At 70.6% G+C, this 56,129-nt stretch carries 56 protein-coding genes and 1 riboswitch (2 of these 57 cut by a window edge); of the genes, 37 read left to right on the top strand and 19 right to left on the bottom strand.

The genetic code is table 11. The features are described from left to right. The 3 genes from QMK24_RS06395 to QMK24_RS06385 form a co-directional block, all read right to left on the bottom strand. A protein-coding gene (locus tag QMK24_RS06395) for a S1C family serine protease (RefSeq protein WP_283464177.1) crosses the window boundary here: on the bottom strand, positions 1-1,015 show its 5' portion. The gene continues 77 nt to the left of window position 1, outside the view; 1,015 of the gene's 1,092 nt are visible here — the first part of the coding sequence; the start codon lies at positions 1,013-1,015; its stop codon lies off the left edge, out of view. 177 nt (positions 1,016-1,192) lie between these two features. After that, on the bottom strand, positions 1,193-1,918 hold the full coding sequence (locus tag QMK24_RS06390; protein WP_283464285.1) for a class I SAM-dependent methyltransferase: 726 nt from the start codon (positions 1,916-1,918) through the stop codon (positions 1,193-1,195). Positions 1,919-1,986: 68 nt separating this feature from the next. Continuing rightward, the gene (locus QMK24_RS06385; RefSeq protein WP_283464176.1) at positions 1,987-2,574 is read right to left on the bottom strand and encodes a DUF3043 domain-containing protein; all 588 of its coding nucleotides are present in this window, start codon (positions 2,572-2,574) and stop codon (positions 1,987-1,989) included. A gap of 194 nt (positions 2,575-2,768) precedes the next feature. Between QMK24_RS06385 and QMK24_RS06380 the strand changes: the two genes are divergently transcribed. Together QMK24_RS06380 and pspAA are read left to right on the top strand one after the other, a co-directional pair. After that, positions 2,769-3,539: a PspA/IM30 family protein gene (locus tag QMK24_RS06380; protein ID WP_138356210.1), complete on the top strand. Its 771-nt coding sequence runs from the start codon at positions 2,769-2,771 to the stop codon at positions 3,537-3,539. Positions 3,540-3,579: 40 nt separating this feature from the next. Further along, positions 3,580-3,858: a PspA-associated protein PspAA gene (gene pspAA / locus QMK24_RS06375; RefSeq protein WP_283464175.1), complete on the top strand. Its 279-nt coding sequence runs from the start codon at positions 3,580-3,582 to the stop codon at positions 3,856-3,858. A 112-nt stretch (positions 3,859-3,970) separates the two neighbouring features. Here the strand turns inward: pspAA and nadA are convergent, their stop codons facing one another. Next, positions 3,971-5,152 (bottom strand): quinolinate synthase NadA, encoded by a 1,182-nt coding sequence (nadA, locus tag QMK24_RS06370; protein WP_283464174.1) that lies wholly within the window; start codon positions 5,150-5,152, stop codon positions 3,971-3,973. A gap of 233 nt (positions 5,153-5,385) precedes the next feature. Here nadA and QMK24_RS06365 point away from each other — a divergent pair, with 233 nt between their 5' ends. Further along, positions 5,386-5,751 carry a HesB/IscA family protein gene (locus tag QMK24_RS06365; RefSeq protein WP_283464173.1) on the top strand — a complete coding sequence of 122 codons (366 nt, stop codon included), beginning with the start codon at positions 5,386-5,388 and terminating at the stop codon, positions 5,749-5,751. Positions 5,752-5,869: 118 nt separating this feature from the next. On the opposite strand, the gene QMK24_RS06360 is transcribed toward QMK24_RS06365, so the two are convergent. Continuing rightward, entirely contained in the window at positions 5,870-7,510 is a 1,641-nt protein-coding gene (locus QMK24_RS06360; RefSeq protein ID WP_283464172.1) for a hypothetical protein, read from the bottom strand. 93 nt (positions 7,511-7,603) lie between these two features. Then, positions 7,604-7,822, bottom strand: a complete 219-nt coding sequence (locus QMK24_RS06355) for a hypothetical protein (protein WP_283464171.1) — start codon at positions 7,820-7,822, stop codon at positions 7,604-7,606. Positions 7,823-8,009: 187 nt separating this feature from the next. Here QMK24_RS06355 and QMK24_RS06350 point away from each other — a divergent pair, with 187 nt between their 5' ends. Then, the gene (locus tag QMK24_RS06350; protein ID WP_283464170.1) at positions 8,010-8,984 is read left to right on the top strand and encodes a carbohydrate kinase family protein; all 975 of its coding nucleotides are present in this window, start codon (positions 8,010-8,012) and stop codon (positions 8,982-8,984) included. 158 nt (positions 8,985-9,142) lie between these two features. Here QMK24_RS06350 and QMK24_RS06345 read toward each other — a convergent pair whose 3' ends face one another. Further along, positions 9,143-10,540: a cysteine desulfurase/sulfurtransferase TusA family protein gene (locus QMK24_RS06345; protein ID WP_283464169.1), complete on the bottom strand. Its 1,398-nt coding sequence runs from the start codon at positions 10,538-10,540 to the stop codon at positions 9,143-9,145. Positions 10,541-10,777: 237 nt separating this feature from the next. Between QMK24_RS06345 and ctaC the strand changes: the two genes are divergently transcribed. The 4 genes from ctaC to QMK24_RS06325 all read left to right on the top strand — a co-directional run bounded on the left by ctaC (position 10,778) and on the right by QMK24_RS06325 (position 15,262). Further along, positions 10,778-11,728, top strand: a complete 951-nt coding sequence (ctaC, locus tag QMK24_RS06340; protein ID WP_283464168.1) for an aa3-type cytochrome oxidase subunit II — start codon at positions 10,778-10,780, stop codon at positions 11,726-11,728. Further along, entirely contained in the window at positions 11,725-13,476 is a 1,752-nt protein-coding gene (ctaD, locus tag QMK24_RS06335; protein WP_283464167.1) for an aa3-type cytochrome oxidase subunit I, read from the top strand. The genes ctaC and ctaD overlap by 4 nt, the downstream gene beginning before the upstream one ends. Further along, positions 13,473-13,871 (top strand): cytochrome c oxidase subunit 4, encoded by a 399-nt coding sequence (locus QMK24_RS06330; protein WP_283464165.1) that lies wholly within the window; start codon positions 13,473-13,475, stop codon positions 13,869-13,871. The genes ctaD and QMK24_RS06330 overlap by 4 nt, the downstream gene beginning before the upstream one ends. A gap of 122 nt (positions 13,872-13,993) precedes the next feature. After that, entirely contained in the window at positions 13,994-15,262 is a 1,269-nt protein-coding gene (locus QMK24_RS06325) for a L,D-transpeptidase (RefSeq protein ID WP_283464164.1), read from the top strand. A 3-nt stretch (positions 15,263-15,265) separates the two neighbouring features. Here the strand turns inward: QMK24_RS06325 and QMK24_RS06320 are convergent, their stop codons facing one another. Continuing rightward, positions 15,266-15,667 (bottom strand): hypothetical protein, encoded by a 402-nt coding sequence (locus tag QMK24_RS06320; protein WP_283464163.1) that lies wholly within the window; start codon positions 15,665-15,667, stop codon positions 15,266-15,268. A gap of 228 nt (positions 15,668-15,895) precedes the next feature. On the opposite strand from QMK24_RS06320, the gene ctaE reads away from it, so the two are divergent. The 6 genes from ctaE (at position 15,896) to QMK24_RS06290 (ending at position 23,041) form a co-directional block, all read left to right on the top strand. Then, positions 15,896-16,516 carry an aa3-type cytochrome oxidase subunit III gene (gene ctaE / locus QMK24_RS06315; protein ID WP_283464162.1) on the top strand — a complete coding sequence of 207 codons (621 nt, stop codon included), beginning with the start codon at positions 15,896-15,898 and terminating at the stop codon, positions 16,514-16,516. Positions 16,517-16,603: 87 nt separating this feature from the next. Continuing rightward, complete coding sequence (gene qcrC, locus QMK24_RS06310) at positions 16,604-17,416, top strand: cytochrome bc1 complex diheme cytochrome c subunit (RefSeq protein ID WP_283464161.1); 813 nt, start codon at positions 16,604-16,606, stop codon at positions 17,414-17,416. A gap of 8 nt (positions 17,417-17,424) precedes the next feature. After that, entirely contained in the window at positions 17,425-18,477 is a 1,053-nt protein-coding gene (gene qcrA / locus QMK24_RS06305) for a cytochrome bc1 complex Rieske iron-sulfur subunit (RefSeq protein ID WP_283464160.1), read from the top strand. Beyond that, a complete protein-coding gene (qcrB, locus tag QMK24_RS06300; RefSeq protein WP_283464159.1) occupies positions 18,474-20,108 on the top strand; it encodes a cytochrome bc1 complex cytochrome b subunit in 1,635 nt (544 codons plus the stop codon). The genes qcrA and qcrB overlap by 4 nt, the downstream gene beginning before the upstream one ends. A gap of 134 nt (positions 20,109-20,242) precedes the next feature. Continuing rightward, positions 20,243-21,307, top strand: a complete 1,065-nt coding sequence (trpD, locus tag QMK24_RS06295; protein WP_283464158.1) for an anthranilate phosphoribosyltransferase — start codon at positions 20,243-20,245, stop codon at positions 21,305-21,307. Between the two features lie 216 nt (positions 21,308-21,523). Further along, positions 21,524-21,639: riboswitch (SAM riboswitch) on the top strand. Between the two features lie 46 nt (positions 21,640-21,685). Continuing rightward, positions 21,686-23,041 (top strand): aminotransferase class V-fold PLP-dependent enzyme, encoded by a 1,356-nt coding sequence (locus QMK24_RS06290; protein WP_283464157.1) that lies wholly within the window; start codon positions 21,686-21,688, stop codon positions 23,039-23,041. Between the two features lie 21 nt (positions 23,042-23,062). Here the strand turns inward: QMK24_RS06290 and QMK24_RS06285 are convergent, their stop codons facing one another. Together QMK24_RS06285 and QMK24_RS06280 are read right to left on the bottom strand one after the other, a co-directional pair. Then, positions 23,063-23,344 (bottom strand): Lrp/AsnC family transcriptional regulator, encoded by a 282-nt coding sequence (locus QMK24_RS06285; protein WP_250975476.1) that lies wholly within the window; start codon positions 23,342-23,344, stop codon positions 23,063-23,065. 42 nt (positions 23,345-23,386) lie between these two features. Continuing rightward, positions 23,387-24,283 (bottom strand): rhomboid family intramembrane serine protease, encoded by an 897-nt coding sequence (locus QMK24_RS06280; protein ID WP_283464155.1) that lies wholly within the window; start codon positions 24,281-24,283, stop codon positions 23,387-23,389. Positions 24,284-24,423: 140 nt separating this feature from the next. Here QMK24_RS06280 and QMK24_RS06275 point away from each other — a divergent pair, with 140 nt between their 5' ends. The 6 genes from QMK24_RS06275 (at position 24,424) to QMK24_RS06250 (ending at position 31,153) form a co-directional block, all read left to right on the top strand. Next, positions 24,424-24,690: a hypothetical protein gene (locus QMK24_RS06275; protein WP_283464154.1), complete on the top strand. Its 267-nt coding sequence runs from the start codon at positions 24,424-24,426 to the stop codon at positions 24,688-24,690. Positions 24,691-24,781: 91 nt separating this feature from the next. Further along, positions 24,782-26,158, top strand: a complete 1,377-nt coding sequence (locus QMK24_RS06270; protein ID WP_502962472.1) for an NYN domain-containing protein — start codon at positions 24,782-24,784, stop codon at positions 26,156-26,158. Positions 26,159-26,417: 259 nt separating this feature from the next. Next, positions 26,418-27,443: a C40 family peptidase gene (locus QMK24_RS06265; protein ID WP_283464153.1), complete on the top strand. Its 1,026-nt coding sequence runs from the start codon at positions 26,418-26,420 to the stop codon at positions 27,441-27,443. Positions 27,444-27,644: 201 nt separating this feature from the next. After that, entirely contained in the window at positions 27,645-28,691 is a 1,047-nt protein-coding gene (locus QMK24_RS06260; RefSeq protein ID WP_283464152.1) for a C40 family peptidase, read from the top strand. Positions 28,692-28,784: 93 nt separating this feature from the next. After that, a complete protein-coding gene (locus tag QMK24_RS06255) occupies positions 28,785-30,002 on the top strand; it encodes a hypothetical protein (protein ID WP_283464151.1) in 1,218 nt (405 codons plus the stop codon). Next, entirely contained in the window at positions 29,999-31,153 is a 1,155-nt protein-coding gene (locus QMK24_RS06250; RefSeq protein WP_283464150.1) for a M48 family metallopeptidase, read from the top strand. Before QMK24_RS06255 ends, QMK24_RS06250 begins: the two co-directional genes overlap by 4 nt. Positions 31,154-31,525: 372 nt before the next feature. Here the strand turns inward: QMK24_RS06250 and QMK24_RS06245 are convergent, their stop codons facing one another. After that, positions 31,526-32,050: a PadR family transcriptional regulator gene (locus tag QMK24_RS06245; protein ID WP_283464149.1), complete on the bottom strand. Its 525-nt coding sequence runs from the start codon at positions 32,048-32,050 to the stop codon at positions 31,526-31,528. A 91-nt stretch (positions 32,051-32,141) separates the two neighbouring features. Here QMK24_RS06245 and QMK24_RS06240 point away from each other — a divergent pair, with 91 nt between their 5' ends. Further along, a complete protein-coding gene (locus QMK24_RS06240) occupies positions 32,142-33,482 on the top strand; it encodes an MATE family efflux transporter (protein WP_283464148.1) in 1,341 nt (446 codons plus the stop codon). On the opposite strand, the gene QMK24_RS06235 is transcribed toward QMK24_RS06240, so the two are convergent. After that, complete coding sequence (locus tag QMK24_RS06235) at positions 33,437-34,684, bottom strand: glycosyltransferase 87 family protein (protein ID WP_283464147.1); 1,248 nt, start codon at positions 34,682-34,684, stop codon at positions 33,437-33,439. The genes QMK24_RS06240 and QMK24_RS06235 overlap by 46 nt on opposite strands. A gap of 131 nt (positions 34,685-34,815) precedes the next feature. Here QMK24_RS06235 and QMK24_RS06230 point away from each other — a divergent pair, with 131 nt between their 5' ends. Together QMK24_RS06230 and QMK24_RS06225 are read left to right on the top strand one after the other, a co-directional pair. Beyond that, complete coding sequence (locus QMK24_RS06230) at positions 34,816-36,363, top strand: DUF2079 domain-containing protein (RefSeq protein WP_283464145.1); 1,548 nt, start codon at positions 34,816-34,818, stop codon at positions 36,361-36,363. 63 nt (positions 36,364-36,426) lie between these two features. Beyond that, a complete protein-coding gene (locus tag QMK24_RS06225) occupies positions 36,427-37,566 on the top strand; it encodes a glycosyltransferase family 4 protein (protein WP_283464144.1) in 1,140 nt (379 codons plus the stop codon). An 84-nt stretch (positions 37,567-37,650) separates the two neighbouring features. Here QMK24_RS06225 and QMK24_RS06220 read toward each other — a convergent pair whose 3' ends face one another. Then, positions 37,651-39,447: an AMP-dependent synthetase/ligase gene (locus QMK24_RS06220; RefSeq protein WP_283464143.1), complete on the bottom strand. Its 1,797-nt coding sequence runs from the start codon at positions 39,445-39,447 to the stop codon at positions 37,651-37,653. A gap of 201 nt (positions 39,448-39,648) precedes the next feature. Between QMK24_RS06220 and QMK24_RS06215 the strand changes: the two genes are divergently transcribed. The 6 genes from QMK24_RS06215 to QMK24_RS06190 all read left to right on the top strand — a co-directional run bounded on the left by QMK24_RS06215 (position 39,649) and on the right by QMK24_RS06190 (position 44,487). Continuing rightward, entirely contained in the window at positions 39,649-40,410 is a 762-nt protein-coding gene (locus tag QMK24_RS06215) for a metallophosphoesterase family protein (protein ID WP_283464142.1), read from the top strand. 90 nt (positions 40,411-40,500) lie between these two features. Further along, a complete protein-coding gene (locus QMK24_RS06210) occupies positions 40,501-40,956 on the top strand; it encodes an SRPBCC family protein (RefSeq protein ID WP_283464141.1) in 456 nt (151 codons plus the stop codon). Positions 40,957-40,961: 5 nt separating this feature from the next. Next, positions 40,962-42,206, top strand: coding sequence for an ArsA family ATPase (locus tag QMK24_RS06205; protein WP_283464139.1), 1,245 nt, complete (start codon positions 40,962-40,964; stop codon positions 42,204-42,206). A gap of 64 nt (positions 42,207-42,270) precedes the next feature. Next, a complete protein-coding gene (locus QMK24_RS06200) occupies positions 42,271-42,720 on the top strand; it encodes a DUF5304 family protein (protein ID WP_283464137.1) in 450 nt (149 codons plus the stop codon). 55 nt (positions 42,721-42,775) lie between these two features. After that, complete coding sequence (locus QMK24_RS06195) at positions 42,776-43,717, top strand: ROK family glucokinase (RefSeq protein WP_283464136.1); 942 nt, start codon at positions 42,776-42,778, stop codon at positions 43,715-43,717. Between the two features lie 5 nt (positions 43,718-43,722). Then, positions 43,723-44,487, top strand: a complete 765-nt coding sequence (locus tag QMK24_RS06190) for an endonuclease/exonuclease/phosphatase family protein (RefSeq protein WP_283464135.1) — start codon at positions 43,723-43,725, stop codon at positions 44,485-44,487. Between the two features lie 61 nt (positions 44,488-44,548). On the opposite strand, the gene QMK24_RS06185 is transcribed toward QMK24_RS06190, so the two are convergent. Together QMK24_RS06185 and QMK24_RS06180 are read right to left on the bottom strand one after the other, a co-directional pair. Next, complete coding sequence (locus QMK24_RS06185) at positions 44,549-45,103, bottom strand: hypothetical protein (protein ID WP_502962473.1); 555 nt, start codon at positions 45,101-45,103, stop codon at positions 44,549-44,551. Continuing rightward, complete coding sequence (locus QMK24_RS06180) at positions 45,096-45,872, bottom strand: alpha/beta hydrolase (protein ID WP_283464134.1); 777 nt, start codon at positions 45,870-45,872, stop codon at positions 45,096-45,098. The genes QMK24_RS06185 and QMK24_RS06180 overlap by 8 nt, the downstream gene beginning before the upstream one ends. Positions 45,873-46,020: 148 nt before the next feature. On the opposite strand from QMK24_RS06180, the gene QMK24_RS06175 reads away from it, so the two are divergent. The 5 genes from QMK24_RS06175 (at position 46,021) to QMK24_RS06155 (ending at position 50,788) form a co-directional block, all read left to right on the top strand. Next, the gene (locus QMK24_RS06175) at positions 46,021-46,830 is read left to right on the top strand and encodes a lysophospholipid acyltransferase family protein (protein ID WP_283464133.1); all 810 of its coding nucleotides are present in this window, start codon (positions 46,021-46,023) and stop codon (positions 46,828-46,830) included. Between the two features lie 28 nt (positions 46,831-46,858). Further along, complete coding sequence (gene macS, locus QMK24_RS06170) at positions 46,859-48,109, top strand: MacS family sensor histidine kinase (RefSeq protein ID WP_283464132.1); 1,251 nt, start codon at positions 46,859-46,861, stop codon at positions 48,107-48,109. A 122-nt stretch (positions 48,110-48,231) separates the two neighbouring features. Then, positions 48,232-48,921, top strand: coding sequence for a response regulator (locus tag QMK24_RS06165; RefSeq protein ID WP_283464131.1), 690 nt, complete (start codon positions 48,232-48,234; stop codon positions 48,919-48,921). A gap of 102 nt (positions 48,922-49,023) precedes the next feature. Beyond that, the gene (locus tag QMK24_RS06160; RefSeq protein ID WP_283464130.1) at positions 49,024-50,052 is read left to right on the top strand and encodes a 6-phosphofructokinase; all 1,029 of its coding nucleotides are present in this window, start codon (positions 49,024-49,026) and stop codon (positions 50,050-50,052) included. 109 nt (positions 50,053-50,161) lie between these two features. Further along, entirely contained in the window at positions 50,162-50,788 is a 627-nt protein-coding gene (locus QMK24_RS06155) for a uridine kinase family protein (protein ID WP_283464129.1), read from the top strand. On the opposite strand, the gene QMK24_RS06150 is transcribed toward QMK24_RS06155, so the two are convergent. Continuing rightward, on the bottom strand, positions 50,772-52,721 hold the full coding sequence (locus QMK24_RS06150) for an anthranilate synthase family protein (protein ID WP_283464128.1): 1,950 nt from the start codon (positions 52,719-52,721) through the stop codon (positions 50,772-50,774). The genes QMK24_RS06155 and QMK24_RS06150 overlap by 17 nt on opposite strands. An 86-nt stretch (positions 52,722-52,807) precedes the next feature. Next, the gene (locus tag QMK24_RS41725; RefSeq protein WP_502962478.1) at positions 52,808-52,879 is read right to left on the bottom strand and encodes a trp operon leader peptide; all 72 of its coding nucleotides are present in this window, start codon (positions 52,877-52,879) and stop codon (positions 52,808-52,810) included. A gap of 98 nt (positions 52,880-52,977) precedes the next feature. On the opposite strand from QMK24_RS41725, the gene QMK24_RS06145 reads away from it, so the two are divergent. Together QMK24_RS06145 and QMK24_RS06140 are read left to right on the top strand one after the other, a co-directional pair. Next, positions 52,978-54,327 (top strand): class II 3-deoxy-7-phosphoheptulonate synthase, encoded by a 1,350-nt coding sequence (locus QMK24_RS06145; RefSeq protein WP_502962474.1) that lies wholly within the window; start codon positions 52,978-52,980, stop codon positions 54,325-54,327. 148 nt (positions 54,328-54,475) lie between these two features. Then, complete coding sequence (locus tag QMK24_RS06140; protein WP_283464127.1) at positions 54,476-54,712, top strand: (2Fe-2S)-binding protein; 237 nt, start codon at positions 54,476-54,478, stop codon at positions 54,710-54,712. A gap of 36 nt (positions 54,713-54,748) precedes the next feature. Here QMK24_RS06140 and bfr read toward each other — a convergent pair whose 3' ends face one another. Then, positions 54,749-55,228, bottom strand: a complete 480-nt coding sequence (gene bfr, locus QMK24_RS06135) for a bacterioferritin (protein ID WP_283464124.1) — start codon at positions 55,226-55,228, stop codon at positions 54,749-54,751. A 161-nt stretch (positions 55,229-55,389) separates the two neighbouring features. Here bfr and QMK24_RS06130 point away from each other — a divergent pair, with 161 nt between their 5' ends. Then, a complete protein-coding gene (locus tag QMK24_RS06130) occupies positions 55,390-56,004 on the top strand; it encodes a sulfite oxidase-like oxidoreductase (RefSeq protein ID WP_283464123.1) in 615 nt (204 codons plus the stop codon). A gap of 62 nt (positions 56,005-56,066) precedes the next feature. Here QMK24_RS06130 and QMK24_RS06125 read toward each other — a convergent pair whose 3' ends face one another. Next, positions 56,067-56,129: the 3' end of a DUF4396 domain-containing protein gene (locus QMK24_RS06125; protein ID WP_283464122.1), read on the bottom strand. It continues 549 nt past the right edge of the window; the window shows 63 of its 612 coding nt (coding positions 550-612); the start codon falls outside the window, past its right edge; its stop codon occupies positions 56,067-56,069.

The raw sequence follows: 56,129 nt of genomic DNA, 5'->3' as shown, positions 1-56,129 counted from the left end.
GTTTGTGGGTTGCGAGGGCCTCGGTCAGGGATTGCATTGTGGTGACGGGGGTGCCGCCGAGCGCGGTGATGACGTCGCCGGCCGCCAGTCCGGCCTTGGCGGCGGCCCCGCTGTCGACCACTGACACCACGGCGACGCCGGACGGCTGGAGATTGTCGCCGACGACGGTGCGCGCGGTGATCCCCAGTGCGGCCCGGCCCGAGTTGGTCACCTTGCCGTCCTTGATGATCTGGCCCGCGATGTTGCTGACGGTCGAGGACGGGATCGCGAAGCCGATGCCGGGTGCCGCGCCCGCGCCCATCTGCGGGTCGGTCGCGGCCAGCGTCGGGATGCCGATGACCTCGTTGTCGAGGTTGACCAGGGCGCCGCCGCTGTTGCCCGGGTTGATCGCGGCCGAGGTCTGCACCATGTTCGCGATGGTGGCCCCCGTCGCGCCGTTGCTGCTGCCCTCGCTGACGGTCCTGCCGACGGCCGAGACGATGCCCTGGGTGACGCTGCCGGACAGCCCGAGCGGATTGCCCATGGCCAGCACGATCTGGCCGACCTCCACCTTCGCGGAGTCGCCGAACTTCGCGGGCTTGAGGTCCTTCGGAGGACTGCTGAGTTTGATCACCGCGAGGTCCTCCGCCGGGTAGGAGGAGACCAGCACCGCGTCCAGCGGATTCCCGCCGGTGACCAGGGTGACGGAGAATTTCTGAGCGCTGCCCACGACATGCGCGTTGGTGACGATGTTGCCCTGGCTGTCGTAGACGATGCCCGAGCCCAGGTCCGAGTCCGTGGTGATCTGGACGACGGAGGGGAGCACGTTCTTCACGACGCTCTGGTACTCGCGCTGCAGCTGATCGCCCGAGGCGGGCGCCGCGGCCGATGACGTCGGGGCGGACGGGCTCGGCGAGGAGGAGGCGGTGGCGGGTTTGTCGGAACCGGAAGTGCAGGCCGCCAGCAGCGCCGCCGCGCAGACAGCGGCGGCACAGGGCCGCAGCAGGCGGCGGCGGGCGGCCGAAGGGCGTGTCATGGATCCACTCATGACCGAAGTGTCCCTTTAGTGAGGGAAGAACGACCGGATTCGACGCCCGATCGGGTTGTCTTCATGCGAGGGGCCGGGATCGCGGCCGCGGAGGGCGCAACAACCCTCCCGCGCCGGAGAGCCCGGCCCCGACCGGGCAGAACCGCGCGCCAGCAGGGCGCAGCGCTACGCGCGCACCCCGCACAGATGCAGCAGCGCCGCCACCGCGCGGTACGGATCCGTCCGCCCGGCCAGTTCCTCGGCGGCCAGCAGCGGCTCGAGACCGGAGGGATCCGGCACCGGAGCGTCGTCCGGCACGGCGTCGGTGAGTACCCGCACCCCGTACCAGGCGTGTATCGGCGTGCCGAGCCCGCTCAGCGTCGCGGTGACGGCCTCCCGCCGGTCGGCGCGCACCTCCAGCCCGATCCGGTTGGTGTACAGCTCGCTGCCGAACGCGTCCAGCGCCCCGGCCCAGTCCCCGAGCAGCCCCGGCCGCATGGCCAGCGCGTCACCGTTGCGCACGAGCAGCGACAGCAGTCCGCCGGGCGCGAGCACCCGGGCCAGCGCCGCCAGCATGGGATCGGGCTCGGTCATGTACATCAGCACGCCGTGGCAGAGCACGAGGTCGAAGCTGCCGGGGCCGAAGTGCCGGCCGGTCTCGCGGCCGTCGCCCTCCTGGAGGGCGACCCGCTCGCGTATGCCCTCCGGCTCGACGGCCAGCGCGGCGCGCAGCGCGTCGAGCATCGCCGGGTCGGACTCCAGCCCGGTCACCTGATGGCCGGCGCGCGCAAGCCGCAGTGCCTGGGTGCCCTGGCCGGGGCCGACATCGAGCACTCGCAGCCGCCGGCCGACGGGGAAGCGGGTCGTGATCTGCTCGTCGAGCTGTCGTGACACCAGCTCCTGGCGGACGATGTTGCGCAGGCCGCCGAGCCCGTTCAGCCAGGCGGCCGCTCCACCGTCGAACCCGGATCTGCCGGTGCTCAGAGCTTCACGCCGCGCTTGACCATCGGCTTCGGCAGTCGCAGCCGGCGCATCTGCAGCGTGCGCATGAGGGCATAGGCCACCGCGCCGCGCAGGTTCTTGTCCGGGAAGCGGGTGCGCAGCTGCTTCCTGAGCAGGATCACGGTGATGACGGAGTCGACCAGGATGAGGACGATCACCACCATCCACAGCAGCAGCGAGAGGTTCCGCAGCTGGGTGTTCTGGATCATGCTCAGCACGAGGATGACCACCGCGAGCGGCAGGAAGAACTCGGCTACGCGGTAGCGCGAGTCGACATGGTCCCGGACGAACTTGCGCACCGGACCCTTGTCTCGCGCCGGCAGGTAGCGCTCATCGCCACCGGCCAGCGCCTCGCGCTGCTTGGCCATCTCGGCGCGGCGCGCTTCGCGTGCCTGCTTGCCGGCCGCCTTGCGGTCGGTCGGCACCGTGGCACGGGTGCGGCGCTGGCCCTGGGCCTCGTTGCGCTTGGGTGTGGGGCGACCCTTGGGAGCCTGCGGGTCGCGGGCCTGGTCCTCAAGCACCGTGGTGGTTGAGGCCTGCTCATCTGGGGAACGACGTCGGAACACGACTCCAGGTTACGTGTCCCGGAGCGGTTACCCCAGCCCTCACCTACTCCTTGGGCCTTAGGTCACCGAACCGTGATCGTCCCTAGGGAGGAGCGCATCCGCCGCCGAACAGTGCGGTAATGGAACCAGGGCCCGTACTGTGGGGTCTGTAGAGGTGCTGGAGCTGTAGTCCGAGAAGGGGGCGCGCGAGGCCCATGAGCGGTGTCATGAAGCGGATGGGATTGATTTTCCGCGCGAAGGCCAACAAGGCCCTGGACAGGGCCGAGGACCCGCGCGAGACGCTTGACTACTCGTACCAGAAGCAGCTGGAACTGCTGCAGAAGGTACGCCGGGGTGTGGCCGATGTCGCCACCTCGCGCAAGCGCCTGGAGCTGCAGCTCAACGAGCTGCAGAAGAAGTCGTCGACCTATGAGGACCAGGGCCGCAAGGCCCTCGCCCTGGGTCGTGAGGACCTGGCCCGCGAGGCGCTGTCGCGCCGGGCCGCGCTGCAGCAGCAGGTCACCGACCTGGAGACGCAGCACCAGACGTTGCAGGGCGAGGAGGAGAAGCTCACCCTCGCGTCGCAGCGGCTGCAGGCCAAGGTGGATGCCTTCCGCACCAAGAAGGAGACCATCAAGGCCACGTACACCGCGGCCCAGGCGCAGACCAAGATCGGCGAGGCGTTCTCCGGCATCTCCGAGGAGATGGGCGACGTCGGCATGGCGATCCAGCGCGCCGAGGACAAGACCGAGCAGCTGCGCGCGCGGGCCGGTGCCCTCGACGAGCTGATGGCCTCCGGCGCTCTCGACGACCAGAGCGGGCTGCAGAAGGACGACATCCAGGCCGAGCTGGACCGGCTGTCCGGTGGCACGGATGTCGAGCTTGAGCTGGCCCGTATGAAGGCCGAACTGGCCGGCGGCACCCCGCAGCAGGCCATCGAGGGCGGCAAGCAGCCCGAGGACAAGCCCCGGATGGACAAGCAGTAACGCCGACAGGCCAACGCCAAGCCGACAAGGAGGCGCCGTCATGATCGTAAGGATCATGGGGGAGGGACAGTTGAGGATGGCGGACATCCACCTCGCCGGTCTCAACAAGCTGGACGACAAGCTGCTCGCCGAGATAGAGAGCGGTGACGAGGAGGGCTTCCGCAAGACGCTGGGAGTCCTGCTCGAGGCAGTCCGTAAGCTGGGCGAACCGCTGCCCGACGCCTCCCTGGAGCCGTCGGAACTGATCCTTCCGGCCCCCGACGCCTCGCTCGCCGAGGTCAAGGCGATGCTCGGCGACGGCGGACTCATCCCGGGCTGACCCCGGCGCCGGATCCCGCACCCTCGTAGTACCGCTCGCGGAAGGGCGGGCCGGATTCCTGAGGAATCCGGCCCGCCCTTCCGTCGTGTGAGCGGCCGCGACGCCGGAGGCGTTACGGCAGCGCCAGCATCTGCTCCAGGGCCAGTTTCGCGAAGCGCTCGGTCTCCTCGTCGACCTGGATGCGGTTGACGACCTTGCCGTCCGCCAGCGACTCCAGCGTCCACACCAGGTGCGGCAGGTCGATGCGGTTCATCGTCGAGCAGAAGCAGACGGTCTTGTCGAGGAAGACGATCTGCTTGTCCGGGTGGGCCTTGGCGAGCCGCCGGACCAGGTTCAGTTCGGTGCCGATCGCCCACGCGGAGCCGGCCGGAGCCGCGTCCAGCGCCTTGATGATGTACTCCGTCGAACCGACGTAGTCGGCGGCGGAGACGACCTCGTTCTTGCACTCGGGGTGCACCAGGACGTTCACGCCGGGTATCCGGGCGCGGACGTCCTCGACCGACTCGACCGAGAAGCGCCCGTGCACGGAACAGTGGCCGCGCCACAGGATCATCTTGGCGTCTCGCAGCTGCTCGGTGGTCAGGCCGCCGTTCGGCTTGTGCGGGTTGTAGAGGACGCAGTCGTCGAGCGACAGTCCCAGGTCGCGCACCGCGGTGTTGCGCCCCAGGTGCTGGTCGGGAAGGAAGAGCACCTTCTCGCCCTTGGCGAATGCCCACTCCAGCGCGCGCTCGGCGTTGGAGGAGGTGCAGATCGTGCCGCCGTGCCGGCCGGTGAACGCCTTGATGTCGGCGGACGAGTTCATGTAGGAGACGGGCACGGTGGCGTCGGCCACACCCGCCTCGGTCAGCACGTCCCAGCACTCGGCGACCTGCTCGGCGGTGGCCATGTCGGCCATCGAGCAGCCGGCGGCCAGGTCCGGGAGGATCACGGCCTGCTTCGCCGATGTGAGGATGTCCGCGGACTCGGCCATGAAGTGCACGCCGCAGAAGACGATGTACTCGGCCTCCGGGCGGTCGGCCGCGTCCCGTGCGAGTTTGAACGAGTCGCCGGTCACATCGGCGAACTCGATCACCTCGTCGCGCTGGTAGTGGTGCCCCAGGATGAAGACCCTGGACCCGAGCTTGGCCTTGGCGGCGCGGGCGCGCTCGACCAGGTCGGGATCGGAAGCGGCCGGCAGGTCGCCGGGGCAGTCCACACCGCGCTCACTGCGGGGGTCGGACTCCCGCCCGAGCAGCAGCAGGGCGAGCGGCGTGGGCTGGACATCCAGCACATCCAGCGGTTCTGTGGTGGTCACGGGCCCGGAGCCCTTTCTGTGCAGCACAGCCTTTTCGTCTACCTGACGTTATCTATGATAGCCCGTTCGTGTCAGATTGACGATGGGGGTTGCGTCAATGTGACGCATTCCGTTCCCGGCCCGGTGTGTGCGAGCATTGACGGGGATAAGACGTATCGGACCCGGAATGAATCCGGGGGGCCACCGGTTACGAGTTGATGGCAGCAGATCCGAACAACCCGGGAGTGAAGCAGATGTCGGTTCAGGACGAGACCACCGCCGAGACCACCGCGAACGACGGACTTCTCCTGTCGGAATCCGCTGCGGCCAAGGTCAAGGGTCTGCTCGAGCAGGAAGGCCGCGAGGATCTGGCGCTGCGCGTAGCCGTCCAGCCCGGCGGCTGCTCCGGCCTGCGCTACCAGCTCTTCTTCGACGAGCGCTCGCTCGACGGCGATGTCATCAAGGACTTCGGCGGTGTGAAGGTCGTCACCGACCGCATGAGCGCCCCGTACCTCGGCGGCGCCTCGATCGACTTCGTGGACACGATCGAGAAGCAGGGCTTCACGATCGACAACCCGAACGCCACCGGCTCCTGCGCCTGCGGCGACTCGTTCCACTGATTTCACGCGACGTCCCGGGCGGACGTTGCACGACGAAGGCGGCGGCACCCGGAGCGGGTGCCGCCGCCTTCGTCGTTCCGCCGACCGTTTCGCCGGACAGGCTCTGGTTCTTCGCTGACTACTTCTTCGCCGGCACGACGGCACCGTCGTACAGATCCACGACCTTGCGGTCACCGAGCGGCCGGGTCAGCTTCACGGTCTGAGTGATGTCCTTCGCCAGCAGGATGCAGGGCTGCCCGGGATGATCGGCCGTCCCCGTGATCCGCACCGTCACCGCTGAACCGGACTCATCGGCGAAGGCCGAGTACGTGGAGCACACCCCGCCCCAGAAGTGCAGCTCCAGGGCGCTGCCCCGAACGGTGTAGGAAACCGCCTTCTGCTTCTGCGGCGCCTTCGGATCGGCCGGCATCCCGGGATCGGCGGGCTCCGTCGGCCTGCTCGTCGCACCCGGCCCCGACCCACCCGGCCCACCCGTCCCGCCGGGAACGGTCGTCGCGCCCGGCTGCTGGATGTACTGCGCCGCCACGGCCGGCTGCGCCACCGTGTGCGGCTTGAGCACCCCGGCCTGCGCCACGTCGAACAGCCAGGACGGCACCAGCGCCCGGGCGCCCGACACGAACTGCGCCGACAGCCCGAAGGCGGCCCCGCGCACTTCCAGCGTCTGCTCGGCGCTCGGCACGCACGGCAGGGTCTGCGGCAGCGTCTTGTCGTCGCTCGGCGCCGTCGGCTTGGGCTTCGGGAGGGCCGGGCACGAGCCGCCGACGCCGTGGTCCGAGCCGCCGCTTCCGGCCGTCTCCAGCTCCTTCAGCGCCTGCGCCGCACCGATCACCGGGTAGTCGTCACCCTTGTCGAGCGCCGCCAGCAGGCCGTATCCGCCGCTCAGCTGTCCGTCCGCGCCGATCTGCAGGGTGGTCCGCCAGCCGTGCGTCGGCAGGCCGCCCACCACCGGGTCGGCGTTCACCAGCCGCACCGCGCCGGTGGTCTCGCTCGCGTCGGTCCTGGCGCCGGTCAGCCCGACGGCGGCCAGCACCGGGGCGGCTACCTGCTTCGCCCGGTCCTCGGAGACCGCGCCCCCACCCGCGCCGGAAGGCCCGGACGACGACGTGGAGGATCCGGCGGCTCCGTCGGCCGCGCCGGTCGGGATGCCGGAGCAGACCGCCGCGTCGGGTCCGCCGCCGTTCGGGACGGCGCCGTTCGGGACGGCGCCGCTCGGGACGCCCCCGCTCGGGACGCCCCCGCTCGGGACGGCGCACTTGGTGATCGCGCCCAGCCGGGAGTACGACCAGTTGCCCGCACCGGCCCGGTTGACCTGCAGCGTGGGCCCGCCACCGTCAGGGGCGCCGCCCGCCCGCCAGAAGTCGTGGTCGAGCTTGACGGGGCCGGGCACGCCCAGCGCCTTCGCCAGTTTCTCGACGGTCTCGCGGGGCAACTCGCCCTGCGGCCGGTAGACGGGCGCCGACTTCGGGCCGTTGGGCAGCGGCACCGTGGCCCTATACTGCCCGCCGGCCGGGGCCGCGCCGTCGCTGCCGGCGACCGCTGCCGTGCCGTTCTTGGCGCCCTCCAGCGCCAGTGGCGCGGGCGGGCCGCTCTTGGGAGAGGCGTTCGCCGTGTGATGGCCCGCGTTCGCCGTCGCCCAGTACGCCCCGCCGCCCCCGGCCACCAGGACCGCCGCGGCCATCGCCGCGACCGCCAGTGGGGACCTGAGGCGGGGGCGGGCGGCGGAACGTTCCACCGTGTCCTCGTTGCGTTCGGTGCTCACCGTGTTGCTCCCTCGGCTCCGTACCGTCAGATGCCCCTGTGACGGAGCCGGAGCCCGCGCGGTTCCCGTCCCGCGGACCGGAGCCGGCCGGGATCAGTCGCCGTACTCGGCCATACCGTCCACGACGTGCGCGGATGCGGGCGGAACGGTGATGCCGTGCAGACTCGACGGCGCGACCACCGAGGGCTCCGCCGTGGCGGGAACCGTCCAGTGCGGGGCCATCCGACGGCAGTCGCCGAGCAGCTCCTCCAGGGATTCGGAGCGGGATTCGGGTTCGACGACGCTGGGCAGTGGGGACGAAGTAGAAGCCATGCTTCCGACCCTAGGCACTTGATCACCCACGGGTAAGCCCTACTATCGGGTAGTTTCTCCGTGCTCTGTGCTCCAGCCCCGGCCGGGTCCCGCGTCCCATCGCGCACCCCATACGATGGCTGTGTTTTTCCTTGGGGCTTCCAGCCCTTGCCGACCCTCGCCGCCGCCCCCGCAGGAGCATCCCGTCGTGCGTATCGCTGTCACCGGCTCCATCGCCACAGATCACCTGATGACCTTCCCCGGCCGATTCGCCGACCAGCTGGTCGCGGATCAGCTGCACACGGTCTCGCTCTCCTTCCTTGTCGACAATCTCGATGTCCGGCGCGGCGGAGTCGCCCCCAACATCTGCTTCGGCATGGGTGTTCTCGGCCTCCGGCCGGTCCTCGTGGGCGCCGCCGGATCCGACTTCGCCGAGTACCGCGCCTGGCTCGACCGGCACGGCGTCGACACCGCGTCCGTACGCATCTCCGAGGTGCTGCACACCGCGCGCTTCGTCTGCACCACGGACACCGACCACAACCAGATCGCGTCCTTCTACACCGGCGCGATGAGCGAGGCGCGGCAGATCGAGCTGCAGCCGATCGCCGACCGGGTGGGCGGCCTCGACCTGGTCCTCATCGGCGCGGACGACCCCGAGGCGATGATCCGGCACACCCAGGAGTGCCGCAGCCGCGGCATCCCGTTCGCGGCCGACCCCTCGCAGCAGCTCGCCCGCATGGACGGCGAGGACATCCGGCTTCTCGTGGACGGCGCCGCGTACCTCTTCACCAATGAGTACGAGAAGGCGCTCATCGAGTCGAAGACCGGCTGGACCGCCGACGAGATCCTCGCCAAGGTCGGCACCCGCGTCACCACCCTCGGTGCGCAGGGGGTGCGCATCGAGCGCGTCGGCCAGCCCACGATCGAGGTCGGCTGCGCGGAGGAAGAGGCCAAGGTCGACCCGACCGGCGTCGGCGACGCCTTCCGCGCCGGGTTCCTCGCGGGCCTGGACTGGGGCCTGTCATTGGAGCGCTCGGCGCAGCTCGGCTGCATGCTGGCGACTCTGGTCATCGAGACGCTCGGGACGCAGGAGTACGAGCTGCGCCGCAGCCACTTCATGGACCGCTTCACCAAGGCATACGGCCACGAGGCCGCCGCCGAGGTCAAGTCCCACCTCTCCTGACCCCACCGCCCGCCCTGTGCCCTCAAGCGCCGGGCAGGCTGGATTTGGCCTCAAACGCCGGCCGGGCTGAACGGTTGCCCTCAAACGCCGGGCAGGGGAGGTTTTTCAGCCTGCCCGGCGCTTGAGGGCACACGGGGCGGGTGGGCGGGGAGAAATAATCAGGTCCGGCGGCGGACCCAGTAGGACGTGCCCCGCTCCGCCGCGCGTTCGCCGAGATATTCCTGGTCCCGCATCTGGCACCACGCGGGGATGTCGAGCCGCGCCGCCTCGTCGTCGGACAGTACGGCGATCACCGCGCCGACCGGCACCTCGCCGATGACCTTGGCGAGCTCGATGACGGGAATCGGGCACCGCTTGCCCAGCGAGTCGACCGTCAGCACGGGAACACCGGAGGAGTCGCCGGACACCCTGGTGTACTCCACGCCTGGGCCCGGCGCGCCCACCGGCGCGCCGAGGTGGCCCCGCGCCGAGCGGACGACACCCGGCAGGACCTCGAGGAACCGGTCGACGTCGTCCTCCGGCGTGCCCCGCGGCAGCGACACCCGGACGTTGCCCTCGGACAGCACACCCATCGCGCGCAGCACATGGCTCGGCGTCAGCGTGCTGGAGGTGCACGACGACCCCGAGGAGACGGAGAAGCCCGCACGGTCGAGTTCGCTGAGCAGCGACTCGCCGTCTACGTAGAGGCAGGAGAACGTCACCAGGTGGGGGAGGCGCAGGCCGGGGTGGCCGACGACCTCCACATCGGGGACGAGTGCGGGCACCCGCGAGCGGATCCGGTCGACCAGCGCAGCCAGCCGCGTCCCTTCGGCCACCGCCTCCTCCCGTACCGCGCGCAAGGACGCCGCCGCCGCCACGATGGCGGGCAGGTTCTCGAAGCCGGGGGAACGCCCCGACTCCCGTTCGTCCGACGGGCCCTGCGGTGCGAAGCGCACGCCCTTCCGTACCGCGAGCAGTCCGACTCCGGGCGGTCCGCCCCATTTGTGGGCGCTGGCCGTGAGCAGCGACCAGTCGCCCTCCACCGGACCCCAGGCCAGCGACTGCGCCGCGTCCACGAGCAGCGGCACGCCCGCCGCCCGGCACAGGAGCGCGGCCTCGGCGACCGGCTGGACGGTGCCCACCTCATGGTTGGCGGACTGCAGACAGGCGAGCGCGGTGTCCTTGCGCAGCGCCGCGGCGAACGCGGCGGCGTCGACCCGCCCCGTACGGTCCACCCCCACCTCGGTGGATTCGAACGCCTCGGCCGCATGGAGTACCGACGAGTGCTCGACGGCCGACACCACGAGGTGACGCCCCGTCCGCCGCCGCCCCGCCATGGCCCCGGACACACCGGTGTGAACGGCACGCGTTCCCGAAGGAGTGAAAACGAGTTCGTCGGGCCGGCATCCCACCGCCTCCGCGGCGGCCTCCCGTGAGGCGTCCAGCAGCAGCCGGGCGCGCCGCCCCTCGCGGTACAGCCGGGCCGGATCCGCCCATCCCTCGTCCAGTGCGGCTACCAGTGCCTGGCGGGCGACGGGGTGCAGGGGAGCGGCTGAAGCCGCATCGAAGTAGGACACGCCCGGCACGCTACGCCAGTCGCCCGGTGGGGCGTCAGGCGGCATGCGGAGCATGCCGGTCCGCACCGTCCGGAAGTGCCCCGGCGCGTTGGACCCCCTCCCCGCGCGACCCCAAATAGCGTCCAGTAGGGTTTGGTCCGCATAAACATCCACACCTACCTGCCCGCGCCAGGGCCGACCGACCAGCTGACGGCCGGGCACCCGGACGCGTGGGCGAGACTCTCGGGAAGGCGCTACGTGAGTCCCAACGGCTCCGACCGCTCGTCGCGGCGCCCGGTGCGGCGGAAGCTGCCGCAGGCGCTGGCCGCGGCGCTGGTCCTTGTGACCGCCACCGGTTGTGAATACCCCCGCCTTGGCATGCCCAGCCCCGCTACGGAACAGGCACCCCGGATCCTGGCGCTCTGGCAGGGCTCCTGGGCCGCCGCGCTGGCGACCGGTGTGCTCGTCTGGGGTTTGATCATCTGGAGTGTGATCTTCCACCGGCGAAGCCGGACGAAGGTCGAGGTTCCTCCGCAGACCCGGTACAACATGCCCATCGAGGCGCTGTACACCGTGGTCCCGATCATCGTCATCGCGGTGTTCTTCTACTTCACCGCGCGTGATGAATCCAAGCTTCTGGCGACCTCCGCGAAGCCCGATCACGTGGTGAACGTGGTCGGCATGCAATGGAGCTGGGCGTTCAACTACGTCGAGGACGTCGACGGCAACACGGCCGCCCCCGCGGTGGCCCCGCGGGAGCTGTCCTCGATCCCCGTGGACAAGCTGAAGTTCCCGGTGGGCGCCGAGGGCGTCTACGACTTCGGCACTCCCGCCACGAAGAACCCGGACACCGGTAACCCCGGCCCGACGCTGTGGCTGCCCAAGGGCGAGACGGTGCGGTTCGTCCTCACCTCGCGCGACGTCATCCACTCGTTCTGGGTGGTGCCGTTCCTCATGAAGATGGACGTCATCCCGGGGCACACCAACGTCTTCGAGGTGACTCCGAGCAAGGAGGGCACCTTCCTGGGCAAGTGCGCGGAACTGTGCGGCATGGACCACTCCCGGATGCTCTTCAACGTGAAGGTCGTCTCCCCGGAGCAGTACAAGCAGCACCTGCAGGATCTGGCGAAGAAGGGCCAGACCGGTTACCTCCCGGCGGGCATTGCCACCACGGGCAACGCCAAGAATGCGGAGCCCAAGACCACATGAGCATTCTCAACGACCCCCACCAGGGCACGGCCGCCATCGGCGAGTCGTACGAGGACGAGTTGCCGGTGAAGCGGGCACAGCCCGGCGCCGTGGTCATCAAGTGGCTCACCACCACCGACCACAAGACGATCGGGACGATGTACCTGATCACCTCGTTCTTCTTCTTCATCCTCGGCGGCATCATGGCGCTGCTCATGCGAGCCGAACTGGCGCGCCCGGGCACCCAGATCATGTCCAACGAGCAGTTCAACCAGGCGTTCACGATGCACGGCACCGTGATGCTCCTGATGTTCGCGACACCGCTCTTCGCGGGCTTCGCGAACTGGATCATGCCGCTGCAGATCGGCGCGCCCGACGTGGCGTTCCCGCGGCTGAACATGTTCGCCTACTGGCTCTACCTGTTCGGCTCGCTGATCGCGGTGGCCGGGTTCCTGACCCCGGCCGGCGCGGCCGACTTCGGCTGGTTCGCGTACTCCCCGCTGTCGGACGCGGTCCGCTCGCCGGGCGTCGGCGCCGACATGTGGATCATGGGTCTGGCCTTCTCCGGCTTCGGCACGATCCTCGGTTCGGTCAACTTCATCACCACGATCATCTGCATGCGCGCACCCGGCATGACGATGTTCCGCATGCCGATCTTCGTCTGGAACGTGCTGCTGACCGGTGTCCTGGTCCTGCTCGCCTTCCCGGTGCTCGCCGCCGCGCTGTTCGCCCTGGAGGCCGACCGGAAGTTCGGGGCGCACGTCTTCGATGCCAGTAATGGCGGGGCGCTGCTATGGCAACACCTCTTCTGGTTCTTCGGCCATCCAGAGGTGTACATCATCGCGTTGCCGTTCTTCGGCATCATCAGCGAGGTCATCCCGGTATTCAGCCGCAAGCCGATGTTCGGCTACGTCGGCCTGATCGGCGCGACGATCTCCATCGCCGGTCTGTCGGTCACCGTGTGGGCGCACCACATGTACGTCACCGGCGGTGTGCTGCTGCCGTTCTTCTCGTTCATGACGTTCCTCATCGCGGTACCGACCGGTGTGAAGTTCTTCAACTGGATCGGCACGATGTGGAAGGGGTCACTGAGTTTCGAGACCCCGATGCTGTGGGCCGTCGGCTTCCTGATCACCTTCGCGTTCGGTGGTCTGACCGGTGTGATCCTGGCGGCGCCGCCGCTGGACTTCCACGTCTCGGACTCGTACTTCGTCGTGGCGCACTTCCACTACGTGATCTTCGGAACCGTCGTCTTCGCGATGTTCTCCGGCTTCCACTTCTGGTGGCCGAAGTTCACCGGCAAGATGCTGGACGAGCGGCTCGGCAAGATCACCTTCTGGACGCTGTTCTTCGGCTTCCACGGCACCTTCCTGATCCAGCACTGGCTGGGCGTCGAGGGCATGCCGCGCCGCTACGCGGACTACCTGGCGGCCGATGGATTCACTACGCTGAACACCATCTCCACCATCAGTTCGTTCCTGCTCGGACTGTCGATGCTGCCGTTCTTCTACAACGTGTGGAAGACCGCGAAGTACGGCAAGAAGATCGAGGTCGACGACCCGTGGGGCTACGGCCGTTCACTCGAATGGGCCACGTCCTGCCCGCCGCCGCGGCACAACTTCCTCACGCTGCCGCGTATCCGGTCCGAGTCGCCGGCGTTCGACCTGCACCACCCGGAGATCGCCGCGCTGGAGCTGGAGCACAGCCTCCCCAGTGAGCGCGGCGCCCTGGTCACGAGCGGCACCGACCACAAGGAGGAGCAGCTGTGAGGGTCCAAGGCAAGATGTTCCTCGGCCTGGCGGTCTTCATCCTCGCCTCGGCCATCGTCTACGGCTACTGGTCCAAGGAGCCCGCGGGCACCACGGCGCTGTTCCTGGCCTTCGGCCTCAGCGTGATGATCGGGTTCTACCTGGCCTTCACCGCCCGCCGGGCGGACACCGGTGCCCAGGACCGGGAGAACGCGGACGTCGCCGACGACGCCGGCGAAGTGGGCTTCTTCAGCCCGCACAGCTGGCAGCCGCTCTCCCTCGCCATCGGTGGCGCGCTGGCCTTCCTCGGCGTGATCTTCGGCTGGTGGCTGCTGTACTTCTCCGCCCCAATGCTCCTCATCGGCCTGTACGGCTGGGTGTTCGAGTACTACCGCGGCGAGAACCAGACGCAGTAGGACCGGCAGCCCGCTGCCGGCAGCGCCACGGGCTGGGCCCGGACACCTCCACGGTGTCCGGGCCCAGCCCGTTCGCATGCGCTCAACGCGCCGATCCGGTGGATGGTTCTTACCGTGTGATCATGAGTCACTCTTCACGACGCCGGACGGCGATGCGGTGCGCTCTCCTCGTAGCGCCCCTGGCGGTGGGGCTCACCGCATGCGGAAGCGATGACGGCGACCCGCTCGCCGCCTCTCCCTACGATGCGACCGACCAGGTGGCGTACAGCCTGGCCGACGGCGGCAAGGTCTCGCCGAGCAAGCCGTTGGAGATCACCACCAAGGATGACGACAGCCGGATCACCGACGTCACCGCCACGGACGCCGCAGGGCGTTACGTACGGGGCGAACTCGCCGCGGACGGTATGCGGTGGCACAGCACCTCTCCGCTGTCCGCAGGCGCCCACTACACGGTCCGGGTGAGCACCGAGGACGCGGACGGGCGCCCCGGCCGCAAGACCGTCGGCTTCGACACCACGGCCGCCGACAACCTGCTGCGGGTCAGCTTCGGCCCCGACACCGGCACCTACGGCGTCGGACAGCCCATCACCGCGGAACTGAGCGCCCCCGTCGAGGATCCCGCCGCGCGCGCCAAGGTCGAGCAGAACCTGAAGGTCACCGCCAGCCCGGAGGCGGCGGAAGGCTCCTGGTACTGGGTGAACAGCCGCACCCTGCACTACCGGCCGAGCGACTACTGGCCCGCCAACGCGCGGATCGACGTCCGCAGCACCCTGGACGGCGTACGCGTAAAGGACAGTCTGTACGGCGGCCCCGCCAGGCCGCTCTCGCTCAAGATCGGTGACCGCGTCGAGGCGATAACGGACTCCGGCACCCACGAGATGACGTTCAAGCGCAACGGCGCCGTCGTCCGCACCATCCCCATCACCACCGGCAAGCCCGGCTTCTCCACCCGCAACGGCGTCAAGATCGTCCTGGGCAAGGAGCAGTTCGTCCGGATGCAGAGCACGAGCATCGGAATAGCGGCCGGCAGCTCGGACGCCTACGACCTGCCGGTGTACTGGGCCACCCGGGTCACCTGGAGCGGCGAGTACGTGCACGCCGCGCCCTGGTCGGTCGGCTCGCAGGGGGTGGACAACGTCAGCCACGGCTGCACCGGCATGAGCACCGAGAACGCCCACTGGTTCTTCGACCAGGTGCGCAGCGGTGACATCGTGCAGGTCGTCAACAGCCTGGGCGAGACGATGACCCCGTTCGACAACGGCTTCGGCGACTGGAACCTCAACTGGACCCAGTGGAAGAAGGGCAGCGCGCTGGGCGCCAAGGGCCAGACGGCGGCGGTGCAGAACAAGAACACCGCCGCGGTCCCGGCCCGGCTCCGCCCCGAGGCGTAACCGCTACGCGGATACGGCGAGGCGCTTGCGCAGCATCCCGGTCAGAGCCTGCGCGAGCGCCACCGGGTCGACGGGGTGGGTCACCGCCGCCTCGGCCCGGCTCCAGGTGGCCAGCCACGCGTCCTGCGGCCGGCCGATCAGCACCAGCACCGGAGGCGCCTGGAAGATCTCGTCCTTGACCTGCCGGCACAGGCCCATGCCCCCGGCGGGCGCCGCCTCACCGTCGAAGACGCAGGCGTCGACACCGCCCCGCTCCAACTCGGTGAGGACGGCCGGCAGTGTCGCGCACTCCAGGAACTCGACCGGCGGCAGGTCGGGCGCCGGCCTGCGTCCGACGGCGAGCCGGACCTGCTCCCGGGTGTTCGCGTCGTCGCTGTAGACCAGCACCGTGGCAGTCGCCCGCATCGTGCCTCCTGATCGTCGAGGAATCGTCGTCGAGTCCGTCGTCAAGTGGCTCGGATGCTACTCCCGTGAACCGGTCCGCGAGGAGCCTTCGGACCAGGACAAGATCCGTCCGATGCTGCGTCATCCCTCCTTCGGGGGATGGCTTCGGTAGGCCACGCGGGTCTCCTGCGGGGCTGAACACACCGAATGGCACCCCCCGGAGTGAGCACGAGATAAGGGACCGACATAATGTCGGACGTGGCGACAGCAACAGCAGTAGATACCGGGCACGCGCACCCGTCGGTCAACCGGCCGAACCTCACCAGCGTCGGAACCATCATCTGGCTGAGTTCCGAGCTGATGTTCTTCGCGGCCCTCTTCGCGATGTACTTCACCCTTCGCTCGGTGACGGGTGCCGTGTTCTGGAAGGAACACGCCAAGGCGTTGAACGTCCCGTTCTCGGCGACGAACACGACGATCCTCGTGCTCTCCTCCCTCACCTGCCAGCTCGGCGTGTTCGCCGCCGAGCGCGGCGACGTGAAGAAGCTCCGCGCGTGGTTCATGCTCACGTTCGTGATGGGCGCGATCTTCATCGGCGGCCAGATCTTCGAGTACACCCAACTGGTCAAGAACGACGGCCTCTCGCTGTCGTCCGACCCGTACGGTTCGGTGTTCTACCTCACGACCGGCTTCCACGGGATGCACGTGACGGGTGGCCTGATCGCGTTCCTGCTGGTCCTGGGCAGAACGTACGCGGCCAAGAGGTTCACTCATGAGCAGGCCACGGCGGCAATCGTCGTGTCCTACTACTGGCACTTCGTCGATGTCGTCTGGATCGGCCTCTTCGCCACGATCTACCTGATCAAGTAACCGGCGGGCCGGCGCCGAGCCGGACCGACGTACTCAGACAGACACAGCCAGAAGCATCGACACAAGAGATCCTGACCGGGGTAATCCGTGAAAAAGCTCTCCGCACGACGGCGCCACCCGCTGGCGGCGCTTGTCGTCCTACTTCTCGCGCTCGCGGCCACCGGGGGGCTGTACGCCGCGTTCGCGCCGGCGCAGAAGGCACAGGCTGACGACACAGCCCAGTCCCTCGCGATCGAAGAGGGCAAGAAGCTGTACGCCGTCGGCTGCTCCAGCTGCCACGGCACGTCCGGCCAGGGCAGTAAGAACGACGGTCCGAGCCTGGTGGGCGTCGGCGCCGCCGCCGTCGACTTCCAGGTCGGCACCGGCCGCATGCCGGCCCAGCAGCCGGGATCGCAGATCCCGAAGAAGAAGGTCATCTACTCGCAGGCCGAGATCGACCAGCTTGCCGCGTACATCGCCTCGCTGGGCCCGGGTCCCACCGTGCCCACCAAGCAGCAGTACAGCCCGGACGGCGCGGACGCCGCCAGGGGCGGGGAGCTGTTCCGTACGAACTGCGCGCAGTGCCACAGCTTCACGGGCAAGGGCGGTGCGTTGACCAACGGCAAGTACGCGCCCAGCCTGGAGGGCGTGGACCCCAAGCACATCTACGAGGCCATGCAGACCGGCCCGCAGAGCATGCCGTCCTTCCCCGAGGGCACCATGTCGTCGGAGAACAAGGCGGACATCATCGCCTACCTCGACGCCGTGAACGGCTCGAAGACCCCCAGCCCCGGCGGCCTTGAGCTCGGAGGCATCGGCCCGGTGTCGGAAGGTCTGTTCGCCTGGATCTTCGGCCTCGGTGCCATGATCGCTGTCGCCATCTGGGTTGCGGCCCGGACCACGAAGGCCAAGAAGTCATGAGTCAGGACATGTCAGAGTCAGAAGAGAACCTGCCGAGTGAGCTGTCACACGCTCACGAGGGCGATGAGCCGGCCGTCCGCGGACACAACGCGTTCGCCGACCCCGGCCTTCCGCCCCACGAGCACCGCCGTCAGGACATCGACGAGCGTGCCGCGAAGAGCTCGGAACGCGCCATCGCGTTCCTCTTCACCCTGTCGATGCTGGCCACGATCGGCTTCATCGCCAGCTTCGTGGTCTTCCCGGTCGACAAGATCGTCTACGTCTTCCCGTTCGGTCACGTCAGTGCCCTGAACTTCTCGCTCGGTCTGACGCTGGGTCTTGCCCTCTTCTGCATCGGCGCCGGCGCGGTCCACTGGGCCCGCACGCTGATGTCGGACGAGGAGCACGCCTCGGAGCGGCACCCGATCGCGGCCGAGCCCGAGGTCAAGGCCCAGGTGCTGGCCGACTTCGCGCAGGGCGCGAAGGAGAGCGGCTTCGGCCGCCGGAAGCTGGTCCGCAACACGATGTTCGGCGCGCTGGCCATGGTGCCGCTGTCGGGCGTCGTACTCCTTCGCGACCTGGGACCGCTGCCGGAGGACAAGCTCCGGCACACCATGTGGTCCAAGGGCAAGCTGCTGATCAACCAGAACACCAACAAGCCGCTCCGGCCCGAGGACATCGCCGTCGGATCGCTCACCTTCGCCATGCCCGAGGGCCTGGAGGAGAACCAGGAGCGTTTCCAGAAGGAGATCGCCAAGGCCGCCCTGATGATCGTCCGGCTCGAGCCGGACGACATCAAGGACAAGCGGGAGCGCGACTGGGCCCACCAGGGCATCGTCGCGTTCTCCAAGATCTGTACGCACGTCGGCTGTCCGATCAGCCTGTACGAGCAGCAGACGCACCACGTCCTGTGCCCGTGCCACCAGTCGACGTTCGACCTGTCCGACGGCGCCCGGGTCATCTTCGGTCCTGCCGGACACGCTCTTCCGCAGCTGCGGATCAGCGTGAACGCGGAGGGCAACCTGATCGCCCTCGGCGACTTCGCCGAGCCCGTCGGCCCGAGCTTCTGGGAGCGCGGATGAGCACCACTGCTGAGAACCCCGAACGCCGGGGCAAAGCGCCCGCCGGCGAGCGGGTCGCGGACTGGGCCGATGGCCGTTTGGGCATCTACGGCATGGCCAAGACCAATATGCGCAAGATCTTCCCGGACCACTGGTCCTTCATGCTCGGGGAGATCTGCCTCTACACCTTCATCATCCTCATCCTCACGGGTGTGTATCTGACGCTGTTCTTCCACCCGAGCATGAGCGAGGTCGTCTACGACGGCCCCTACGCCCCGCTGCAGGGCCAGCGCATGTCCGACGCGTTCGCCTCGACGATGCACATCAGCTTCGAGGTGCGCGGCGGCCTGCTGATCCGCCAGATCCACCACTGGTCCGCGCTGATCTTCGTGGCCGCGATGCTCGTGCACATGATGCGGGTGTTCTTCACGGGCGCGTTCCGCAAGCCCCGCGAGGTCAACTGGGTTTTCGGCTTCCTGCTGCTGGTCCTCGGCATGTTCACCGGGTTCACCGGTTACTCGCTGCCGGACGACCTGCTGTCGGGTACCGGAGTCCGCTTCATGGACGGCGCGGTGCTGTCCATGCCGGTCGTGGGCACGTACCTGTCGATGTTCATGTTCGGCGGGGAGTTCCCGGGTGTCGACTTCGTATCCCGGTTCTACTCGGTGCACATCCTGCTGCTGCCGGGCATCATGGCCGGCCTGCTGGTGGCCCACCTGATCCTGGTCTTCTACCACAAGCACACCCAGTTCCCGGGTGCGGGCAAGACGGAGAAGAACGTCGTCGGCATGCCGCTGCTGCCGGTGTACATGGCTAAGGCGGGCGGCTTCTTCTTCCTGGTCTTCGGTGTCATCGCGGCGGTCTCCGCGATCGCGTCGATCAACCCGATCTGGGCGATGGGCCCCTACCGGCCGGACCAGGTGTCCACCGGCGCCCAGCCCGACTGGTACATGGGCTTCTCCGAGGGCCTGATCCGTGTCATGCCGGGCTGGGAGATCAGCGCATGGGGCCACACCCTGAACCTGGGTGTGTTCCTGCCGCTGATGATCTTCCCGCTGGTGCTCGTCGCGATCGTCGTCTACCCGTTCATCGAGTCCTGGGTCACCGGCGACAAGCGTGAGCACCACCTGCTGGACCGCCCGCGCAACCACCCGGTCCGCACCGGCTTCGGCGTGGCCTGGCTGAGCTGGTACGGCATCCTGCTCGTCGGTGGCGGCAACGACCTCTGGGCCACGCACTTCCACCTGTCGATCAACGTGATCACCTGGACCGTGCGCATCGGGTTCTTCGTGCTTCCGGTACTCGTGTTCATCGCGACCAAGCGGATCTGCCTCGGACTGCAGCGCCGCGACCGCGACAAGGTGCTGCACGGTCGCGAGACCGGCATCATCAAGCGGCTGCCGCACGGTGAGTTCATCGAGGTGCACGAGCAGCTCTCCCAGGAGGCGCTGCACACCCTCACCGCGCACGACCAGCCGCGGCCGCTCGAATCCGGCCCCGAGGTCGACGAGAACGGCGTGGAGCGCAAGACCGGTCCCATCACGAAGCTGCGCACCAAGCTGTCGCACGGCTTCTACGGCGAGGGAAGCCAGATCCCCAAGCCGACCGTCGAGGAGCACGAAGAGATCACCAGCGGCCACGGCCACCACTGATCTCCTTCCGGCCCCGCGCGGGCCGATCACCACGGCGAAGGGCCCCGTCCATGACATGGACGGGGCCCTTCGCCGTGCCCGGCCCCCGATAGGCTGGGCCTGCTGTATCTACCCGACCACCAGGAGTGTGGACCATGAGCGTTGTGACCCCGGCAGGCGGCGACAGCTCGGCGACCCACTCGTGGCCGGGCGTACTCAACCCGCTGCTGCGCGGCCACGACCTGACGGCCGACGACACCGCCTGGGCGATGGACCAGATCATGAGCGGTGAGGCCACCGACGCCCAGATCGCCGGTTTCTCCGTCGCCCTGCGCTGCAAGGGCGAGACCATCGACGAGGTGTCCGGCCTGGTCCGGTCGATGTACGCGCACGCCAACACCATCGAGGTGCCGGGGTCCACGGTGGACATCGTCGGCACCGGCGGCGACCTCGCCAAGACCGTCAACATCTCCACCATGTCGGCGATCGTCGTGGCGGGCACCGGTGCCAAGGTCGTCAAACACGGCAACCGCGCAGCCTCGTCCCAGAGCGGTGCCTCTGACGTGCTGGAGAAGCTCGGCGTCAACCTGGAACTCACCCCGCAGCGGGTCGTGGAGGTCGCCGAGGAGGCCGGTATCACCTTCTGCTTCGCCGTGAAGTTCCACCCGGCGCTGCGGTACGCGGCCAAGGCACGCAAGGAACTCGGCGCCCAGACCACCTTCAACTTCCTCGGGCCGCTCACCAATCCGGCCCGGGTACGGGCCCAGGCGACCGGGGTCGCCGACGCCCGGATGGCGCCGATCATGGCGGGCGTCCTGGCCGAACGCGGCTCCTCCGCGCTGGTGTTCCGCGGCGACGACGGGCTGGACGAGCTGACCACCACCGCGACCTCGCAGGTGTGGGTGGTCAGGGACGGCAAGGTCGAACAGCTGCCGTTCGACCCCCGCGACGTCGGGATCGCGCTGGTCCCCGTCGAGGCCCTGCGCGGCGCCGACGCGGCCTACAACGCCGAGGTCGCCCGCCGCCTGCTGGCCGGCGAACGCGGCCCGGTCCGCGACGCCGTCCTCCTCAACGCGGCCGCCGCCCTGGTCGCCCTCAACCCGGCCCCCGCCCCCCTGGAAACCCAGATCGCCCACGGCATCGTCCAAGCTGCGGAAGCGATCGACTCGGGCGCGGCCCAGCGCGCGCTGGAACGCTGGGTAGAGGCAAGCAACAGGTAGAAGCCAAGTCAGCCCGCCCGCCGCAGGCGCAGCGGACCGGTGGGCTTCGGGGCCGGGCCGGGCCGAGTCAGCCCGCCCGGCGTTTGAGGGCGCTCGCCGCAAGCGCAGTGGGCCGGTCGGCCCGGAGTCGGGCTCGGCTCAATACCGCCCCGTACGGGTGTCCGTATCGCGGAATCCCGCTTGCCGTCGGCAGGACAACTGGCATACTTCGTGGCAGGTCACGAGTGACAGCGATTTGGCCCTGGCTTGCTGTCCGGCAACCCTCCGTCCGTGGCGGGGTGCCCCAGGTGATGACCGGGCCGTAGGCGAGGTGTCTACGGCAAGCGCGGGCCCCTTCGCGACTTGCTTCCGGGGTCCTGGTCCCTGAGGAGCTTCGCCATGTCCGTGCACCCTGTTGCCACCTGCACCGCCCCCCTCGACGTGCTCGGTCGTGACGTCCGGGTCCCGCTGGTGACCGGCGGAGAGGTCACCTACGCGGCCCTGGACTACGCCGCCAGCGCGCCCGCCCTGCAGCGGGTGTGGGACGACGTGGCCGCGTACGCGCCGTACTACGGCAGCGTGCACCGCGGAGCGGGGTATCTGTCGCAGCTTTCGACCGACCTGTTCGAGCAGAGCCGCGAGACGGTGGCCGCGTTCCTGGGCTGCCGGGACGGCGACCAGGTGGTCTTCACCCGTTCGACGACCGACTCCCTCAACCTGCTGGCCTCGGTGATCCCGGCCGGCACCCAGGTCTTCGTGTTCGAGACCGAGCACCACGCGTCGCTGCTGCCATGGCGGGACGCGCAGGTCACCTACCTGAGCGCGCCGCGCACCCCCGGGCAGGCCGTCGCCTCGCTGCGGGCGGCGCTGGCGGGGCGTGACGCGTACGGCCCCGCGCTGGTCTGTGTGACCGGCGCGTCGAACGTGACGGGCGAGCTGTGGCCGGTGCGGGAGCTGGCCGACGCGGCGCACGAGCACGGTGCCCGGATCGTGCTGGACGCCGCGCAGCTCGCCCCCCACCACCCGGTGGACATCGCGGAGCTGGACGTGGACTGGGTGGCGTTCTCCGGCCACAAGCTCTACGCGCCGTTCGGCTCCGGCGTGCTGGCCGGCCGGGCGGACTGGCTGCAGGCGGCCGAGCCGTACCTGGCGGGCGGCGGCGCGAGCCGCAAGGTCGCACGCCGGGCCGACGGAGGCGTGGACGTCGAGTGGCACTCGACCGCGGCCCGGCACGAGGCCGGTTCGCCGAACGTCATCGGTGTGTACGCGATCGCCTCCGCCTGCCGGGCGCTGACCGAGGCGGGCTTCGACTCGCTCGTCGAGCGCGAGCAGGGCCTCGTCACCCGGGTCCGCGCGGGTCTGGCCGAGGTGCCGCAGGTCAAGGTGTTGTCGCTGTTCGGTGACGAGGCGCCCCGGGTCGGCGTCATCTCGTTCGTCGTGGAGGGCTGGAACAGCTCGCACTTCGCCGCCGCGCTGTCCGCCGAATACGGCATCGGGGTCCGGGACGGACTGTTCTGCGCCCACCCGCTGGTCCGCACCCTGCTGGGCGGCGAGCCGGGCGAGCAGGGCGAGTGCGGCTCCCCGGAGACCGGGCCGGGTGAGCGCTCGCTCAACGCGATCCGGGTGAGCTTCGGGGCGGGCACGCCCGACGAGCACGTGGAGCGCTTTCTGGGCGCCGTCACGGAACTCGTCAGGGACGGCGCCAAGTGGAACTACCGCACTGAGGACGGGCGCTGCGTGCCCGCCCGCGACTGAGCGGAAGGAACCGGGCGGCCGTCAGCCTTCGAGGCCGATCGCGAAGGCCGCTTCCAGGTCGTGCTGCGAGTACGTGCGGAACGCGACATGGGTGTCGGTGGCCTCGACACCGGGGATCTTGCTGATCCGGCCCGGGATGACGTCCGCGAGGTCGTCGTGCCGGGACACCCGGACCATGGCGACCAAGTCGTACGTCCCGGTGACCGAGTAGACCTCGCTGACGCTGTCCAGGGCGGCGATCGCCTCGGCGATCTCGGGGATCCGGTCGACGCTGGTCTTGATGAGCACGATCGCGGTGATCACGGCTGTAGGTCTCCTTGGGTCGCCCTGGCTGCGGCCTCCAGCTTACGACCTGCCCCGCGGTAGGGAGCGGGCTCGCGACGCCCTGCGACTCCGCTTGCGGCGTTGTCGTCGGTCGCCGATGCTCCACATGGACTCCCTCCTCCGCCTTGCAATCGAAGCCGCATGACGCCGCTCCCTGATCCACTCCCTACCGCGGGGCAGGTCGTTAGGGCTTCGCCGGAACCACACCCAGGTAGAGAGGAAGCCGAAGACGAAGCCGACCACATGGGCCAGATAGGCGACCCCCGGGCCGGACCGACTGGTCTGGGCGGCCAGCCACTGCAGGGCGAACCAGAAGCCGAGGACCATCCAGGCGGGGAAGCGCAGCGGGAGGAAGAAGAGGAACGGGAACAGGCTCGTCACCCGCGCCCTGGGATAGAGGTAGAGATACGCGCCGAGCGCCCCGGAGATCGCGCCGGAGGCGCCGACCAGCGTCTGGGTGGAGCCGGCGTTGGCGAGCGCGAAGCCGTACGTGGCGAGGTATCCGGCGGTCAGGAAGAACAGCAGATACCGGAAGCGGCCCATGCGGCTCTCGACGTTGTCGCCGAAGACGTACAGAAACAGCATGTTGCCGATCAGATGCAGCCAACTTCCATGGACGAACATCGCGCTGAGCACCGATAGAAACGGCATTTTGCGGTAGTCGTTCGGCACGCCGCAGCCAGCCGGCAGCCCCAGGCCGTCCACCGGCAGCCGGCCGTGGAACAGCTCGGCGGGGATCACTCCCCAGCGGTCGAAATAGAGCGCCTGCGCGCACCGGAGCTGGTCACCCGAGCCGTAGGACGGGTTGAAGCCCGAGATCGGACCGAGCAGGAACACCACTGTGCAGAGCCCGATCAGGGTGTATGTCACCACGGGAGTGCGGCGGACCGGGTTCTTGTCGTAGACCGGGATGACCATGGACCGATCATGACGGAACGGGTGTATGGGTCATGGACTGCCTCGCCGCAGCGCCGCCCGCCGTGGAGGCCGTAGGGTAACCGGAACGCGCGCGTACGACACGTGCCGACCCCGAAAGTCCCGAAAGAGGTGTCCGTCCGATGCCGGTTCCCCTGCCGACCGCTGCGACCCGGTGGCGCTGCACCCTGTGCGGCAACCTGACCCGGTTCGATGTCACGCGATCGACCAAGGTCGTCGAGTACATCCACCTGGACCTCGCCGGTGAGCCGAAGCTCGAGGAGACCGAGGTGCTCAGCGAGACCGTCGAGTCGGTGCGCTGCCGCTGGTGCAACGCGGCCGACCAGGTCGAGTTGGTCGACCGGCCCGGTACGGCCGCCGAAGCGGAAGCGGATTCGACGCAGGGTTGACCCTGTACGGCGACAATGGACTTGTACGGCGGCGGCCAGAGGGATCGAAGGGGGCCGGGGAGGCGCCGACAGCACTGGACGGGAGTGACTGGTGGATGGGACCGGCGGGCACCCGCAGGACGAGCACAGCGGCGCCGATGAGGCCGCCGAGCCGGTCCTGGACCGACCACTGCCCGAAGGCGTGCGACACCGGGTCGTGACGATTGCCGCTGACTCCTTCGGCGGTCTCACCCTCGCGGAACTGCCGTCGGCGCTGCGGCCCTATGCCCGGTTCACCCCGTCACGGCGCGCCAAGTTCGCGGCGACCGCGCTGGCCACCGCCCTGGAGACCGATCCCGCCTTCCGGCAGAAGATCGCCGCCCGGCTGCGCGAGGCCCAGCCGGACCTCGCCGAGGCGCTGGAGGCGGGCACCCCGCCGCCGGCCGCCGACCCGCTGGACGTGGCCGTGGCCGCGTATCTGCTGCGCCCGGCCGGCTGGGCCAAGCTCGTCGCGACCGCCGGCGAGGAGGCGCAGCGCGCCCAGGCCGCACGGGCCGACGGGGAGACCAGCCGCGAGCTGCAGCAGCTCAGGGACGAATTGGCCGAATTCCAGGCCCAGGCCAGGGACGAGGCGGCGCGCGGCCGCGCCGAACTGGACGTGGCCCGCAAGGAGAACGACGCGACGCAGCGCAGGCTGCGCAGCGCGATCAGCGACATGAAGCGGGCCGAGGCGGCGCTGCGCAGGGTCGAAACCGAGCTGGAGGACATCCGTGCCGCGGCCGCCGCGGACAAGGCCACCGCCGACAGCGAGGCGCGTCGGCTCAGGACCCGGGTCACCGAGGCCGAGGCGGCCGTCGAGGCGAGCCGCCGTTCGGTACGCGAGGGGCGCAGCGCCGAGGGCGTACGGCTGCGGCTGCTGCTGGACACCGTGCTGGACGCGGCGACCGGGCTGCGCCGCGAGCTGGCGCTGCCGCCGCGCGACACCATGGGCGTCCGGCCGGCCGACACGGTGGAGGCGGTCGCGCCCGGCATGATCAACCCCAAGGACATCGCGCAGCGCGCGCTGTCCGAGAACGACCCCGCGCTGCTCGACCAGTTGCTGGCGCTCCCGCAGGCGCATCTGGTGATCGACGGCTACAACGTCACCAAGACCGGTTATCCGTCCCTGCCGTTGGAGAAGCAGCGGCTGCGGCTGCTGGGCGGTCTCGCGGTGCTGGCGGCGCAGAGCGGCGCCGAGGTCACCTGTGTCTTCGACGGGGCCGATCTGGACGCCCCGGTGCTGCTGGCACCGCCGCGCGGGGTGCGGGTGATGTTCAGCAAGGCGGGTGAGAGCGCCGACGAGTTGATCCGGCGCCTGGTGCGGGCCGAACCGCCGGGGCGGGTCGTCGTGGTGGTCTCCGCGGACCGCGAGGTGGCCGACGGCGTCGCCAAGGCCGGGGCGCGGCCCGTCGCTTCGACGCTGCTCCTCAAGAGGCTCGCTCGCGGCTGACGGCGCCAACGGTCGACTCAGCGTCAAGTGGTCATTACTGCACGTTAGATGGTCGTAAAGAAAATGTGTCGCGATCGAAGTTTTACCTACAAGGATTTGAACCGATCACAGGAAGGTCACTAAGGTCGGGGCTCAAACCTCCGCGCCGTCGATCGGGCCACCCCACGGAATCCGTGGATCCGGCAGGCAGACCGACGTTGCGCAGGGGGGACCGCCGACCAACCGGGTAGGCGGCTGAAGGAAGAAGGAGCTCGCCTTCGTGGCGTCCCACCGTCGTCCCAAGCCGACAAGCCGCACGCGGGTGACCGTGCTCACCGCAACCGCTGCCGCAGCCGTCGCCCTCTCTTCCCAAGCCGCGCACGCGGCCCCCGCCAAGCCGGACATCAAGGACGTCAAGTCCCAGGTGGACGCGTTGTACAGCGAGGCCGAGCAGGCCACCGAGAAGTACAACGGGGCCAAGGAGCAGCAGGGGAAGCTGCAGAAGGAGGTCGGCGACCTCCAGGACCGTGTGGCGCGTGAGCAGGCGGGCTTGAACAACCTCCGCGAGGGCTTGGGCGCGATGGCCAGTGCCCAGTACCGCACCGGCGGGATCGACCCGACGCTCCAGCTCTTCCTGTCGGCGGACCCGGACAGCTATCTGTCCAAGGCGTCCACGATGGACCAGGTGACCTCCCAGCAGGCCGACTCGCTGAAGCAGATCCAGGACGCCAAGCGCACCCTGGACCAGCAGCGCACCGAGGCGACCACCAAGATGAGCGAGCTGGAGGGCGCCCGCACCGAGCTCGGCAAGCAGAAGGACGCGGCTCAGAGCAAGCTCGCCGCGGCCCAGAAGCTCCTCAACTCGCTGACCGCGCAACAGCGTGCGGCCCTCGCCGACCAGGAAGCCCGCGCGAACCGCTCCAACGAGCGCCCCAACCTGGGCAGCAGTGTCGCTCCCTCCGAGCGGGCCGCCGCCGCGCTCGCCGCGGCGAAGACCAAGATCGGCAAGCCGTACGTCTACGGCGCCACCGGCCCGAACTCCTATGACTGCTCCGGCCTCACCTCGTGGGCCTACGCGCAGGCCGGTGTCTCCATACCGCGCACGTCGGAGGAGCAGGCCAACGCCGGCACCCATCTGTCGATGAGCCAGCTCGCCCCCGGCGACCTGGTCATCTTCTTCGGCGACGCCCACCATGTCGGCTTCTACGCCGGTAACGGCATGGTGCTGCACGCGCCGAAGCCGGGTGCCTACGTGCGCTACGAGGCGATGAGCGACATGCCGTTCCAGTTCGGCGTACGGATCTGACGCGTCGCCCCACGCTGTGAGTGACTCCCACCGTCGGCCGGATTCTCTCTCCGCCGGTCGGCGTGGTGGTTCATTCGAGTGATATCGGAGGGTGACCGCTGACGGCCGAGCTGCAGTGACCTGGGCATCGAGAAGGACGCCCGTCCGCCGCCGTCGCACGGTTTTTGAACTCGGCGTGATCGTCTGACTACTGTCACATCCGTGGCAACACATCGACGGTCCCCGCAGCCCGGTTTCACCCGCACCTCGCGCGTCACCGTGCTGTCCGCGGCGGCGGCCGCGGCGGCGCTCTCGGGGGGCGCCGCCGTGCAGGTCGCGGCCGCCGACCCGGCGGGGACCGCGACCGACACGTCCTCCCGGGTGGACCGGCTCTACCAGCAGGCCGAGCAGGCCACCGAGCAGTACAACGCGGCGCAGGAGCGCGCCTCCCGGCTGCGGCACGAGGTGGACTCCCTCCAGGACCAGGCCGCGCGCGGGCAGGAGCGCGTCAACCGGATGCGGGACGACCTCGGCGCCATCGCCGGGGCCCAGTACCGCAGCGGCGGCGTAGACCCGGCCATGGCGCTGATGCTGTCCTCGGACCCCAACAGCTATCTCGACCGGGCCGAGGCACTCGAGCGGATCACCAGCCACCAGGCCTCCCGGCTCGCGGAACTGCAGGAAGCGCAGCGCTCGCTGGAGCAGAAGCGGTCGATGGCGGCGGCCAAACTCGCCGACCTGGAACACGCCAGGGCCACGATGCAGGACCGCAAGCGCAATGTGCAGGGCAAGCTCGGTGCGGCGCAGCGGCTGCTCGACGCCCTGCCGCCCGCGCAGCGCGCCGGATTCGTCCCCGGCATGGACGACCGGGCCTCACGCTCCGGCCGTGCCGCGCCCGACATGCCGGACCTGCCGGCCTCCTCGTCCCGCGCCGCGATGGCCGTCGCCGCCGCGCGCAGGGCGATCGGCTCGCCCTATGTGTGGGGCAGCACCGGGCCCGGCTCCTTCGACTGTTCCGGTCTCATGCAGTACTCCTACCGGCAGGCGGGAGTGTCGCTGCCGCGTACCTCGCAGGAGCAGAAGCACGCCGGACAGCGGGTCCCGCTGGACCAGGCCCGCCCCGGCGACCTGGTGATCTACCGGGACAACGCGAGCCATGTGGGGATGTACGTCGGCGGCGGCCGGGTGGTGCACGCGCCGTATCCGGGTGCGCGGGTGCGGTACGACCCGGTCGACATGATGCCGGTCTCCGCGGTCACCCGGCCCTGACCGGCCTGTCCCCACCGCGGCCGGTCCCGCCACCGCCGTTCCCGCGGCCGGTCCGCGGACACCGCTCCCACCGACGCCCGTACGATCGGGCGTATGGCGGCACCGCGCACCCGACCCAGGACCGCCGCGCTGTGCTGCGCGGCGGTCCTCGGCGTGCCGGCCCTGCTCACGGGGTGCGGGGGCGGGCGGCCCGGTGCCGCGGTGGTCCCCGCCGCTTCCGCGGCCCCCGCCGTCCGGACGATGCTCGACCGGCACGCGGGGGCCGTACTGCACCACGACGAGGCCGCCTTCCTCGCGGACGTCGACCCGGGCTTCCGGGACCGGCAGCGGCAGGTGTTCCGCAATCTGTCGGAGGTGCCGCTCGACTCCTGGTCGTACCGGGTGGTGAGCGTCGGCGCCAGTGCGGGCGGCGGCGGTGAGAGGGCGGTCGCGCACGTCCAGCTGGGCTACCGGCTGAAGGGGTACGACACCACGCCGGTCACCTCGGACGCGGATCTGACCCTCGTCCGCGGGAACGGCCACTGGTACGTCGCCGAGGACCGGCACGACGCCCAGCAGCTGTGGGACCAGGGCCCGGTGCGGGTGATGCGCGGGGCGCACAGCCTCGTGCTCGGGACGGATCCGCCCGCCGCCCTGCGGTCCTTCGCCGACGCCGCCGACCGCGCGGTGCCCGCGGTACGGCGGGCCTGGGGCGACGGCTGGAGCGGCCGCGTCGTCGTCGAAGTGCCGTCCTCCCTGGACCGGATGGCCGCGCTGCTGCACGCGGACCCCGCGAGTTACCGGGGCATCGCCGCCGTCACCACCGGCGAACTCGGCGGTTCCGCCGCCGCCCCGGCCGACCGCGTCATCATCAACCCCGAGGCGTTCGGGGAGCTTTCCGCGCTCGGCCGGCAGGTCGTGCTCACCCATGAGACGACCCATGTCGCGACCCGCGCCGCCACCACCGCGGCCACCCCGCTGTGGCTCTCCGAGGGCTTCGCCGACTGGGCCGGCTACAGCGGCACGGGACGCACGGCCCGCCAGGCCGCCCCCGAACTGAGCCGTGACGTGGCCGCCGGGAAGGTCCCGGCGAGGCTGCCGTCCAGCGCCGACTTCGGCACGACGACCAGCGGCCTGGCGCAGGCGTACGAGGGCGCCTGGCTCGCGTGCCGGCTGATCTCCGGCGAGTGGGGCGCCGCCCGGCTCACCCAGCTGTACCGGGCCGTGGCCACCGGCGGATCCCTCGACAGCCACCTGCGCGCCGTGCTCGGGACCGGCCTCGACGACTTCACCGCGCGCTGGCGCGCCTACGTACAGCGGGAGTTGGCATGACGACGGGTGATGGCGCGCGGGAGCCTCGGGAGCCCGAGGACTTCACTCCGGAGGAGATCGCGCGCGGGCGGGCCCTGCGGCGCGCGCAGTGGCCACCCGCCCTCGCCGGGCGCGCCGCCGCCCTCGCGCTGCTCCTCGGGCTCGGGCTGACACCGGCCGGCGCGGGCCTCGTCGGCCTCTTCGGCGACTCCTGGACCGCGCGGATCCTCGGCGGCGGGCTCGCCCTGGTGGTGCTGCGGCAGCTCGTGGCACTGCCCTTCGCCGCTCGGGTGCGCGTCGTACGGGCCCGGTTCGGACTCGTCACCCAGGGCTGGGGCGGCTGGGCGCTGGACGTGCTGCGCGGGCTGCTGGTCTCCGTACCGCTCGCGCTGGGCGCGCTCTTCGCCGTATACGCGCTGGCCGGGACGGTCGCGCGGTGGTGGATCTGGGCGGCGCTCGGCGCGGCAGTCGCCGTTATCGCCCTCTCCTGGCTGGCGCCGGTCGTCCTCGAACCGCTCTTCAACCGCTTCACCCCGATGGAACCGGGTCCGCTGCGCGACGCGCTCCTGGCGCTGGCCGGACGCGACCGGATCGCTGTCCGCGAGGTCCTCGTCGCCGACGCTTCCCGGCGCACCACCGCACTCAACGCCTACGTCTCCGGCTTCGGCAGGACCCGGCGGATCGTCGCCTACGACACGCTCCTGACGACCGCCGAGCCGCGCGAGGTCGAACTCGTCGTCGCCCACGAGCTGGGGCATGTGATCCACCGGGACGTGGCGCGGGGCACGGTCCTCGGCGCGGTCGGCGCCGCGGCCGGCGTCTGTGCGCTCGCCGTGCTCCTGCGATGGCAGCCACTGCTCGACCTCGCGCACGTGGACCGCTTCTCCGACCCCCGGTCGATGATGTTGCTCGCCGCGGTGGCCGCGGCCGGGTCGACGCTCGCCGGGCCGTTCGGCTGCGGGCTCAGCCGGCGCGTCGAGCGCCGGGCCGATGCGCACGCGCTCGCGCTGACGGACGACCCGGCGCAGTTCATCGCCATGCAGCGGCGGCTTACTGTCGCCAACATCGGCGACCCGGATCCGCCGCGACTCCTCCACCTCCTCTTGGGCACCCATCCGACGGCGGTGGAACGCATCGCATCCGCCCGCCTCCGGCAGACCGCGGACCGGTGAGTGTGCCGGTTCGCCTGCGGCGGGCTTGGGGTTGGTGTCCGACCCGTTTGCGGTCGGGGGCCGGGTCCTCCGGGGCGGCGGTTCGAAATCGACTATTTACGGGCCTGGCGGCTCACAAATAGCCCGGCAGCATTTCGAACCCCCATCCCTACGACCCCGACCCCCTCCGGCCGTTGTCGAGTCCGCGGGCCGACGGGCGCCGGCGTACGCCCGCCCCCACGGGTGACGGTGCCGCTTGTCCGGATGACCGGAAGCGGGCGAGGGGGCACCCCCGGCCGGAGGTTGGGGGAGGGTGGGACGCCGCAGGCGTCACGGTGCCGCGGGCGCCGATGTACCCGCACCCCCGCCGGAGGCGCGACGGCACACCCGCCGTCAGGCGATGAGTTCGGCGATGGCCGCCGTCAGCCATGCCCTCTCGGCGGTGCCGGTCGCGCGGGCGACGGTGAGCATGCCGCGGCGGAAGAGGTCGCCCGCGTCCTCGGCGCGTACCGGCTCGCCGTCGTCGTAGAAGAAGCTCGCGGGCTCCTGGAGGAAGTCCAGCCGGCGCTGGAGGACGGCGGCCTGGGCCGCCGGGTCGTCGAGGTGGCGGAGGAAGGCGAGGAAGGCGTTGAAGCGGGTCGAGTCGGTGATCTCGACCGGCTTGGGGTCGCGGAGCCGGTCGCGGAGCCGGGCGCGTCCGGCGTCGGTCAGGGAGAGGACGCGGCGGGGGGCGGCGCCCGCGCCCGGTTCGGTGTGCTGGTCGAGCAGGCCCGCCGCCGTGAGGCGGCTGATGGCGGGGTAGAGGGCGCCGTCGCTGACCGGGCGGACATGGCCGCTCAGTCCGGTGATGCGCTCCTTGAGCTCGTAGCCGTGCAGGGGCTCCTCGTGGAGGAAGCCCAGGATCGTCAGTTCCAGCACCGGTTCGTCCCGTCCTTGCGGTGGCGTGTTCTCTCATGGTATCTCTAATCGAGTTACCGCGAATCGATGTATTCACAGAGGGGGGACGTCCATGAAGCGTCATCGGCTGCTGTCGCTCGCCTGCCCGGTGTACTTCGAGCTGCTCGCCGGAGTCGTCGCGGGGATCATCGACATGCTGTGGGTGGCCCGGCTCGGCGGGGCGGCGGTGGCGGCGGTCGCGGTCGCGACCAATACCGAGAACTTGCTGCTCGGCGTGATCATGATGGCGGCGTCCGGCACCACGGTGCTCGTCGCGCACGCCGCCGGAGCCCGGGACCCGGGCGCGGTGCGCTCGGCGGTACGCGGTGGGTGGGCGCTGTTCGCGCTGATCACGCCGGTGGTCGCGATCGGCGGATGGCTGTTCAGGGAACCGGTCGCCCGTCTGGTGCTCGGAGGGCACGATGGGGCCGCGCCGGACCTGGCGGCCGGCTACTTCGCGGTCTCGCTGCCGGGTGTCGCGGTCTTCTTCGCCCAGAACGTCCTGGACGGCATCCTCAAGGGGACCGGCGACACCCGCACGCCGATGCGGCTGGCGTTCCTGGCCAACGCGCTGATCCTCGTCCTCGACCCGCTGCTCATCTACGGTCTCCTCGGCCTGCCGGAACTCGGGGTCCAGGGCGCCGCTCTGGCCACCGTCGCCGGCCGGTCCGTCGCGCTGGCCGCGGGCTTCGCCGCACTCCGGCGCAACCGGCTGCTGCGGGAGGCGGCGCAGGCGCGTCCCGCGTACGGTACGGCCGGGGCGCTGCGCAGGACCGCCGCCACCGGGCTGCCGATGTCGGGGGACTTCCTGGTCAGAATGGCCGGTTCGCTGGCGATGGTGGCGATCGTGGCGCGGCTCGGTGTGAGCTCGGTGGCTGCGTACGGGATCGCCACCAAGGCGATGTACGTGGCGACGATGTCGTTCTACGCGGTGCGTCAGGCCGCGTCCATTCTCACCGCCCGCGCCCTGGGCGGCGGGCGCGACCAGCGGGCCGCGACAGGGCGGCAGGCGGTGCTGACGGGCGGCGCGCTCGGCGCCGGAGCGGCGGTGGTGCTGCTCGCGGTGGCGCCCTGGGTGATGCGGGTGTTCGGCGCGCAGGGGGAGGTGGCCGCGGCGGGGACGTTGTTCCTGCGGTGCGTGGGGCCGTACCTGGTCCTGCTGTCGTGCTTCATCGCGCTCGGCGGCGTGTTCGAGGGCAGCGGCGGGAGCCGGTTGCTGGTGCGGGTGACGCTGGTTGGTGCCACGGTGCAACTGACGCTCGCGTACGCGCTGTCCGGGCTGGGGCTGCCCGGGGTGTGTCTGGCCATGGGGCTGAGCGCCGCGCTGCAGTGTGCGGCGGTGGCGGGGCTGTTCGTGCGAATGGGGCGTCAGCGGGAGGTGAGCGCGGGGGCGCGGGTGCCGGCGGCGCGCTGACGGGGCAGCCCTTCGGGGCCGCGTACGGAGGACGTCCACAGCCGGCGGCAGGCGGTCACGGAGGCGACGGCCAGCATTCCGTCGCGCAGGACGAGAAGGCCGACCCCGAGCCAGTCGCTCGCGACCACATGGGAGAAGAGGAGCGGGAACTCCAGCAGGGTGAGGCCGGTCGCGATGAGCACCAGCGCGGCCGGTACCCGCTGCACGCTGGCCCGCAGCGTCATGCACAGCGCGGCCGTGCCGACCAGCCAGACCAGGTACTGCGGGCTGATGACCCGGCTGGTGACGGTGAACACCAGCACCGCCGCGAAAGCCGCGTCGTACGGTGTCGCGGCCGTGAAGTGCCGGGCCCGCAGCCGCCACAGCAGCAGCCAGCAGAACGCGGCGGCGGTCAGCGCCAGCGCCAGGGCGCCGGCCAGGCCGACGAACGGGCCGAGGAATTCCACCGAGCCGAAGTTGAGCAGCACCTGGCCCCGCCAGCCGAAGTGCCGGGCCAGATGGAAGGGGAGCGCGCCGAGCGACTCGACCTCGGTGCCGCGTCGCCGCTGGAAGATCAGGAAGGCGAACGCGCCCGGCATCGTCGCGACGAACAGCAGCGCCGCGAAGGCGGCGGCGGACCCGGCGGCGGCCGCCGCCCGCCGGGTGGCCCGGCCGGGCGGGGCGCCGATCAGCAGCAGCAGCGGCCACACCTTGAGCATCGCGCCGAGACCGGCGAGCGCCCCCGCCGCCCGGGGGCGGCGGGCCAGCGCCAGCATCGAGGCCACCGCCACGGCTGTGACCACCAGGTCGTAGCGCGCGTACGCGGTCGGCCCGAGCAGCGCCACCCCGGCGACCCAGACCCAGGCCCCGGTGAGCCGCCGCCCCGCGCCCCGGCCCGCCCGCAGCAGGGCCGCGAACACGGCGGCGTCGGCGGCGCACACCAGCCAGAAGAAGGCCGCCGCGTAGCCCAGGAACGGCAGCAGGGCGGGGGAGAGCACGACGAGAGCGGCGGCCGGCGGGTACTGCCAGGTCACATCGTCCAGCGGAAAGGTGCCCGTGCTCAGGACCTCGTACCAGCCCTGGTAGATCACGGACACATCCACGGTGACATCGGGGCCCGGCAGGGTGACGACGTGGAAGACGCACAGCAGCAGTGCGCAGCGCGTGGCCGCCCAGGCGAGGACTGCCCGATTCCTGGACCTGCTGACGCGTGCGGTGCTCACCGGTGCATCATGCTGCCGGAGGGCTGGGAGGGGGCCCGCGACGCGACGGCGGCGCCCAGTAGGGTGAAGGCTCGTTCACGAGGGGGAGGCGTCGAACGGTGGTTCCGGTTCAGGTCGTCCAATCTCAGTCCGTGCCGGAGAGCGCGGTGTCCGCGCCCATCGCGCGGCAGCAGGACCGAATACGTACGGTCGCCCTCACCGTGCTCTGCTTCGCCGCCGTACTGGCCGTGGGGCTGCAGCAGTGGGCGACCGTCCGCATCGGCGGATTCGACCTGGGGATCTTCGACCAGGCGGTCCGCGAATACTCCCATTTCCATCTGCCGCGCTCGGCCATCAAGAACTACCACCATGAGTTCCCGCCCGGATTCTCCCTCCTGGGCGATCACTTCTCGCCGATTCTCGCCCTCCTCGCCCCGCTGTACTGGGTGTGGGACGACCCGCGCATGCTGATCGGCGCCCAAGCGGCGCTTTTCGCCGCGGGCGTGCCGGTCGTCCGGCGGATCGCGCGGCACTGCTTCGCGGCGGCGCCCCCGGTCACCGCCCGCCGGGCCGCCGATCTGAGCTGCCTGGTCTACGGTCTTGGCTGGCCGCTGCTGCGTGCGTCGGGTGTCGGCTTCCACGAGGTCGCGTTCGCCGTCCCGCTCACCCTGCTGATGCTGGAGCGCGGCCTGGCCCGCCGCTACGGTGCGGTGCTGGTCTGCGCCGCCCTGCTGTGCTGCGTCAAGGAGGACCTGGGGCTGCTCGCGGCGGCGTACGGGGCGGTACTCGGCGGCCCCGGCAGGCGCTCGGGGGACCGGTCCGCGGTCCGCTGCGGCCTGGTCCTGCTCGTCCTGGGGCCGGTGGCGTCGCTGCTCGCGATCCGGGTGCTGATACCGGCGATGGGCGGAGTGTCCGGCTACTACTGGAACTACGGCGCCCTCGGCCCGGACATGGGTGCCGTCGCGATGCGGTTCGTCACCGATCCGGTCACCGTGTTCGCGGTGGGCGTCGACCACTCGGAGAAGGTCGCGCTCCTGCTGTGGCTGCTGGGGTCGCTGCTCCTGCTGCCGCTCGGGTCCGCCACCTTGTGGTGCGGGGTCCCGCTGCTGGCCGAGCGGCTGTTCTCCGACAACCCCAGCCATTGGGCGACCACCCACCACTACGACGCCTTCGTGTGGCCGGTCCTGCTGGTGGCCGCGCTGGAGACCGCGGCCCGGCTGCACCGGCGCCGCGTCGAGTGGCCGGTCGCGCGGTGGACGCTGGGGGCCGCGGCCTGTTCCCTGCTGCTGTCGGTCCCCTTCGGCCTGGGCGCTCTGGTGCTTCCGGCCGCCTGGACGCCCAACCCCTCCGAGCAGGCGCTCGCCGATGCCGTGCACCTCGTACCGACCGGCGCCACCGCCGAGGCGGACAACAACGCCGTGCCCCGGCTGACCAACCGCACCAAGGTCGTCATCGCGGACTCGACGCCGCGCGACGCCGAGTACGTCCTGATCCAGACGGTGTCGAAGACCTTCCCCTTCGCGACGGTGGACGAGCAGCGCGACCGTGTCCGGCTGCTGCTCGGCAACGGCTACACGGCGGTGTGGTCCAAGGACGGCGTCATTCTGCTGCACCGGGCGGAGCCCGCCCTCCCGGTGCCCGGCGCGCATGTGCCGGGCAAGGACAGCGTGCCGGTCAAGGAGCCGGAGGTCCGTCCCTGACCGGAGCCGGCGGGCCCGGGGGTCCTGGGCCCGTCCCGCCGCCGTCGGCTACTCTCGGCGGCGATGGACAAGACCTTGATCGTCACCAATGACTTCCCGCCCAGGCCCGGCGGCATCCAGGCGTTCGTGCACAGCATGGCGCTGCGGCTGGATCCCGGACAGGTGGTCGTCTACGCCTCGACGTGGAAGGGCGGCTCCGACGGCGGTGAGGTCGCGCGCTTCGACGCCGAGCAGCCGTTCCCGGTGATCCGCGACCGTACGACGATGCTGCTGCCCACCCCCGCGGTGACGCGGCGCGCGGCCGGGCTGCTGCGTGAACACGGCTGTACGTCGGTGTGGTTCGGAGCGGCCGCGCCGCTGGGGCTGATGGCCCCGGCGCTGCGCAGAGCGGGCGCGCGGAAGCTGGTCGGCACCACCCACGGCCACGAGGCGGGGTGGGCGCAGCTGCCCGCGAGCCGGCAGCTGCTGCGCCGGATCGGCGAGGGCACGGACACGATCACCTATCTGGGGGAGTACACGCGGTCCCGGATCGCGAAGGCGCTCACGCCCGCTGCGGCGGCGCGGATGGTGCAACTGCCGCCCGGCGTGGACGAGAAGACCTTCCACCCGGGCTCGGGCGGCGCCGCGGTACGGAACCGGCTCGGGCTCACCGGCCGGCCGGTGGTCGTCTGCGTCTCGCGGCTGGTACCGCGCAAGGGGCAGGACACGCTGATCCTGGCCATGCCGCGGATCCTGGCCGCCGTACCGGACGCGGTGCTGCTGGTGGTCGGCGGCGGTCCCTACGCCAAGGACCTGGCCGACCTCGCGGCGCGCACCGGGGTCGCCGAATCGGTGATGTTCACCGGTTCGGTGCCGTGGGAGGAACTGCCCGCCCACTACGGCGCAGGTGATGTCTTCGCGATGCCGTGCCGGACGCGCCGCGGCGGGCTGGACGTCGAGGGGCTCGGGATCGTCTATCTGGAGGCGTCGGCGACCGGGCTGCCGGTGGTGGCGGGCGATTCGGGCGGCGCCCCGGACGCGGTGCTGGACGGCGAGACCGGATGGGTCGTGCGCGGGGGTTCACCCGGCCAGGCGGCGGACCGGATCGTCACGCTTTTGGGCGACCCGGAGCTACGGCAGCGGATGGGCGAGCGCGGCCGCGGATGGGTCGAAGAGGCGTGGCGCTGGGACATTCTGGCGGAACGTCTGAAGTCCCTGCTGTAAACGCCGGCGGGGCTTGAGTTCTCAAGCCCCGCCAGGGGGCACCTCCCAGCGGTAGCTGGGGGAATTTGAGGCGAACCCGCGCGCTCAGTGCTGGTAGAGCTCTTCGATCTCGGCCGCGAAGTCCTTCATGACAACGTTCCGCTTCAGCTTCAGCGACGGTGTCACATGGCCGGTGACCTCGGTGAACTGGGTCGGCAGGATCCGGAACTTGCGCACCGACTCGGCCTTGGAGACCGCCGCGTTGCCCTCGTCCACCGCGTGCTGCACGGCGGCCAGCAGCTCCGGGTCCGCCGCCAGCTCGGCCACGGTGCGGCCGGCCTTGCCGTGCTGCTCTGCCCAGCGGGGCAGGAACTCCTCGTCCAGGGTGACGAGGGCGGCGATGAACGGCTTTCCGTCGCCGACCACCATGCACTCGGCGATCAGCGCGTCGGCCCGGATCCGGTCCTCGATCACCGCGGGGGCGACGTTCTTGCCGCCGGCGGTGACGATGATCTCCTTCTTGCGGCCGGTGATGGACAGATAGCCGTCCTCGTCGACGGTGCCCAGGTCACCGGTGTGGAACCAGCCGTCGGAGACCGCGTCGGCGGTGGCCGCCTCGTTGTTCCAGTAGCCGGTGAACAGGTGCTCGCCGTGCAGCAGCACCTCGCCGTCGTCGGCGATCCGCACCGTCGAGCCGGGCAGCGGCTGGCCGACCGTGCCGATCTTCGTACGGTCCCAGGGGTTGAACGCGGTGGCCGCACAGGACTCGGTGAGCCCGTAGCCCTCCAGGACGGTGAAGCCGATGCCCCGGTAGAAGTGCCCGAGCCGCTCGCCCAGCGGCGCGCCGCCCGAGATGGCGTGGGTGGCGCGGCCGCCGAGCACGGCACGCAGCTTGCTGTACACCAGCCGGTCGAAGACCTTGTGCTTGAACTTCAGGCCGACCGACGGGCCGGCGGCGGAGTCCAGCGCGCGGCTGTAGGCGATCGCGGTGTCCGCGGCCTTGTCGAAGATCTTGCCCTTGCCGTCGGCCTGCGCCTTGGCCCGCGCCGAGTTGTACACCTTCTCGAAGACCCGGGGCACTCCCAGGATCATCGTCGGGCGGAAGGCGGCCAGCTCGTCGGTGAGGTGCTTGATGTCGCTGACGTGCCCGAGCTTGATCGGGGCCATCACACTCGCCACCTCGACCAGCCGGCCGAAGACGTGGGCGAGCGGCAGGAAGAGCAGGACCGACGACTCGCCGGTCCTGAACAGCGGCGCCAGCCGCTCCACCACATTGCCGCACTCGGCGAAGAAGGCCCGGTGGCTCAGCACACAGCCCTTGGGGCGGCCGGTGGTGCCGGAGGTGTACACGATCGTGGCGGGGGAGTCCGCGACGGCGGTCGCGCCGCGCTCGTCCACCACCGTGTCGGAGATGTCGGTGCCGGTGGCCACCAGTTGCTCCACGGCGCCGGAGTCGATCCGCCACACATGTTTCAGCTGGGGCAGCCGGTCGTGCACCGAGGCGACGGACGCCTCATGGGTACCGGACTCGACGATGCAGGCCACGGCGCCCGAGTCGCCGAGGATCCACTCGACCTGCTCGGCCGAGGATGTCTCGTACACGGGCACGGCGACCGCGCCCGCACTCCAGATCGCGAAGTCGAAAAGTGTCCATTCGTACCGGGTGGGGGACATCAGAGCTACCCGGTCGCCGGGCTGCACACCGGAGGCGATGAGCCCCTTGGCGGTGGCGCGGACCTCGGCGAGGAACTCTGTGGCGGTGACGTCCTGCCATTCGCCGCCCGCGTTCTTGCGGGCGATCACCGGAACAGCTGGGTGCTGAGCGGCGTTGCGGCGGATCAGATCCGTCAGGTTGCCGTCCGCGGGGACCTCGTAAAGGGCCGGAAGGCTGAACTCACGCAAGGCTGGTGCTCCTCATCGGCGCGACGGCGCACCCGGAGGGATAGTTGGACGGCCTGGACGTTACCCACCGGTAAAGCTTTCGCGATAGGGGTGCAGTACAGATGTTTTATGCATCACATGCCCAGGGTGCGGCTGAACGCTCCGGGAACAGTAGTCCAGACCACCGGTAACCCGCAGGTAACCGGCGATAGGGTGACGGCCATGCGGGTCCATGTGGTGAGTGATGTCCATGGCGCGGCGGAGGCTCTGGCCAGGGCCGGAGACGGCGCGGACGCGCTGATCTGCCTGGGCGACCTCGTGCTCTTCCTCGACTACGCCGATCACTCGCGGGGGATCTTCCCCGATCTCTTCGGCGCGGCGAACGCGTCGCGGATGGTCGCGCTGCGTACCGCCAAGCGTTTCGAGGAGGCCCGCGCCCTCGACCGTGAGCTGTGGACGGGCATCGACCGGCGCACCGCCATCGAGACCGCCGTCCGCAAGCAGTACGCCGAACTCTTCGCCGCGTTTCCGGTGCCGACGTACGCCACCTACGGCAATGTCGACATTCCTGAGCTGTGGCCCGAATACGCCGCCGAAGGCACCACCGTCCTCGACGGCGGGACCGCCGAGATCGGCGGCCTGGTCTTCGGCTTCGTCGGCGGCGGCCTGCGCACCGCCATGCGGACCCCGTACGAGATCGACGAGGCCGCGTACGCCGAGAAGGTCGCCGCGCTCGGACCGGTCGACGTGCTCTGCTCGCACATCCCGCCCGCCGTGCCCGAGCTCTGCTACGACACCGTCGCCCGCCGCTTCGAACGCGGCAGCGAGGCGCTGCTCGGGGCGATCCACGCCACCCGTCCCAAGTACGCGCTCTTCGGCCACGTCCACCAGCCGCTGGCCGCGCGGATGCGGATCGGCAGGACCGAGTGCGTCAATGTCGGCCACTTCAACGCCACCCGCAGGCCATGGGCGCTCGAGTGGTGAGTGCCGTGGTGACGGCTGTCCGACCGGTAGGCGGTAGCCTGCACCAGCAGACACAGACATACGGCGCGAAGTCCCGGAGGGGCCACGGCGATGGCGGAACACACCAGCTCGAGCATCACGATCGAGGCGGCCCCGGCCGACGTCATGGGCGTCATCGCCGATTTCCACCGGTATCCGGAGTGGACCGGTGAGGTGAAGGAGGCGGAGATCCTCTCCACCGACGGCCAGGGCCGGGCCGAACAGGTCCGGCTGCTCCTGGACGCCGGCGCCATCAAGGACGACCACACCCTCGCCTACCGCTGGGTCGGCGACAACGAGGTCCACTGGTCGCTGGTCAAGTCCCAGATGCTGCGCACCCTCGACGGCTCCTACTCGCTCGCCCCGCTGGCCGGCGGCACGCGCACCGAGGTCACGTACCAGCTGACCGTCGACGTCAAGATCCCGATGCTCGGCATGATCAAGCGCAAGGCCGAGAAGGTCATCATCGACCGCGCTCTCGCCGGCCTGAAGAAGCGCGTCGAATCCGGCCCGCCCGACAAGAGCTGAGGGCCGTGCGCACGGTCCTGGTCACCGGCCCCGGGGGTGCGGGCCGCACCACGGCCGCCGCCGCCACGGCGGTGAGCGCGGCCCGGCAGGGCGCCCGCACCCTGCTGCTGTCCACGGACCGCGGCGCGTCCCTGGACACCGTCCTCGACGGGGCGGCGGCCGCCGTGCCCGGCCTGCGGGCGCACCGGATCGACACCCAGGCGACCTTCCGCGCCGACGCCCGGGACGTGCAGTCCCGGCTCGGTTCGCTCCTCGACCTGCTGGGCGCCGAGCCCCTGGACCCCGAGGAACTCACCGAACTTCCCGGCGCCGACTCGCTGGCCCTGCTGCGCGCGCTGCGCGAATCGGCCGACGGCTCCGCCGGCTGGGACGTCGTCGTCGTCGACCTGCCGGCCACCCCCGCGGCGCTCGCCGCCCTCGCGCTCCCCGAACAGCTGCGCCGCTACCTCGCGCGCCTCGTCCCCGTACAGCGCCAGGCGGCCCGGGCGCTGCGCCCGGTGCTCGCCCAGCTCGCGGGCGTGCCGATGCCGGCCCAGTGGGCGTACGAGGCGGCCGAGCGCGCCGACCGGGAACTCGCCGCAGCGCAGGCCGTGGTGGAGGCCGCCGGCACCACCGTGCGGCTCGTCGTGGAGCCCGGGGCGGCCGCGGCCGATGCGATCAGGACGGCCCGCACTGGACTGGCGCTCTTCGGGCACCGGCTGGAGGCCGTGGTCGCCAACCGGCTGCTGCCCGACGGTTCCCCCGACCCCTGGCTCGCCGATCTGTCCCGCGCCCAGCACAAGGAACTCGCCGCCCTGCGCGCCGAATTGGCCGGAACCGGTACGGCGGTCCATGAACTGCCGCACCTGGGACGGGAACCGCGTGGCGCGGCCGACCTCACCGCGCTCGCCGCCGTACCGCCGGGACCACAAGCGGAACCGGGACCGGAAGCGGAAGGGGAAGGGGAAGGGGAACCAGAGAGGGAAGCGGAGCGGGGCGCGCCGCTGCGGCGCGCCGACGACCCCTGGACCGTGCAGGACCAGCTGGGCGCCGAAGGCCACTTTCGGTGGCGGCTGCCGCTGCCCGGCGCCACGCGCGAGGGACTCGGCCTGGTCCGCCGCGGCGATGAACTCGTCATCGACGCGGAAGGTTTCCGCCGGATCCTGCCGCTGCCCTCCGGTCTGCGGCGCTGCACCGTCAGCGGCGCAGCGCTGCGCGACGGCGCGCTGGACGTCCGGTTCGCCCCGGATCCCGACCTCTGGCCGCGCTGAACGAAGTGCGTCCGTTCGGGTACCTTCGGTAGAACAACCCCGGAGCGCCGCGAGGGAGACCGTCATGAGCGAGACCGCCGACCGGCCCGAAGCCGACGCGTGGGCCAAGGCCAGCGCCGAGGACACCGCCGCAGAACACGCCCGGCGGCGTGAGCAGGCCGGACAAGGTGTCGGCAGCGCCGCCGAGGAGCTGCGACGCCTCGCCGAGGCCGTCTCCGAGAGGCTCGCCGAATTCCGCAACCCGGCGGTGACGCTCGCCGCCCAGACGGTGATCTCGCAGGTCAAGTCGGTCGTCGAGCCGATTCGTGAGCGCAACCCCGAGGTCTTCGAGCACCTGTCGTCGGCCGGCGTGGAGCTGCTCGCCGCCTACCGCTCGGCCGTCGCGGGACACGAGACCCGGTGGACCGCCGGGGACACCACGTCCGCCAGGGACACCACCGCCGGACGCCGCGCCTCCGACACACCGCCCGGCTCATCCACCGGCTCATCCAGTGAGCACATCGACCTCGACTGACCTCCCCTCCGGTACGGTTGGCTGCAGCGGGGATCGACCGAAAACTGAGGGACACATGGGACTCACCATCGGCGTCGACATCGGCGGCACAAAGATCGCGGCCGGCGTAGTCGATGAGGACGGCTCGATTCTTGAGACGTGCAAGGTGCCGACCCCGGCGACCCCCGAGGCGGTCGTGGACGCGATCGCGGACGCGGTGCGCACCGTCAGCACCGACCATGAGGTCGATGCGGTCGGCATCGGCGCGGCCGGCTACGTGGACGACAAGCGTGCCACCGTGCTCTTCGCACCGAACATCAACTGGCGGCACGAAGCCCTCAAGGACAAGGTCGAGCAGCGCGTCGGTCTCCCCGTCATCGTCGAGAACGACGCGAACGCGGCGGCGTGGGGCGAATACCGGTTCGGCGCGGGCCAGGGTCACGACGACGTCGTATGCATCACCCTCGGCACCGGCCTCGGCGGCGGCATCATCATCGGCGGCAAGCTGCACCGCGGCCGGTTCGGCGTGGCGGGCGAGTTCGGCCACGTACGGATGGTGCCGGACGGACTGCTGTGCGGCTGCGGCAGCCAGGGCTGCTGGGAGCAGTACGCCTCCGGGCGTGCTCTCGTCCGCTACGCGAAGCAGCGCGCCGCGGCGACGCCGGAGAACGCGGAACTGCTGCTCTCCCTCGGCGACGGCACCCCCGAGACCATCGAGGGCAAGCACATCAGCGAGGCCGCGCGGGGCGGTGACCCGGTAGCGATCGACTCCTTCCGGGAGCTGGCCCGCTGGGCGGGCGCGGGCCTTGCCGACCTGGCCTCGCTCTTCGACCCGTCGGCGTTCATCGTCGGCGGCGGGGTCTCGGACGAGGGCGAGCTGGTGCTCGACCCGATCCGCAAGTCCTTCCGCCGCTGGCTGGTCGGCGGCCAGTACCGGCCGCACGCCCAAGTGCTCGCCGCACAGCTGGGCGGCAAGGCAGGACTGGTCGGCGCCGCCGACCTGGCCCGCCAGGGCTGACGGCCATGCTCGCGGACCTGCCGCCCTCGGCCACCGAGCCCGGTTCCGCGGTGGTCCGCGTGCTCAGCTACAACATCCGCTCCATGCGGGACGACAGGGGGGCGCTCGCCCGGGTCATCCGGGCCTGCGCCCCCGATCTCGTCCTCATCCAGGAAGCGCCGCGCTTCTTCCGCTGGCGCAAGGCCGCCGCCTGGCTCGCCCGCGAGTCGGGCCTGGTCACTGTCACCGGTGGCGCCACCGCCGCGGGCCCGATAATCCTCGCTTCGCTCCGGGCCCATGTCGAGCGCACCGAGGACGTCCTGCTGCCGCGCACTCCCGGCCTGCACCAGCGCGGCTTCGCCACCGCCGTCGTACGGATCGGCGGCGCCCGGCTCTCCGCCCTCAGCTGCCACCTCAGCCTCAGTGCGGGGGAGCGAGACGAACAGTCCGCGCTGCTCCTGCAGCGGCTCGCGGAGCTGGGCGAGCCGTATGCCGTGGCCGGCGGCGACCTCAACGACCACCCCGACGGACGCGCCTTCGGCCGGCTGTCGGCGGAGCTCCAGGACGCCTGGGCCACCAAGCCGTGGGGCGGCGAGTTCACCTCGGTGCCGGACAACCCCCACCAGCGCATCGACGCGATCTTCGCGACCCATGGCGTCGAGGTGCTGGGGTGCGGGGTGCCGCACGGTCTTCCGGGCGTGGATCCCGCGGACCTGCTGGCCGCCACGGACCACCTGCCCCTGCTGGCCGCGCTCAGGATCCCGGCAGTCGCCGGCCCGTCCGGCGTCTGAGGACGCGCGGCTTACGACAGCCCGCGGCTTACGACAGCCCGCGCTTTACGACAGCAGGTGGTCAGACGACCGCGCCGCCACCCGGCAGCTCGTCGTCGTCCTCTCCCGTGCGCATCCGCGCGACGAGCGTGGCGAAGCCGCCGACGAAGCCACCGACGCCCAGCGTCATGACCCACCAGGTCATCTCCTGCCCGAGCAGGATGAACGCGAGCAGCAGCACCGGGCCACCGAGGACCGCGAGCCAGGCGAACTTGGTGGTGACATCGGCATGGGGGAGCGGCGGGGGCTCGGGCGGCACAAAGTGGCCCTCGTCCTCGTCGTCCGGCACCGTGTGGTCGCGCGGGCCCCGGATCACCGGGTGGATGACGATGCTGCGGGTCGGCGGCCCGGAGCCGGTGTCCTTGCCGGTGTCCCGAGTGGGCGTCAGGTTCTCCGAGTCGGGCCAGGAGCCGGTGCCGGGCCCGGGCTCGTCGTCGAAGCCCGCGATCAGCTCCGCCCAGGCGGCGTCCTCGTCCAGCGGCGGCCGCGCCGCCCCGCCGGCGGTGTCCGCGACGGCCGGCTCGGGGACGTCGGGGGCGGTCTCGTCCGGTACCTGGTCCTCCTCGCGCTCAGCCACTGGCGGTTACCTCCTTGTCCACCGCGGGCGCCAGGCGCCGGATGAAGTCGTAGGACTCCTCGAAGATCTGCTCCGCGTCGTGATCGAGGGTGGCCACGTGATAGCTGCGCTCCAGCACCCGCTCGGTGATGTCGCCGGAGGAGACCTTGCTGAGGACCACGGCGGAGTTCGACGGGTGGACGACATGGTCCACCCGGCTGTGCAGCAGGAGCAGCGGCTGGGTGACCTGCGGCAGCGCGCCCCTGACGATCTTCCAGAAGCGGCTGAGGGAGTGGACGGCGTGCAGCGGCGTCCGCTCGTAGCCGACCTCCAGGCCGCCCTCCTTGGCGATGTCACTGGCGATGCCCGGCACCGACGGCACCACATGGCGCAGCACCGGAACCGCCTTGAGCTGGAGGCTGTCGGCCTTGACCGACGGATTCACGAGCACGATCCCGCTGATCTCGTCGCCGTGCAGGGCGGCCAGCCGCAGTGTCAGGGCGCCGCCCATCGACATGCCGCAGACGAAGACCTGCGAGCAGCGGGCGGACAGCGCGCCCAGTTCGCGGTCGACCTCGGCGTACCAGTCCTGCCAGCCGGTCTGCTGCATGTCCTGCCACCGGGTGCCGTGACCCGGCAGCAGCGGCACGGAGACGGTCAGACCGCGGGCCGCAAGGTATTCGCCCCAGGGGCGCATGGACTGCGGTGTGCCGGTGAATCCGTGACACAGCAGGACACCGATGTCGCCACCGTCGTGGCTGTACGGCTCGGCTCCGGGCATGAGCGGCACCGTGGGACTCCTGTTCGCCGCGGAAGGGTGGCAGGAGTTCAGCGTACGCGGCCCCGATACCCCCCGGTAAGCCCCGCCGCGTGGACGTGGGGAGTGCCGGGGCCCAACTGGCGTTAAGGTCTTTGCGTCAGCTACAGGAGGTCCTCGGTTGTTCTACGGCGCGATGAAGCTCGCGATCGGCTCGCCGCTCAAGCTCGCCTTCCGCCCCTGGGTGGAAGGACTCGAGAACATCCCCAGGGAGGGGCCGGCGATCCTTGCCAGCAATCACCTCTCCTTCTCGGACTCCTTCTTCCTGCCGGCGATGCTCGACCGGCCGGTCACGTTCATCGCCAAGGCGGAGTACTTCACCTCCCCGGGTGTGAAGGGCAAGCTGACGGCCGCGTTCTTCAAGGGCGTCGGCCAGCTCCCGGTGGACCGCTCGGGCGCGCGCGGCGCGGGCGAGGCGGCGATCAACAGCGGGATCCAGGTACTGGAGCGCGGCGAGTTGTTCGGCATCTACCCCGAGGGCACCCGTTCGCCCGACGGCCGGCTCTACCGGGGCAAGCCCGGCGGCCTGGCCCGGGTGGCCCTGGCCTCCGGCGCGCCGGTGATCCCCGTCGCGATGATCGACACCGAGAAGGTGCAGCCGCCCGGCAAGGTGCTGCCCAAGATCTCGGTGCGTCCCGGCATCAGGATCGGCAAGCCGCTCGACTTCAGCCGCTACCACGGCATGGAGGGCGACCGCTTCATCCTGCGCTCGGTGACCGACGAGGTCATGTACGAGATCATGAAGCTGTCCGGCCAGGAGTACGTGGACATCTACGCCACCGCCGCGAAGCGCCAGATCGCGGAGGAGGCCAAGCGGCAGGCCGAGCTGGAGAAGGCCGAGAAGGCGCAGCAGGAGGCAGCCGACAAGGCGCAGCAGGACACGGACGGCAAGGACGGCAAGGACGGCAAGGACGGTCCGGCCGGGGCGTAGCAGGGCCCGCCGGGGGAGGGGAGCGGCGATGACGAGGGCGATACGGATGTCCGTCGAGCAGCCGCTGTGGCGTGCGCTGACCGCCTACCGGGTGCTCACCCTCGCCTACGCGCTGGCCCTTTTCGGCGACGCCTACGGGGACTACCGCCACCCGCTGGTCGCCGGCGGCTACATGGCGGGGCTGACCGTCTGGACGCTCCTCACCCTCGGCCGGGTGCGGTCGGCGGAGCGGTGCACCAAGCGCTTCCTCGTCGCCGACCTGACCATCGCGCTCACCGGCATACTGCTCACCCCGGTGGTCGACACCCATCTGCGGATCGTCGAGGGCAGCCCGACACTGCCGTCCATCTGGACGGCCGGCTCCGTCCTCGCCTTCGCGATCAAGGGCGGCTGGCGCTGGGCCGCGGTCGCCTCCACGCTCGTCGGCATCGCGAACGTCGTCGAACGCGGCGCCTTCGCCCGCGACAGCCTCCACAACGTCCTGCTGGTGTGGGTGGCGAGCATCGCCATCGGCTACGTCGTCGAGGTCGCCCGCGCCAGCGAGCGGACGCTGGCCCGCGCGCTGCAGATCGAGGCGGCCACCCGCGAGCGGGAGCGGCTCGCCCGCGACATCCACGACAACGTGCTCCAGGTGCTGGCCATGGTCCAGCGGCGCGGCAGCGAGGCGGGTGGCGAGGCCGCCGCGCTCGGCCGGATGGCCGGCGAACAGGAGGCCGCCCTGCGGGCGCTGGTCTCCGACGGTTTCGTCCCCAACCCGCGGCATCCCGAGAACGCCGCTGCCGTCCGCCGCGGCCGGCTGCTCGCCGCGCTGCGCTCGCGGACAGGCGCGGCCGAGGCCGACGAGGAGGCCGAGGACGCGGCGCTCGGCCCCTGTGATGTACGGGCCCTGCTCACGCCCTTCGGCAGCTCCCAGGTGACGATCTCGGCGCCCGGAACTCCCGTCCTGGTGGACGCGCACGCCGCCGCCGAGATCGCGGCGGCGGTCGGCGCCGCGCTGGACAACGTACGCACCCACGCCGGTGAGCGGGCCCACGCCTGGATCCTGCTGGAGGACGAGCCCGACGAGATCCTCGTCAGCGTCCGCGACGACGGCCCCGGCTTCCCCAACGGCCGGCTCGCCGACGCGGAACAGGAAGGCCGTCTCGGCGTCGCCCAGTCCATCCGCGGCCGGCTGCGCGACCTCGGCGGCACCGCCTCCCTCATCACCACCCCCGGCCAAGGCGCCGAGGTCGAACTCCGCCTCCCCAAACGGCGCCCGTCGCACTGGTCGACCGGCTGACGCGACCGGCTGACGCGACCGGCTGACGCGACCGGTCGGCGCGGCCGGCCGGGGTGGTCGAACCGGCCGCGTTTGTAGAGTTGCTCCCGGCACGGGGAGTTGGCCGGACGAGAGGCGGGCACATGGCGGGGGACACACGACCGGAGCAGGACCACACCGTGAAGGTGATGGTGGTCGACGACCATCCGATGTGGCGGGACGCGGTGGCCAGGGATCTGGCCGAGGCGGGTTATCAGGTGGTGGCCACGGCCGGGGACGGTCCCGAGGCGGTGCGCAGGGCCAAGGCGGCGATGCCCGAGGTGATCGTGCTGGACCTGAACCTGCCGGGGATGTCCGGGGTACAGGTGTGCAAGGACGTGGTCGCGGACAATCCCGCACTGCGGGTGCTGGTGCTGTCGGCGAGCGGCGAGCACGTGGACGTCCTGGAGGCCGTGAAGTCCGGCGCGACCGGCTATCTGCTGAAGTCCGCGGGCCGCGACGAGCTGGTGGAGGCGGTGCGCAGGACGGCGATCGGCGACCCGGTGTTCACACCGGGGCTGGCCGGGCTGGTCCTGGGCGAGTACCGGCGGCTGGCGTCCGACCCGGCCCCCGTGTCGTCGGACGAGCCGGAGGCGCCGCGGCTGACGGACCGCGAGACCGAGGTGCTGCGGCTGGTCGCGAAGGGGCTGAGCTACAAGCAGATCGCGGAGCGGCTGGTCATATCGCACCGCACGGTGCAGAACCACGTACAGAACACCCTCGGGAAGTTGCAGCTGCACAACCGGGTGGAACTGGTGCGTTACGCGATCGAGCGCGGCCTCGACGGCGAATGACCCGGTTCGCACCATGCCGCTTGTGACCCAAGTCACGCTAGCGTTGCCGGGGTTGGATTCCGTCATGGCAACGCAACGCAGCGCTGGCGAAGGGAAGAGTCCATGCGGGTCGGAGTACTGACCGGTGGTGGTGACTGCCCCGGTCTCAATGCGGTCATCCGGGCGATCGTCCGCAAGGGCGTCCAGGAATACGGCTACGACTTCATCGGCTTCAGGGACGGCTGGCGAGGCCCCCTCGAAGGCGACACCGTGCGGCTCGACATCCCCGCGGTGCGGGGAATCCTGCCGCGCGGTGGCACCATCCTCGGTTCCTCGCGCACCAATCCGCTCAAAGTGGAGCACGGCATCCGCAGCGTCAAGGAGAACCTCGCCGCCTTCGAGGTCGACGCGCTCATCGTGATCGGCGGCGAGGACACCCTGGGGGTCGCCGCGACACTCTCCGACGACCACGGCATTCCGTGCGTCGGCGTTCCCAAGACCATTGACAACGATCTGTCCGCCACCGACTACACCTTCGGATTCGACACGGCCGTCAACATCGCCACCGAGGCCATCGACCGGCTTCACACCACCGCCGAATCGCACATGCGTGTTCTGGTCGTCGAGGTGATGGGCCGGCACGCCGGCTGGATCGCCCTCCACTCGGGCCTGGCCGGCGGGGCCAACGTCATCCTCATCCCGGAACAGCGCTTCGACGTCGAGCAGGTCTGCGGCTGGGTGGAGAGCCGGTTCAAGATCCGTTACGCGCCGATAGTGGTCGTCGCGGAGGGCGCCATGCCCAAGGACGGCGACATGGTGCTCAAGGACGGCACCCTGGACTCGTTCGGCCACGTCCGGCTGTCCGGCGTGGGCGAATGGCTCGCCAAGGAGATCGAGCGGCGCACCGGCAAGGAGGCCCGCACCACGGTGCTCGGGCACGTCCAGCGCGGCGGGACCCCCAGCGCGTTCGACCGCTGGCTGGCCACCCGGTTCGGCCTCCACGCCATCGACGCGGTGCGCGACGGGGACTTCGGGAAGATGGTCGCGCTGCGCGGTACGGACATCGTCCGGGTGCCGATAGCGGAGGCCACGGCACGCATCAAGACGGTCGATCCGAAGCTCTACACGGAGGCCGGGGTCTTCTTTGGCTGAACCTTGAACTCCGCTGCTTGCAGCAGACGATCAGTGCGCCTTATTCTCCGTCCACCCGGCTTGTCCGGCCGCTTCGTTTTCCCCTTTGAGCACATGAGGAGCGCCCGGTATGACGGGTGTGGCGAACAGGTGGCGCACACCTGTACTGGCGGTCGCAGGCGGCACCGCATCGGGCAAGTCCACCCTTGCCGAGGCGTTGTCGCTGCACCATCACGAGACCATCGGTCTGATCCATCTCGATGACTTCTACGTGCCCGCGCACGACACCGTGCGCGGGGTGCGTACGGTCAGCGCGAGCGGGTCCGAGGTCCTGGACTGGAACCATCCCGGCTCGATCGACGAGCTTGCGGTGACCGCCGCCATCGAGGCGGCGGCCACCTCGGGGCGGCACCGGCTGGTCGTCGTCGAGGGCCTGTTCGCCCTGACGCTGCCGTCGGTCGGCAGCCGCGCGACGTGGCGGGTGTATGTGGAAACCCCCGACGACATCCGGCTCGCCCGGAAGATCCTCCGCAAGATCGACATCCTGGGACAGGATCCGCGCATCTCGCTGCTCAACTATCTGACGACCGGCCGGGAGCGCCATGCCGCGCATGTCGCCCCCTCCCGGGCACTGGCCGACCTGGTGGTCGACGGCACCGCGGACGAGTTCCAGATGATCGCCGACGTGATGATGCTGATCGGCCCGGTGCTCGCCGAGCCGGTCCTGGACGCCTCCGCGTTCAGCGAGACGGCGTGAGGACGGCGGCCAGCAACTCGGCCGCGATCGAGACGCCGTTCAGGCTGAGCACCGACTCGGGGTGGAACTGGACGCCGGCGAAGCCAGGGCCGCGCATCGCGTGGACGTCGCCGGTGGCCGGGTCGCGGCTCAGTTCGACCCGGTGGCTGGCCAGCTCCTCGGCGGTGGCGTCGTCGCAGCGCGCGGTGAAGGTGTTGTAGAAGCCGACGGTCTCGGGGCGGCCGAAGAAGTCGATGTGCTCCTGGGCGCCCTGGAAGGGGACGTCCTTGCGCACGATGTCCAGGCCCAGCTCCACCGCGAGCAGCTCATGGCCCAGGCAGACACCGAGCAGCCCCTGCCGGTGCTCCCTGACCAGGTCGGCGGTGAGGGCGCGCAGGAAGCGCATCTTCGGGTCGCCGGCGTCGGCCGGATCGCCGGGACCCGGGCCGAGCACGACCGGCCCGCCGTGGGTCAGCGCGGCCTCCCGCAGCCCCGGCTCGTCGTAGCGCCGCACGGTGACATCGAGGCCCGACGACCGCAGCACGTGCGCCAGCATCGCGGTGAAGGTGTCCTCGGCGTCGATCACCAGCGCGTGCGCGGACAGCCCGGTCCTGGGCGGCTGGTCGATCTCCACCTGCATCCGCAGCCAGAACGGCGCCAGGCCGGCCCGCCGCGCGTCCAGCGCCGCCCGCACCCTGATGTCGTCGGCCAGCCGGAACGCGGGCGCGGGGCGGTGCGCCGGGGCCGGCCGTACGCCGAGGGCGGTCAGCACCCCCGCGGCCTTGGCGTGGGTCTCGGCGACCTCGGCGCGCGGGTCGGAGTGCCGTACCAGCGTCGCGCCGACCGGCACCTTCAGCTGCCCGCCCGGGTCGATGTCCGCGGTCCTGATCAGGATCGGGGAGTCCAGCGTCTGTGTCCGGGCCGCGTCCCGGCCGATCAGTGCCAGCGCGCCGGCGTAGTAGCCGCGGCCCCCCGGTTCGTGCCGCTCGATCACCCGGCAGGCGTTCTGTACCGGCGAGCCGGTGACGGTCGCCGCGAACATCGTCTCGCGCAGCACGTCCCGTACATCCATGGTGGAGCGGCCGCGCAGCTCGTACTCGGTGTGCGCGAGGTGGGCCATCTCCTTGAGCCGGGGCCCGACCACCACTCCGCCGAGGTCGCCGACGGTGCACATCATCTTGAGTTCCTCGTCGACCACCATCGTCAGTTCCTCCACCTCCTTGGCGTCGTGGAGGAAGGCCAGCAGCCCCTCGGAGTCCGGCCCGGTGGCGGGGTAGCGGTACGTCCCGCTGATCGGGTTCATCACGACGGTCCCGCCCGACATCCGCACATGCACCTCGGGGCTCGCGCCCACCAGCGTCCGGTCCGGCGTGTGCACCACATACGTCCAGTACGCGCCGCGCTCACCGCTGAGCAGCTTCCGGAACAGCGCCAGCGCGGACTGCGGGCCGTAGCCCGCGATCTGTCCCGTGAAGGTCCGGCGGATCACGAAGTTGGCGCCCTCGCCGCGGCCGATCTCGTCCTCGATCACCCGCTCGACGATTCCCGCGTAGGTGTCGTCGTCCACGTCGAACGCGCCGTCGTCGACCGTCACCTCCAGGTCCGGGAGCGCGGCGAGGACCTCCGCGAGCGGCAGCTCGTAGCTCTCCTCGGGCCGCAGTACGGCCAGCGGCGTCCCGTCGTCCCGTACGTCGAAGCCGCGCTCGCGGATCTGCCGGAACGGCACCAGTGCGAGCGCGTCCAGCACCGGGCCTTCCCCGGGCACCCCGGCCGGCAGCGCGATGTCGGTCAGCCGCCCGGCCTCGGTGACCGGCCCGAGGAGAACGTCCACGAGGTCGGTGCCGTGGCCCGGCGTACGGCGGTGGAGCAGGGCGAACGGTGGGCAGCCGGGGGAGAGCAGCCGCTCGACGAGGGCGGCGGCTGCGGTGGCTTCGGTGCCTGAAGCGGTGTGCACGGCGGGTCCTTCCGGTGGACGAACAACGGAGGGAGCGGCCGGGAAACAGAGAAGGCCGCCCCGTGGGCGGCCTTCGCGGTGAGTCGTTATGTACGCGCGATGAGGTGGGCCGCCGGTTGAGCGGGCCACCACCAGTTGGTGTGCTGTTGCGCGAACATGCCCGGAACCCTAGCGCAGAGCGGCCGAGCAGTGGGGCTCGTCTCATCCACTGGGCGGCGTCGGAAGCCGCGCGACGTCACCCCGTAGTGTGGTCCGTGTGACCGTGAACGCTAACCCCACAGCCGGTGGAAACACCTGGCGCTCCCTTCCCGCGGCGCAGCAGCCCGAGTACCCCGACTCCGAGGCGTTGCGCGATGTGCTCGCGGAGCTCGAGTCGTATCCGCCTCTCGTCTTCGCCGGCGAGTGCGATCAGCTGCGTACCCGTTTGGGGGCCGTCGCCCGTGGCGAGGCGTTCCTCCTGCAGGGCGGCGACTGCGCCGAGGCCTTCGACGCCGTGTCCGCGGACCAGATCCGCAACAAGCTCAAGACGCTCCTGCAGATGGGCGCGGTACTGACGTACGCCGCGTCCGTGCCGGTCGTGAAGGTGGGCCGGATCGCGGGCCAGTACTCCAAGCCGCGCTCCAAGCCGACCGAGACCCGCGACGGCATCACCCTGCCGACGTACCGCGGTGACTCCGTCAACGGCTTCGCCTTCACCGAGAAGGAGCGGATCCCGGACCCCGAGCGGCTGAAGCGGATGTACAACGCGTCCGCCTCGACGCTCAATCTGGTGCGCGCCTTCACCACCGGTGGTTACGCGGACCTGCGCCAGGTGCACGCCTGGAACCAGGATTTCGTGAAGTCCTCGCCGTCGGGACAACGCTACGAGGCGCTGGCCCGCGAGATCGACAACGCGCTGAACTTCATGGCGGCGTGCGGGACCGACCCCGCCGAGTTCAGGACCGTGGAGTTCTACGCCTCGCACGAGGCGCTGCTGCTCGACTACGAGTCCTCGCTGACCCGCGTCGACTCGCGGACCGGCTCGCTGTACGACACGTCGGGCCACATGGTGTGGATCGGCGAGCGCACCCGGCAGCTCGACGGTGCGCACATCGAGTTCGCGTCGAAGATCCGCAACCCGATCGGCATCAAGCTCGGCCCGACGACGACGCCCGAAGAGGCGCTGACGTACATCGACCGGCTCGACCCGGAGCGTGAGCCGGGCCGGCTGACGTTCATCGTGCGCATGGGCGCGGACAAGGTCCGCGACAAGCTCCCGACGCTGGTCGAGAAGGTCACGGCCTCGGGCGCGCAGGTGGCGTGGGTGACCGACCCGATGCACGGCAACACCTTCGAGGCGGCATCCGGCCACAAGACCCGGCGCTTCGACGATGTGCTCGACGAGGTCAAGGGCTTCTTCGAGGTCCACAAGGGCCTGGGGACCCACCCGGGCGGCATCCATGTGGAGCTGACCGGCGACGATGTGACCGAGTGCGTGGGCGGCGGCGACGAGATCTTCGTCGATGACCTCCACCAGCGCTACGAGACGGCCTGCGACCCGCGGCTCAACCGCAGCCAGTCGCTGGACCTGGCGTTCCTGGTCGCGGAGATGTACCGGGGCCAGTAGGCCCGGCCCGGGAGGCGGCTCCGGGCAGCGCGAAGCCGGCAGCGCGAAGAAGGGGCACGGATCACATGGATCCGTGCCCCTCACCGCTTTTCACCACCGGAAGTGCCGGGTAAGGTAAGGGTAACCTCAGCCCAGGCGCCCGAGAGGGGTGAACCGCGTGTACGTCTGCTCTTGCTTCGGCATCACCGAGCAGCAGGTCAAGCAGCACGCGGATTCCGGCGCCTGCAGCCCCCGCAAGATGGCGTCGGCCTGCAAGGCCGGCACCGACTGCGGCTCGTGCGTCAAGCGCATACAGGCCTTGCTCGGCCGTTCCGGGACCATCGCCCCGAAGGCCGTCGTGGCCCAGGCAGCTGCTGCGGAAGAACCGATGGCCGAAGCGGCCTGAACCTCCGTCGGCGCCGGGAGCCGGTCCCTCAGCCGGTCAGGCGTCCGGCTGCTCGATGAGCTGCGCGATGTAGAGCGGCTCGCCCAGCTTCTCGACCAGCTCGAGCTGCGTGTCGAGATAGTCGATGTGGTGTTCCTCGTCCGCGAGGATCGACTCGAAGATGTTCGCCGAGGTGATGTCGCCCTTGGTCCGCATGACCTCGATACCGCGCTTGAGGCGGTCGATCGCCTCGACCTCCACCTGGCGGTCGGCCTGGAACATCTCGGTGACCGTCTGGCCCACCCGGACATGGAACAGCCGCTGGTAGTTGGGCAGGCCGTCGAGGAAGAGGATGCGGTCGGTCAGGAGCTCCGCGTGCTTCATCTCATCGAAGGACTCCGAGCGGGTGTATTTCGCGAGCTTCGTCCAACCGAAGTTCTCCTGCATCTTCGCGTGCAGGAAGTACTGGTTGATCGCGGTCAGCTCCGCGGTCAGCTGCTCGTTCAAGAACTCGATGACCTCGGGGTCGCCCTGCATGGCAACGCCGTCCTTTCAACGGATCGACAAGATGCGCGCATCCTTGCACTGGGAGCGGGGCTGATCCAGTAAGTGCACGCTTACGTCCTGTGCCGACGCCGCTCCCCGAATCGGGCGCAGCCCGGTCAGAAGCACTGCGTCCGGTCTGTCACCATGGAGCCATGGGTCAGTCCGAAAGCCGCGAGGGTGAGCTTCCCCCGGGGCAGCGGCTACAGCGGGGCTGGCCGGTCACGCACTACGGACCCGTACCGCGGTTCAAGCCGGACCGGTGGGAGTTCCGGGTCTTCGGGGCCACGGCCGACGGGGACAAGCACTGCTGGAACCACGAGGAGTTCGCGGCGCTGCCGTACTCCATCGTGAAGGCGGACTTCCACTGCGTGACGAAGTTCAGCATGGTCGGCATGGAGTGGGGCGGCGTCGCCGCCGCCACGATATTGCGGCTCGCGCCCCCGGCACCCGGGGTCACCCATGCGATGGTGTGGGCCGAGTACGGCTTCAGCTCGAATCTCCGGATCGAGGACTTCGCCGACGACAAGTCGATATTCGCCACCCACAAGGGCGGTGAACCGCTCACCGCCGAACACGGTTTCCCGGCCCGGCTGGTGGTCCCCCATCTGTACGCCTGGAAGGGCCCCAAGTGGGTCAGGGGCGTGGAGTACATGACCGCCGACCGCCGCGGCTTCTGGGAGGAGCGCGGCTATCACAACGTCGGCGACCCCTGGTCGGAGCAGCGCTACTCCTACCAGGAGGAGCCCGGGGACGGCCCGGAGCTGTGACCGCCTGACGTGACGTGACCGGCCCTCCGGCGTGGTCTGTCCGGTTTGCTTCTCTGGCGTGGTCAGTGGAACGCGTGGACGACGGCGTGGCCCTTGCCGCGGCCGATCAGCCACTTGTTGACGGG

This window comes from Streptomyces sp. PH10-H1 (genome assembly GCF_030063355.1).
Taxonomy (GTDB): Bacteria; Actinomycetota; Actinomycetes; order Streptomycetales; family Streptomycetaceae; genus Actinacidiphila.
Note: the sequence above shows the minus strand (reverse complement) of the source record. Positions and strands in the feature narration are given on the sequence as shown.

Bases quoted from the DNA above. Each gene is read 5' to 3' on its own strand.
- QMK24_RS06200 (WP_283464137.1), top strand. From the start codon at position 42,271: ATGAGCGAGACCGCCGACCGGCCCGAAGCCGACGCGTGGGCCAAGGCC.
- QMK24_RS06190 (WP_283464135.1), top strand. From the start codon at position 43,723: ATGCTCGCGGACCTGCCGCCCTCGGCCACCGAGCCCGGTTCCGCGGTG.
- QMK24_RS06325 (WP_283464164.1), top strand. From the start codon at position 13,994: ATGAGTCACTCTTCACGACGCCGGACGGCGATGCGGTGCGCTCTCCTC.
- qcrB (WP_283464159.1), top strand. From the start codon at position 18,474: ATGAGCACCACTGCTGAGAACCCCGAACGCCGGGGCAAAGCGCCCGCC.
- QMK24_RS06240 (WP_283464148.1), top strand. From the start codon at position 32,142: ATGAAGCGTCATCGGCTGCTGTCGCTCGCCTGCCCGGTGTACTTCGAG.
- ctaD (WP_283464167.1), top strand. From the start codon at position 11,725: ATGAGCATTCTCAACGACCCCCACCAGGGCACGGCCGCCATCGGCGAG.
- ctaE (WP_283464162.1), top strand. From the start codon at position 15,896: ATGTCGGACGTGGCGACAGCAACAGCAGTAGATACCGGGCACGCGCAC.
- QMK24_RS06365 (WP_283464173.1), top strand. From the start codon at position 5,386: ATGTCGGTTCAGGACGAGACCACCGCCGAGACCACCGCGAACGACGGA.
- QMK24_RS06215 (WP_283464142.1), top strand. From the start codon at position 39,649: ATGCGGGTCCATGTGGTGAGTGATGTCCATGGCGCGGCGGAGGCTCTG.
- QMK24_RS06380 (WP_138356210.1), top strand. From the start codon at position 2,769: ATGAGCGGTGTCATGAAGCGGATGGGATTGATTTTCCGCGCGAAGGCC.
- QMK24_RS06225 (WP_283464144.1), top strand. From the start codon at position 36,427: ATGGACAAGACCTTGATCGTCACCAATGACTTCCCGCCCAGGCCCGGC.
- QMK24_RS06320 (WP_283464163.1), bottom strand. From the start codon at position 15,667: ATGCGGGCGACTGCCACGGTGCTGGTCTACAGCGACGACGCGAACACC.
- qcrA (WP_283464160.1), top strand. From the start codon at position 17,425: ATGTCAGAGTCAGAAGAGAACCTGCCGAGTGAGCTGTCACACGCTCAC.
- QMK24_RS06290 (WP_283464157.1), top strand. From the start codon at position 21,686: ATGTCCGTGCACCCTGTTGCCACCTGCACCGCCCCCCTCGACGTGCTC.
- macS (WP_283464132.1), top strand. From the start codon at position 46,859: ATGACGAGGGCGATACGGATGTCCGTCGAGCAGCCGCTGTGGCGTGCG.
- QMK24_RS06255 (WP_283464151.1), top strand. From the start codon at position 28,785: ATGGCGGCACCGCGCACCCGACCCAGGACCGCCGCGCTGTGCTGCGCG.
- QMK24_RS06355 (WP_283464171.1), bottom strand. From the start codon at position 7,822: ATGGCTTCTACTTCGTCCCCACTGCCCAGCGTCGTCGAACCCGAATCC.
- QMK24_RS06195 (WP_283464136.1), top strand. From the start codon at position 42,776: ATGGGACTCACCATCGGCGTCGACATCGGCGGCACAAAGATCGCGGCC.
- QMK24_RS06210 (WP_283464141.1), top strand. From the start codon at position 40,501: ATGGCGGAACACACCAGCTCGAGCATCACGATCGAGGCGGCCCCGGCC.
- trpD (WP_283464158.1), top strand. From the start codon at position 20,243: ATGAGCGTTGTGACCCCGGCAGGCGGCGACAGCTCGGCGACCCACTCG.
- QMK24_RS06275 (WP_283464154.1), top strand. From the start codon at position 24,424: ATGCCGGTTCCCCTGCCGACCGCTGCGACCCGGTGGCGCTGCACCCTG.
- QMK24_RS06130 (WP_283464123.1), top strand. From the start codon at position 55,390: ATGGGTCAGTCCGAAAGCCGCGAGGGTGAGCTTCCCCCGGGGCAGCGG.
- QMK24_RS06165 (WP_283464131.1), top strand. From the start codon at position 48,232: ATGGCGGGGGACACACGACCGGAGCAGGACCACACCGTGAAGGTGATG.
- bfr (WP_283464124.1), bottom strand. From the start codon at position 55,228: ATGCAGGGCGACCCCGAGGTCATCGAGTTCTTGAACGAGCAGCTGACC.
- pspAA (WP_283464175.1), top strand. From the start codon at position 3,580: ATGATCGTAAGGATCATGGGGGAGGGACAGTTGAGGATGGCGGACATC.
- QMK24_RS06155 (WP_283464129.1), top strand. From the start codon at position 50,162: ATGACGGGTGTGGCGAACAGGTGGCGCACACCTGTACTGGCGGTCGCA.
- QMK24_RS06250 (WP_283464150.1), top strand. From the start codon at position 29,999: ATGACGACGGGTGATGGCGCGCGGGAGCCTCGGGAGCCCGAGGACTTC.
- QMK24_RS06160 (WP_283464130.1), top strand. From the start codon at position 49,024: ATGCGGGTCGGAGTACTGACCGGTGGTGGTGACTGCCCCGGTCTCAAT.
- QMK24_RS06280 (WP_283464155.1), bottom strand. From the start codon at position 24,283: ATGGTCATCCCGGTCTACGACAAGAACCCGGTCCGCCGCACTCCCGTG.